Raw genomic sequence first — 55,442 nt, 5'->3', positions numbered from 1 at the left:
TCACGCTCCAAATGGAGCGCGTGAAGGACTCCGACGACCCGGACGACATCCGTCGGCTCCTCTCGTCGCTGTTCGGACCGCGGGCGCTGGATGAGTGGGCCGAGGCGGGCATGACCGACAAGCAGCTCGGCATCGTCCTCCTGTGGTCCGCAGCCAACATCCGCGAGGCCGGATCGGTTTCGATCGCCGAGGCGGCCGCGTTGTACGACGAGCAGGAAGCCGCCAAGGCAGGCGGGCAGGGAAAAGCCCCCGTCCCGACCCCGAAGACGAGCGCGAACGCTTCTGGCGCGCAACCCTGAACCACTGGGGCGCGGTCGAATCTGACCTCGCTCGCGAATACCACATCACCGCTGAGCAGCTCGCCACCCTGAGCACTCGGCGTTTCCTCGTGCTCATCGGCGGGCTCTCCCCCGGGGCTGCCTTTCGGCGCGCTTGGTCGCGCACTCCGCGCACCGTGACGGATCCAAGCGAGATCACGTCACTTACAGGTGTACCTACTTCCCCGGAAATGCTTCGAGGATTCGAGTAACCTTCCGCCACCCGGAAACGGAAATCGCAGCACACACACCGGCAAAAAGGGCAGCCCAAGGCTGCATGTCCTTCGGCACATGGAGCGAAGGGGCGACGACTGACATTCCAACTGCCGCTCCTAGCCCGACCATCAGAGTCGCCATAACATGGATCGATTCGAGGATGGCAGATCTAGAGGTAGACACCGGGGTAACATCTCTCAAAGAGAACTCATCGGGAAGCAGATCCCCGAGATGCCCTTTCGAGTACCTCTCACTGATCGTCAAGAGCATCTGAGCGAGCTCGCGCAAAGCTCGATCCCCTTCAATGTCAATTAGGGTCATCTGGGCATGGATTGCACCTACTACCGCTGCCGCATGCTTCCGCACTGCGACTCTGCGTGGCGACCGAGTGGCTATAGAAAGCGAAGAATAGTGAATTCTTAGGATGTGCTTCTCAACAGAACGGCACGCCCTGTCCACTCTACGTAATTGCGTGCGCTTGCTGAATGAAGATGTAGCCGAATGCGCACTCGCGCAGGCGTTGATGGCATGCGCGCATTGGTGAACGAATGTCCTGGGGAATGGATTGGGCAGAATGTAAAGCAAGTACCATCGCGCCTCAGCGATCATAACTGAGAAAAACACCAGAATGGCGAGTACACCCTCTAGGGTGATGTATCGCATCTCGCCGGTTGCAATATAATCGAAGCCTTGCTGGAATTTCTGCGCTGACTCGGCCACTGCCGGAAGGTCAAGAGATTTTGCGATGTTGGTTACACCGACCGTCACGTAGACCGGTGTCAACGTTCCCAGAAATACAGCCACGAACCCTACTATGGCGTTAAACCAGGGGAACGTTTCTAACGTTGCCTCGGGGCCGTTGAGCGCACTCTTGGTGCTGCCTCTTTCTGCATGTGAAAGCAGTAGCACCTGCAAGTCTCTGTCCAGCCGACGCGACCTGTCTCCGTCCTCCGGGTTCTGCACCCGGAATCGCCAGTTCCGGAACCTGACTACGGCACCAGAGCAACGACCAATAACCCAACGCGTGACAGTTCGCATTCCCATAAAACCCCTCACCCCGCAGCACTCAATCACACCATGCCACCACCACAGACACGGCGGCGCTGACTTTAGAGAGTCGCACCGCGCATGCCCTGGGCCTGAACTCGCAAAGCTCACAATTGAATATATAACTGAATAAAAACTCCATAGCGGCAATTTAATAGGGGGTGCGCACGTGGCCCTCACCATCGGCGAACTCGTCGGCTATATCGACCTCGACGCATCGGGAGCCCGGCGGGGTGTCGATGAGACCGAGGGTGGTCTGCGCCGGCTACAGGCGCAGATCACCCGCACCGGCGATTCGGGCGGCTCGTCGCTGAGTTCGGGGATCTCCCGCGGCGCGGGCGTGGCCGTCTCGGCGCTCGGGGCGCTCGCCCCCGCCATGGGGATTGCCACCGCGGCCCTTGCCGCGGGCGCGGTCGCCTCGGGTGCTGCGCTCGCAGCCGTGCCGGTGCTGTTCGGCGGGATCGGTGCTGCCGCGGCGGCGCAGTCCGACCAGGTCGCCGACGCGTTCGGCGGGCTGAAAGATCACGTCGTCGGCGAGGTCCGCGGCATGGTCGGGCCGATCGAGCAGCAGCTCGTCGGTATCGCGGGCAAGGCGCGGTCGAGCTTCGATCAGATCGCGCCGAGCCTCAAGACCGCGTTTGCCTCCGCGGCGCCGCAAGTCGGCCAGCTCGCCGACGGGGTGCTCGGCCTCGTCGAGCAGCTCGCGCCCGCGCTCTCGCGCGCGGCCTCGGCCGCCGCGCCGGTCACAGAGGCAATCTCGGGCGGGCTCGTCTTGCTGGGGAAGGGGCTGGCGGGGTTCTTCGACGGGATCTCGGCGGGTGCCCAGGGGGCCGCGGCCGGCATGGCGGGGCTGTTCTCCGGCCTCGGGTCGATCCTGGCCTCACTGGGCAGCCTGTTCGGGCAGCTCGCGCAGGCCGGCGGGCCGGTGCTGTCGGCCCTGATGGGCACCCTGTCCGGGCTCGTGCGGACCCTCGTCGGGGCCCTCGGCCCCGCCCTCTCCGCCCTGGCCGGACCACTCAAGGTCCTGGTCAACGCGGTCGGTGCTGCCTTGCAGCCTGTGATTGCCGCCCTCGGCCCGGTGCTCAAGCTCGCCGCGGTCGCCGTCGGCGAGCTCGTGCGCGCCGCGGCGCCGCTCCTGGTCACCGTCGGCAAGCTCGCGGCGGGTCTGCTTCCTGCGCTGGCTCCACTTCTACACGTTCTTGCAGAAACGTTCCGCCTCCTGGCGCCGGTCGTACAGCAGGTCGCATCTACCCTGCTTTCTGCGCTTTCGCTCGTTCTAGCCCAACTGCCGGGGTTCGTACGGCCGTTCGCAACGCTGCTGTTGCAACTGGCCAAGGTCGCGCTCCCGTTGCTCGCGCGCCTGCTTGTGGCGCTTTCTCCCGCTTTGATCAAACTTGGTCAGAGTTTCGGGAAACTGCTCGCCGCACAGGCCCCGCTACTGGCCGCCCTGGTCAAGCTCATCGGTAGCGTGCTGCGGCCCCTGGCACCCCTGCTCATGGCTGCCGTAACGGTGGTCGGGAAGCTCGCAACGGTCCTGGCGAGGGTGCTGTCAGCGCAGATCACCGGCGTGGTGATCCCCGTTCTCAAGATCCTTACCAGCCTGCTGCGCGGGGACTTCTCCGGTGCCTGGCGACAGACAAAGGCGCTGGTCGCGTCGGTGGGTGCGTTCCTGCGCTCGCTGTTCGTCAAGCTCGGCGCGTGGGCTGCGGCGGGCATTGCCGCGGCCGTGGCGTGGATCAAGTCCCTTCCCGGGCGGGCCCGTTCGGCGCTCGCCGCGCTTGGCCCGGTGCTGCATACCGCCGCCGTGATCGCGCTCGCGAAGTTCCGCGCCGCCGTGATCGCCGGCGCCATGAAGGCGCTCGCCTGGCTGCGCGGTCTCCCGAGCCGGATCGCCGCCGCCCTGAGCAACCTCGGCGCGCTGCTGGTCGGGCGGGGCAAGGCCGTGGTCACGGGGCTATGGTCCGGGATTCGGTCCATGGGCGGATGGCTGCGCGCGAAGGTCGGCAGTTGGGCGAAGTCCGTGATCCCCGGGCCGATCTCCAAGGCTCTCGGGATCGCGTCGCCCTCGCGCGTGATGGCGCGCGACGTCGGGCGCTGGATTCCCGCGGGGATCGCGCAGGGGATCACCGGCGCGCAGGGCGCGGTCGCCGGCGCCATGCGGGGGCTGGTTCCCACGCCCGCCCTTCCCGCCATCGCGCCGCCCGCCATGGCCGCGCCCGCACCGCCCGCCGGCCCGACCTCGAACCAGCCTCGGCAGCAGGGCGGTTGGGGCGCGAGCAGCTCGCGCGGCGGGCCGGTGCTGCACATCGACACATGGAACAACGGCACCGCGTCGCCGGACCAGACCGCCGCCGCGCTCGCGTGGCGCATGCGAGGAAGGGGGTAGGCGGTTGGACCGCACCCTGATCGACGTCACCGAAGCGGCATCCACGATGCGGCCCGGAGACATCCGGTACGGCGAGCTGCTGCTCGGCCCCCGCAGCCCGTACCGGTGGACCAAGCTCACCGGCTGGGAAGCGCTTCCGGAGTTGGATTCCGGGGACGTGCCGCGGCCGAGCGCGCACGGTGCATGGCCCGGACAGCTCCTCTCCCAGTCGCGCACGCTCACCTTTGAGGAAATGATCGTCCGCGCCCCCGCCGCGCAAATTGGGGCTGTCGTGGACGCGCTGACCGCGGCGACCGCGCTCGGCAAGGACGAGGTGCCGCTGCTGGTGTGCCTGGATGAGCGTGGCCCGCTACTGAGTTGGGCCCGTACGACGAAACGCGACGTGCCCGCGAGCGTCGGCTACGCACTCGGCACGATCACCGAGGCTGCTCTCGAACTCACCGCCACCGACCCGCGGCGCTACACACCGGCCGTGCAGCATGCGGTCGTCGGGCTGCCCGAGCCGTGCCTGCCCTGGCACGCTGACCACGGGCACGGTCCGCGTGGCATCCCCGCATCCACCGGCGACCTGCTCGTGCACAACCTCGGCAGCGCTCCGACGCACCCCGTCGTCGAGCTGTGGGGCCCGGTGGACACGCCGCGGCTGGGCAACGCCGCGACCGGCGCCGTTCTTGAGTACGAGCTGCTACTCGACGAGGGCGAGCGCCTCACCATCGACACCTCCAACGGCACAGCCGTACTCGATACCGGCGAGAGCCTGCTGCACGCCGCAAGCGGCACGAGCTGGCCCGAGCCCGCGTTCATGCTCGCCCCCGGGCGGAACAACCTCGTGTTCCGCGCCGCCGAGGACACGCCGCCCGACCCGCGCGCCGCCGCCGTATTGCGGTGGCGCTCCGCGCACTGGTGAACAAGAGAGCTAGAGCAGCAACAGAGAATGCGCGTACATGACTACGCCAAGGACAGCGCCACCAACGAGGATCATCACCAGGCGCAACGTCCACGTTACGGGGTCGGTGATTGCTCGCTGGGCCGCAGCCCAACGCCGATACAAGACATAGCCCACGGTATCGAGGCAGACGGCGACGCCGCCGACCAACAAGATGAAGGGCGTGGCAGCGTGCACGAGGTCCTCGACCTTTGGCGGCCCCGCAGGCGTGTGCTGCGTCCACCACGCCGCCGTGGGGCTCGCGGCCCACACCGCCACGATGGTCGCCCACGCTCGCGAGAGCACTGATGATCTTGGGGGCGTTGGCATGGGAGTACCACCAGCAAGGTGCTGGTGCCCGCCGATCGATGTGGGCCCGTAGAAGTTGTTGTGGTGATACTCCGGGCCGCCATCAGAGTTCTGGCTCATGGTCCGCCTCGTACATGTTGACGATCTGAACGCCACCCATCTGGGTCGGGCCGCGGAACTGGTTGTCGTGAACCTTGAGTTGAATTCCGGGTTCCGGACCGCCCAGGGCATCGAGCAGCTCTCTCAGAAGACGGTCGTCAGCAGCTGCAAGGCGCTGGATGAACGCATGGACAGCGTTGCGCCGCGTTACCGGGTCCGCCTCACGAAGGCGATCAAGATCTTCAATCTGGAAGTTCTCCCGCCGCGAGCGGTTCAAGATCGCGCTCAACCGCGGACGTACTGCCGTGTAGGCATCGCTGACCAAGACCCCGGTGAGCGCCGTGGTGACGCTCTCGGCCACGAAACCCAGGTCCGACATGTATCCCCCTTATCGCCACGAATGCACCAAGCGTATGGAGGTGAACGCGTTCTGTCAGAGAGATCGATGAACGGCACCGCTGAGTACCGCGTGCTCGTGTGCGATCTGCGCAGTGACCGGCTGCTCGACGTACTGCCGCTGACCGGCGTCAGCGTCGAGGACTACATCGGCAAGGCCGGCACCTTGCAGGGCACGGTGCCGATCCCGAACAGGGAGCTCGCCGACCGCGCTCGCGCCGTACTCACCCCCGCGCGCACCGCGCTGTGGGTCGAACGTGACCGGCGTATCTGGTGGGGCGGCGTGCTGTGGAGCGTGAATCCGAAAACCGACGAGCGCGGGAACGTGACAGTCGAGGTGCAGGGCGGCACGTTCGACACCTACCTCGATCACCGGATGCTGCGCACCGATCACAAGGCCAAGGGCATTGATCAGCTCGACATCGCGCGGGACCTGGTCGACTACGCCCAGGCACAGCCCGGCGGGGATATCGGCATCCGCTACGACACCCATCTGTCCGGGGTGAAGCGGTTGCGCACGTTCAGCGCGAGTGATCAGCCGACGATTCGCGACTTGCTCGACAGGCTCGCCAAGGCCGAGGACGGGTACGAGTGGCGCATTCGCTGCTACCGCGACCCGGCCTCGGGCGAGCGCGTGAAGCTGCTCGACCTGGGATATCCCCGCCTCGTACGAGGCGGCGACGACGTCGTGCTCACCCACCCCGGCCGGCTGCTCACCTACAGCTTTGCCGCAGACGGCTCCACCGTCGCGAACGCCTGGCAAGCCCGCGGCGCCACCGCCAACCGCAATCAGGCCGCCGCCTCAAAGCCGCTGCTGTCCGAGCTGCTCGTCGCCGAGGACGACCTCGCCAACGGGTGGCCGCGCCTGGACGGCAGCAGCGATCACCAAAGCATCGACGACCCCGAGCAGCTCGACGAGCACGCCCGCGCCGAGGCCCAGCTCGCCCGCCGACCGCAGGTGATCCCCGAAATCACAGTGCACCTTGACAACGAGATCAGCCCCGACCTGCTCGGCCGGTACGCGCGCATCCGCATCCGCGACCTGTGGTTCCCCGACGGGCTCAACCTGCGGCACCGGGTCGTCGGCATCTCCGTCACGCCCCCGGAGCGGGGCGCTGGCGAGTCCGTGAAACTCACCCTCGAAACCCCGGAGAACCCCAACGATGGCAACAGTCCGCAATGACCTTCTAGACCGCATCCGGTCCCTTGAGCGGCAGGTGAAGGAACTCGCCGGCCGCTCCCAAAGCCGGCCGCCGCTCGATCAGATCCGCGATGGCGACGTGCGCATATCTGAGGGCGGGCAGCTCGCCGTCGTCCCGCCCGACAAGCAGTTCGCGACGTTCACCGTCGGCGAGTGGCCCGGCGGCTCGTACGGCATGATCGCTCGCCGCATGGACGGCAGTTACGCGGTGACCGTCGAGGGCGAGCGGGCCGACCGCGGCACCTGGCGCCTGTGGTCACGGGACACCGCCGAGCCCGACCGCGTGCTGCTCATGGACGACAAGCACTCGCCGCGCCACCTCGGCCGGCCGTGGCTCCCCCTGCAACTCCACCCCACCGTCAACGCGCAGACGAACGCGACGGGTTGGCAGCACGCATGGGTCGGCATCACGCCCGTGCACAACCCCGTCGCGCACATCGAGGTGACCAGCCTTGCGCCCGCGGGCGGGCGCGTGCGCGTGCGGATGCGCGTCGAGGGTGGCACCGCGACCACGCTCGACGAGTGGGACGTGGCCGAGGGCGCCGAATGGAGCGCGCACACCGTCGAGGCTCCGCTCGACCGTTCCGGCTTCCTCGACGACCTCGCGCTGCAAGTCGAGCACTACACGCGCAACGGCCGGAAGCCGATCGAAACGCGCCTCCTGTCCGCGTACGGCCGCAACACCTACAGCGCCGACGAGGCACCCGAACCCCCGGCCGGCCACGGCAGCGACACCGGAAAGCCCGACCCGCGGCTGCCGGTGGAGAGCGACGACGGCAGCAAGGACGACGACAGCCAGTAGGAAGGGGCCGCCCATGGCCACCGTGCACATGTATCAGCTCAAGACCGCCGCAGCGCTCGACCCGCAGTACGCGCAGGGATCGGTCACGCACAAGAACGCCGTTCTCCTCGTCGAGCGGGCGCTCGCCGCCGAGGGCCTGCTCGACCCGAGTTGGGTCGACGGCAGTTTCGGCACCAAGACCGTTCAGGCGTACGCCGCATGGCAGCGCGCCCTCGGCTACAGCGGCGGCGAGGCCGACGGGAAGCCGGGCTACAAGTCGGCGGCCGAGCTCGGCAGGCAGCACGGGTTCCGCGTCGTCAACGACTGACCGCGCCTCGCACGTCACAACAGAAGAGGGGGCACCATGGCCCGTCCCATCACCGCCCGCGCCCTGGTCGCCGCCCTCAAGCGCGAGGGAGTCACGGTCAAGGGCGTGCGCAGTTGGCGCAGCCACAACCGCAACACCCGCGGCGCGTGGGGGCCGGTGCACGGGGTGATCATCCACCACACCGTGACCAGCGGCGCGCAGGAAACCGTCGACCTCGTCTACCGCGGCCGGCCCGACCTCCCCGGGCCACTCGCGCACGGGGTGATCACGAAGGACGGCACCGTTCATCTCGTCGGGCTCGGCCGCGCGAACCACGCGGGCCGCGGCGACGACGACGTGCTCGCCGCCGTGATCGACGAGCGGAAGCTGCCGGCCCCGAGCGAGGACAACCTCGACGGGAATCCGCACTTCTACGGGTTCGAGTGCGAGAACCTCGGCGACGGCCACGACGAGTGGCCCGAGGCCCAACTCGACGCGATCGAGCGCGTTTCCGCGGCGCTCTGCCGCCACCACGGATGGCACGCCGCTTCCGTGATCGGCCACCTTGAGTGGACCGCGCAGAAGAACGACCCCCGCGGCGTGTCCATGGACCGCATGCGCGAGCGGGTCGAGCAGCGGCTCAAGCACGACCCGGACGAGCAGCCGCGCAAGCCGAAGAAGCCGCACCGGAGGAAGCCGCAGCACAAGCGGCCGAAGAACCCCGCCCCGGCACCCAAGCCCAGCCCCAAGCCCCCACGGAAGGACACCGACCGCATGACGGATGCCGCCCGGCGGACCGTGCGCACGATGGTGCAGACAGCGCTCAGCCTCGCCGCTTCGCTGCCGATCCTCGTCGAGGCCGCGGATATCCCCCACACCGCCGCCGGCATCGGAACCGCGCTCGCGGTCGCGGGCGCGCTCACGCGCGTGATGCAGACCGGGCAGGCGCAAAAGCTGCTGCCGAAGTGGCTGCGCAGTGCGGTCCCGGACCCCGACGAAATCCCCAAGCAGCCCGAGCCCGAACCGTCGCAGGGAGGGGGCGCCGTGTGACCGACACCGACCCGCGCGACGTCGCCCTCGAACTCGAACGACTCCGCGGCGCGGTCGAGTCCGGGTTCGCCCGCATCGACGGACGCCTCGACCTGCTCGCCCAACGCGACGACCAGACCGACAAGCAACTCGACGACCACGAACAGCGCCTCGCCGCCCTCGAACGCGCACGCTGGCCCCTGCCCTCCCTCGCCGTCCTCGTCGGCGCCGCCGGCTGCGTCCTCTCCGCCTGGCAACTCATCCGCTGAACACAGCGCCCCCGGTACGGCCCGCTCATGGGCTGTACCGGGGGCGCTTTTGTCGTTCAATTGAGCGACGAGAGCCCGACGGCCGCCCAGTCACACGCCGAGGCTCTCAATCAAGTGGTCGTCGAGGTCGGCGACGAAGCTCTCGGAACGCCACGGACGAAGTTCCCGCCTGGCCCTGCGCAGTCGGATCGACGCTACGCGACCCCCTGTGGTCACCGCGTCATCAATGCAGTGGTGCAGGAGATCGGTCGCTGCGCGCGGATCGTCGAGCTTGAGCCTGGCGAGGGCCTGGTCTGTTGCGACGATCGCGTGCTGCACGCGTTCTCGCGGAGCTGTCAGTGCGCGCGCCGAATGAGCGAACGTCTCGTGGGCGACAGCCGGGTCACCGACGTAGAGCTCGCAGAGTCCCTCGAATCCGCGCAGGTGAGCAGGCGAGAAGCTGCTGAAAGACGGGTCGCCTTCCTGGTCGCCGTCCATGTCGTACCTGGCGAGCGACAAAGCAGCTTGCGCGTGCCTTGCTGCGCCTGCACGAGCCGCGATTTCAGCCTGCAAGGCGTGCGCGCGAGCGCGCACGATGACGCTGCCACCAGCCCGAGCGTCCCGTACAGCGTCGTCGATAAGGTGCCGAGCGGCGTCAATGCCGGGAGTCGAGTACAGGGTGACCAGGGCGTGGCTCATGCGGACGACTGCACGCCGCCACGAGTCGTCGAGTTGCCCGGCGACTTCGGTAGCGGCGCCGTAGAGCGCCTTCGAGGCGCCGTCGTCCCGTGTCTCGAAAGCGAGACGTCCCGCGAGCGTGTACGCCTGTGCCGCAGTTGAGCGCAGTTCATACAGCATCCCGTCGTGAACGGGACCGTTGAGGAGCCGACGGCAGGATTCGACGACCGGTGCGAGCAACAGTTGCAGGCGGGCAAACGGCACGCTGCCTACCTGTTGGTTCACATCCGCTACGACTTCCCGCAGGCCGGCGACGAGCGCCTCGTCCGTGCGTGAAGGGTCAGCCAAAGCAGCCGACATCAAGCTCTGCGTAGTCGGCCCGAGCAGGGCCAACAAGCCTGTTCCGTCATCAGTGACCGTACGAACGCAGAGCGCGCGGAGCTCTCGGAGCTGCTTACTCCCAGCGCCCAGAAGCGCCAGAGCATCGAAGAGTTCGGCGAAGTCGCTACCGGCCCCGAGGTTGTACTGCCCGCCAGGCGTGCGCGCGTAGATGTAGGCGAGCAGCAGTTGATACCTGTCGCCCGGAAGGATGCCGCACGTGGCGCTCTCCCACCGGGCGACGGATCGCTGCACGCTGGCTGCGCTGGCTTCAAGAGGCTGGCCGAGCTCCCCGGCTGAGTCGACGATCGCCCGCGCAGCCCCAGCGAGAGACCAACCGCGCGACAGCCGCAGTCGTTTGAGAGCAGCAGCGCCGAACTGTCTGTCGCGTTCGCTCATGCCGTCATGATGCCGGGCAAGATGGTTATACGGGCACGATCAGTCGAGGTTTCCCCAACTGTGCACCGTAGTTGAGCGTCTGCCACGTACCGGAGGTCTCCGGCGCTCCTTCCTTCGGGAAGCCGATCACCATGTCGGAGCGGTCGACCATCCAACGATTCCGGGCGTGGAAAGCGGGAGTGCGCACTTCCTCCGCCCGAAGCTCGACAACTTCGGTGAGACGGCTTCGACACTGGTCGATCGCCTGCTGCGCCTCGGCTGGCTGCTGCGCCACAGTGCCGGGGACTACAACTGTGATCTTGGACTTCGCGTTCCCGGCAAGCCACATCAGGGTCAGGCTGTCGATGCCCTTCGCGCCACCGATGTGGAAGTGGGCTTGATCTTCCGCGAAGGGGCCCAGGTAGGAAGCGAAGAGCTCCGCATACCAAGTCAGTTCGCGATGTCCCGTTGAGCGCGTGCCGGTGATGGCCACGACAAGAGGCATTGATCAACTCCGTGTCATAGGTTGTCAGATCCCGCGCGGCAGCGTGCTGCGATGAGATCGATGCATGGACGCGAACACCCCGGCCATTCTGGCCGAGCAGCTCAAGGCGCGGGGCCTTTCCGTCATAAACCATGACGAAGCCGTGGTTCACATCACGAACCCACTCAATCCGGGACTCGTCGAGGCGGTCAGCGTCCGTCACGGGCGCTACGTAACCGACTGGGGGTACGAGCTCGGCGAGACCGGTGACGAGGTAGGTACCGCGTTGCGGATCGCGTTCCTGCTGGGCATCCCCACCATGCGCAAGGCAGAGGAGCTTGCGCAGCAGGTGCGCGAGCACTTCGCAAAGCTCCGGGGCGAGGTGCCGAGATGAGCGGTGCCGCGTGCCCCCTTGTACCCGGCGCTATGACCGCGCCACCGGAGCACGACGGGCTGTGGTGCGAGTGCACCCTCGCCCCACTCGACGACTCCCGCGAGTGGCTGGTGACCGGGTACCGGGCCCCTACCCCCCGGCTTGCGCTGCGGTGGTTGCAGCACCACACGCGCCGCCTCGCCAACCTCACGGACCCGCATCCCGACATGGTGTGGGTCCCCGCCGAGGCGCTGTGCCGGGTGCCCGATGTCGTCGAGGTGAGTACGGCGCCCGATCCGGCCGCCGAGCTACGCGCGTGGCCCGACGACGTCGGCGAGCACGATCAAGCCCTCGCCACCATGCGCGAGGGACTGCTCTACCGCTTCGCCGTGGACGACGGCTCGCTGCGGTACCGCTTCACGGTCCGCCCCATCCTCACCGCCGCGTCCCCGCAGCCGACCATGCCCGGCGCATGCGGACGTACGGCCAACTCGCGCACCCCACGGCGCGAGTCATAGCCCCACTTCTCCCCCCACCAGAAAGGAGCGGCGCCGTGGAACGCCGCGTCTGCGGAGCGCACATCGAGCTGCACCCCTCTTACGAGGCTGTGCTGCGGGTGATCCCCGGCAATCTCCCCGAGGCCGAGCCGGATGAGATGCACAGTGCTCTGCGCTGCACCCTGGAAGCCCACGCCCAGGGCGAGCACTACAGCCTCGCCCGCAGCCTGCCCACCAGCCACCCCGCCGAAGTGTGGGCCTGCTGGGCCGACGGCCAGCAGCCCTCGGGCGTGATCACGCTCCCCGACTGCCCCGCCATAAACCCGGCTCACGGCGACGAGGCATGCCTGCTCTTCAACGAGCATCCCGGCGCGCACAGTTGGGCGCTCACCGACCCCGAAGACGACGCGCTACGCGCGCACCTCGGGCTGCTCTAACCGCCGGCCGCGCGCGCTGCGCGCTCGCAAGTTCCGCCCCCTGCCGCGGTCGACCGCGGGATAACGGACAGCTCCCGCAGACCACTCCCGCGGCAGGGGCGCGGTGCCCCACTCACCCGCCTCATGTGAAAGGGACTGATGAACGGCACAGACGACACGATCACCGTGGCGCAGTGGAACGTCGAGCATGACGGGGGACACGATGGTCAACGCTGGGAGGCTGCGCACGAGCTACTGCGCTCGTACGCGCCCGACATCGTGCTGCGCCAGGAGATGACCCACAGCCACGCCCAGGGGCGGAAGCGCCTGTACGACGCCGAGCGGGCCCTCGGGCTGCGCGGCTTCCTCGCCCCCGCAACGCCGGAAAGCCCGAACGCGTGCGGCGTTTTCCTGAACACGGACGTGTTCGAGCCGCTGCACGAGTACCGGCACGAGACGCTGCGTTGGCACCCGCCGTGCAACCTCGTCGTCCGCTTCGCCTGCCACCCCGTACCGCTCTCGCTCACCTCGTTCCACCTGTGCTCATTCGACCCGGACACCCGGCTGACCGAGGCCCAATGGCTGACCACCCTCGCCAAACCCGGCATGGTCAGCCTCATCGCCGGGGACGCCAACAGCTACCCCCACGCGCCCGAGCGCATCCGCCTGCCGGACTGGGACGCGGTCGAGGACCGCTCGCACATCGCGCACCGCACCATCCCCGACCCCTCCGGCCGGTACAGCGACACCCGCCCCGACGCCATCCTCACCACCGCCGGGTTCCAGGACCTCGCCCGCTACGCGGCCGACCACCTCAACCAGCGTTACGCCCTCACCGCGACCGCCGGCTACCGGCGCCCCGACCAGGGCGGCCCGCAACGCATCGACCGCGCCTACGCCTCCGGCGGCCTCGCCGCCGCACTCACCGGCGTCGAGGTCATCGACACCGAGGAAGTACGCGCCGCCTCCGATCACGCCCTGCTGATCTACCGCTTTCACCGCGGCCGGATGGAACGGCTTTTGCAACAGCCGCCCGTACTGGCGGCGGCCCGCTGAACGGAAGGACTTCACCGCATGTCCGTACCGACCGAAGCACCCCCGAGCACACCCACATTCCTTGAGCTGGAGATCACCAGCCGCTGCCAACTGACCTGCACCCACTGCTACGCCGAGTCCGGGCCCACCGGCGACCACGGCACCATGAACGGCGACGAGTGGCGCCGGGTCCTGAGCGAAGCAGCCGAACTGGGCGTGCACACAGTGCAGTTCATCGGCGGCGAGCCCACCCTGCACCCCGAGTTCGCCGAGCTCCTGGGCTACGCACTGGGCGTCGGTCTGCGGGTAGAGGTGTACTCGAACCTGTACCGCCTCGGCGCGAAGGAATGGGCCCTGCTGGAGCGGCCCGGCGTCGGACTGGCCACGTCGTACTACAGCGATGATCCGGCCGAGCACGACGCCATCACCAGCCGGACCGGGTCGCACGCCCGTACCCGGGCCAACATCGCCGAAGCCGTCCGCCGCGGCATCGCCTTGCGGGTGGGCATCATCCACATGCACGAGGGCCAGCGCAGCGAGCAAGCCCGCGCCGAGCTGGAAGCGTTGGGGGTGGAGCGGGTTTCCGTAGACCGGGTACGGGGCGTCGGCAACGCCGCGGGGGCACTGCTGCCGTCCACATCCGCCCTGTGCGGCCGGTGCGCCGACGGAATCGCCGCGATCCTCCCGGACGGCACCGTGGCCCCCTGCGTGATGGGCCGCTTCCTGCCCGCCGGCCACGTCCAAGGCACATCGCTTGCGCGGGTGTTCACCTCGCCGCGCTGGCATCAGGTCGCGGCCAGCATCCCCCGGGCGAAGCGGGGTTGTGTGCCGCAGTCCTGCACTCCCGGCGAGGACTCCTGCCAGCCCTCTCCGGGCGCTGTCGCCTCTCCTGCGCATGCGGGACAGTGCCCTCCTACCTGCGACCCCGCGAACTGCGAACCCAGCGATACAGATTCTTGCGGACCTCGGGGTAACGAACCCTGCCCGCCCATGAGCGAAGTCGCCCGCCTGCCTGAGCGCGCCGGAAGGGAACGGACATGAGCTGGAATGCCGTCGACTGGCGCCCGCACGCCTCCCGCATGGCCGACGAGACCGTACGGTCCGAATCCCGCTGGCACCGCCCGCTGACGACGGTGCCGAGGCACCTGTTCGTCCCCCGCTGGTGGCAGTGGGAACAGCAGAACAGCAGCGGCGAGTGGGCCTATTCGCTGCGCGACGGGGCCAGCGATCCCGAGATGTGGATGCGGGCCGCGTACGACCGCTATCGCAGCCTGACCACCCGCGTCGGCTCGCAGCACGCGGATCTCGCCGAGTCCGGCGCCGTCCTGCCGGAGGACTGGCCCACCTCTTCCTCCACGCTGCCGCATCTGATGGTGCTGATGTACCGGCACGCGTTCCTCACCGACGACTCCCGCGTGCTGCTCACCTGCGGCAGCGGGTACGGGACCGCGCTGGTCTGCGCCCGCCTCGGCGCCGCGCAGGTCACCAGCGTGGATGTCGACCCCTACCTCGTCCAGATCGCGCGCGAGCGGCTGGCCGAGGCCGGATACCGTCCGCGCCTCGAAGTGTGCGACCTGACCGGCGAGCTGCCGGGCGAGGTGGACCGCATCGTCTCCACCGTCTCTGTCCCCGCCGTTCCGCCTTCCTGGCTCGGGGCGCTCGCCCCCGGCGGCCGACTGGTGACCACGCTCTCGGGCACCGGGCTGATCGTGGTGGCGGACAAGACGGACGACGGCGGCGCCGCGGGCCACGTCGCCCCGGAATACGCCGGGTTCATGAACACCCGACACGGCCCCGACTACCCACAGCCCACCGAGCACAAGGAGCTGTGGGAGACCGCGCAGCACGCCGAGGGCGAGAGCGTGACGACCGGCCGCTACCCGCTGATGTACGTGCCGCGCACCTGGGAAGTGCGCTCCACGCTGGAGCTGATGCACCCCGGCATCATCCACCGCCGCAGCGACGACAACGACGGGCTGCGTACCGTCTACATGCTGCATGAGGACGGCTCCTGGGCCCGCGCCGCCGCGTCAGGTACGTACGAGCTGCCCACCGTCCACCAGGGCGGCCCCCGCCGACTGTGGGACGAGCTCGACCGCATCCGCACCTGGCTCGTCATCGACGGCGACCTGCCCGTCAACGGCGCCTCCGTACGCGTCGACCCGGACGGCACCGTTCACCTGTCCCACCGCGGATGGGAGGCCACCGCCCATGCCTGAACCTGCAACCCCGCAGCGTCCCGACCTCGCCGACGAGCTGCTGCGCCGCATGGAAGCCGACCAGCACGCCCGCGGCATACGCAACGACGGCCCGAACGCCGCCCCCGACTGGCACAAGGCGCACGTCGTCGACGCCGCCAACCTCGCCGCCCTACAGCGGATCATCGACGAGCACGGGTGGCCCGGTCACGCCCTGGTCGGCGAACAGGCAGCGAACGCCGCATGGTTGATCGCCCAGCACGGCGAACTCGACTTCCAACTGCGCGCGCTCGCGCTGCTCGACGCGGCGGTCAAGGCCGGCGACGCACTGCCGCGCCAGCACGCCATGCTCACCGACCGCTGCCTCATGCGGCAGGGACAGCCTCAGATCTACGGCACCCAATACCAGGACACCGGCGACGGCCGCGGCATGCACCTCTGGGACGTCACCGAGCCCGAAACCCTCGACACCCGACGGGCCGAGGTCGGCCTCGACACCCTCGCCGAACAAGAAGCCCGGCGCACCGCCCAGTAACCCATCCATCGCTGCACAACCACAGACAGAGCCTCGGCGACCGGTGCAACGGTCGCCGAGGCATGGCCAATCAGCTAAAGACCTTGGAGCTGACCGACCAGTGCGCGACCTTATCGCTTGCTTCTGTGCCCTGCTAAGCCTGTGGCTGCCCGCCCGCAGGGCCACCCCTCACGCTCCCGCGCAGCCGGCCACCCCGCCCAAGCTGCCGGGCATCCTCCCCGACTCCGTCGGACCCGGGTTCCCTCGGCACTACGGCACCCGCCCGCAGGTGCTCGACGAGCACGGCCTCGCCCTCGTCCGCCCGTACTTCGTGGCGTACGAGCAGCGGGCGGAACGCCAGCGGCAGCGCGAGCGCCGGGTCGCCGCGGCCCTCGCCCCTGTGGGCATCGACTACGACGTCGCCCTCGTCGCCGCCTAACCATCGAAGCTGTACCGGCGAATCGGGGGTATCCGGACCCCATGAGGCAATGGTGGGTGCGAGTGGGAGCCCCGGTTGTCCTGGGCACCGCGGTGGGAGCCTTAGCCACCCTGATAACCGACAGGTCGTGGGGCTTTGACCTAGCGGCTCGCTGCGCAACGTTCTCGATCGGGTACATGCTGCTCGTGCCGGTCATGGCGTTTACTCGGCGCCGCGCCGAGCAACGGGACCGGCAGCACATGCAGGACATCGAGAGGGCACGGCGGGGTCGTCCCGAATAGTCGGCAATGGCCTGGGCGGATGCGCATCGGTAGATCAACGCGCGCCGCCGCTCAGGCCGCTTCGGCCCGTTCGCTCTCCTCCGCCCTCGGGTCGAGCCCGAGGTACCGCAGCAGGTCGTACCGCGTCACCCGGTACTGCCGACCCAGCCGCAGCACCCGCACCGGGTAGGCATCGCGCTTCGCGAGCGCGTACCCGGTCGTACGGCCCATCCCCAAAGCGCGATTGGCGACGTCGAGCCCGAACGCCACAGGCAGCGCGAGCAGTTCCTCGTGCGTCATCCCCCGCGACTCCCCCACTCCCTCGACAACGTGCACCGACACCCAACCTCCCTGTTCAACGACTCGTGATCTCTCGGCACGCTAACGTTTTTGTGTTGTCACGTGCCAGAACATATGGCAAGTTGCTCCGCCATGGAGCAAAGATCAGAGTGGGCGGAACGCCTAGCCGCCACCATCGCCGGCGAAGTCTTCCGCTACCGCCGCAACCAGGGACTCAGCGCACAAGCGCTCTCGGACCGCTGCACCGAACGCGGGATGCCCATTCCACGCGCCGTGATCTCCAACCTCGAAAACGGCCGCCGCACGAACGTGAGCGTCGCCGAGCTGCTCGTACTCGCCGCAGCCCTCGACGTACCCCCCGCCGCCCTGGCCTTCCCCGTCGGCTACACCGAGACCACCGAGGCCCTGCCCGACGCCCCAGTGCCCCCTTTCGAGGCCGTGCGCTGGTTCGCGGGCGAGGAACACAGCACCACCCCCACACCCGCCACAGCCGAGCCCACCGGGCCGCACAGCCACACGACATGGCGCACCGCCGGCGCCGGAGGCGAAGCGATCACCGGCTACCGCCGCGCCGAGCGGATCGCCGAGGCCGGCCTCGCGCACGCCGACCGCGCCGACCGCATGCGGGCCGACGCCTACAACACCGAAGACCCCGACGCACGCGCCGCACTCGCACGCGCCGCTCAGAAGCAGGACAGCGAAGCACAGAACGGCCTCGCCGACCTCATGCAGGTACTCGACACCCTGCACGACCTCGGCGCCACACAGCCCCCGCGCACCCTGCACGTCGAGCTCTTCCGCCAGACCACCCGAGGCAACCAGCCAAAGGGGCCCAACAAGTAAGGGGGACAGACACGTTGAAAGGCTCCACCTTCCGTCGCTGCGCCTGCCGCAATCCCGAGACAGGCAAGCAGTACGGGCAGGCATGCCCGAAGCTGTCCAACAAGCGGCACGGCCAATGGAACATCCGGCAGGAACTACCGCCCCGCGAGGACGGCACTCGCCGCACCTTCCGCCGAAGCGGATACGCCACCAAGGCGGACGCGCAGACCGACCTCGACAAGGTCCGGGGCCTGCTCTCCCTTCCCGACGCCAACGACCCCGAAGGGGACGTACGCATTGGCGACTTGCTCGAAGACGTCGGGGCTAAGAAGGAAGAGATACCCGAATACGAGGAGACGGCCCGCAAGTTCCGGACCGGCCAGTCGCTCACCGCGCACACCACGGTCGGCGAATGGCTCGACCAGTGGCTCGCCTCCAAGAAGATCCGCAAGAAGACGGCGACAGGCTACGAGTCGATCATCCGGCTTCACCTGAAACCGCGGATCGGGCACATACGCCTCGACAGGCTCAACGTGTCGCACCTGGTCGACATGTTCGACGCCATCATCGAAGAGAACGAGACCATCCTCGCCGACAACCAGGCCCGACGAGAGCAGGAAGCCCGCGCCAAGTGGGGCAAGCGCAGCCGGCCCCCGGCTGCCGAGCGCGAACGGCTCGCCGAGGAACGCGCCAAGCTCGCCGAGATGAAGCCCTACCGGAGGCCCACCGGGGCAGCTTCCCGGCAGCGCATCCGCGCCGCACTCCGCAACGCCCTCAACACGGCTATTGCGCATCAGCACATCACGTTCAACCCGGCCTCGTACGTCGAGATGGACTCGGGCAAGCGCCCGAAACCGCTGCTGTGGACGCCCGAGCGCGTAAAGCTCTGGCAGAAGACCGGCCAGAAGCCGAGCCCGGTCATGGTGTGGACTCCCGAGCAGCTCGGGACCTTCCTCGACCATGCCGAAGACGACCGCCTGTACGCCCTCTTCCACCTGATTGCGTTCCGCGGGCTCCGGCGCGGGGAAGCAGTAGGGCAGGACTGGGCGAACCTCGACCTCGACGCTGGCCTGCTCACCGTCTCCAAAGAGATCGTGACGGCCGTGTGGGACCCGTACGAGGAGGACCCCAAGACCGAGGACAGCGCCGCGACGATCGGCCTCGACAGCCGCACCGTCGCCGCACTGCGCGCGCACGGGAAACGCCAGCGCCAAGACCGGAGGAAGTGGGGTGAGGCGTGGCAGGAGACAGGAAAGGTCTTCACCCAGGAGAACGGGGAATGGCTGCACCCTGAGTTCGTGTCAGACGCCTTCCGCCGCATCCGGGATGCTTCGGGGCTGCCGCCGATCAACCTGCGCGACCTGCGCCACTGTGCGGCGACCGTGATGCACGGAGGCGGGGGCGACCTCCACTACATCAAGGAGACGCTGAGGCACTCCACGATCACCCTGACCTCGGACACGTACACCAGCCTGCTGCTGCAGGTAGACCTCGAAGTCGCCGAGGCCGCCGCAGACCTGGTCCCACGGAAGGCCCCACGTACCTCCGGGCTCACCTCGGGCTCACGTCGGCCGAGGGCCGCCAACGACAACAACAAAGCGCCCCGCCGAGCAAAGCCCGGACGGGACGCTAAGGCGCAGGTCAAAGAGGGTTCTCCCGATCCTGCGGGTGATCGTTCCGAGAGCCGCCTGTCGGATTCGAACCGACGGCCTTCTGTTTACAAGACAGATGCTCTAACCAGCTGAGCTAAGGCGGCGTGCCCGTGCAGTGTACCCATCGTGGGGCGTGGGCCGGTGTGGGCGGGGCTGAATCGTTGCCGCACGGGTGCTGACAGGGCGCGCTGGAGCGGGTTAGCGTCACCGCAATCCGCGCCGGGTGGCGTGGACCACACCTCCCTTTACTACGGATCGTCCGGCACGTACCTGCCGGTGAAGGAGACAACATCATGGCTACGGTCACGTACGACCAGGCGTCGCGCACGTACCCCGGCACCGAGACACCGGCCGTCGACAAGCTGGACATCGGTATCGAGGACGGCGAGTTCCTGGTGCTGGTGGGCCCCTCGGGCTGCGGGAAGTCCACCTCGCTGCGGATGCTCGCGGGCCTGGAGGACGTCAACGAGGGCGCCATCCGCATCGGCGAGCGCGACGTCACCCACCTCCCGCCGAAGGACCGGGACATCGCCATGGTGTTCCAGAACTACGCGCTCTACCCGCACATGACCGTCGCCGACAACATGGGCTTCGCGCTCAAGATCGCCGGCGTGCCCAAGGCGGACATCCGCAAGAAGGTCGAGGACGCGGCGAAGATCCTCAACCTCACCGAGTACCTGGGCCGCAAGCCCAAGGCGCTCTCCGGCGGCCAGCGGCAGCGCGTGGCGATGGGCCGCGCGATCGTGCGCGAGCCGCAGGTGTTCCTCATGGACGAGCCGCTCTCGAACCTCGACGCCAAGCTCCGCGTGCAGACCCGTACGCAGATCGCCGGGCTGCAGCGGCGCCTCGGGATCACCACCGTGTACGTGACCCACGACCAGGTCGAGGCCATGACCATGGGCGACCGCGTCGCGGTGCTCAAGGACGGGCTGCTCCAGCAGGTCGACACCCCGCGCGAGATGTACGACCACCCGGCGAACCTCTTCGTCGCGGGCTTCATCGGCTCCCCCGCCATGAACCTCGTCGAGGTGCCGATCACCGACGGCGGCGTGAAGTTCGGCAACAGCGTCGTGCCGGTCGAGCGGGGCGCGCTGGCCGCCGCCTCCGACAAGGGCGACCGCACGGTGACGGTGGGCGTGCGCCCCGAGCACTTCGACCTGTCCAACGGCGACGGTTCGGCGGTCTCCAAGGACGAGCCGGCCGGCGTCGCGGTCACGGTCAACGTCGTGGAGGAGCTGGGCGCCGACGGCTACGTCTACGGCACTGCCGACATCGGCGGCGAGAGTCGCGACCTGGTGGTGCGGGTCAGCGGACGGCAGGTGCCGGAGAAGGGCTCGACGGTGCACGTGGTGCCGCGCGGCGGCGAGACCCACGTGTTCTCGACCTCCTCGGGCGAGCGGCTCAGCGACTGACCGGCCCCCTGAGGGGCAGCCACCCCTAGGGGAGCCGGAGCCCCGGAACCCCCTAGGGGTGCCGCACCCCTAGGGGCCGACCGGCCCGCCCGAACCCCTAGGGGCCGACCGGCCCGCCCGACCCACCGCGGCGCACTCGCCCGCCCCACCGCGGAGCAACTGCCCCAGCATCACCGCGCCCGACCCCGAACACACCCCGCCGGGCCCGTACGCGCTCAACTCACCCGCGTACGGGCCCGGTTGGCGTTCCACCGCAGGGGCTACGCGTCAACCCCAAGCTCGAACAGCCGACTTTTCTCATCGCTCGACAGGGTGACTAAATGTCGCCATATCACTACCGCTCGCTACCATCACGGGCGTGAACCACGTAGCTCGCCGTATCGGCCGATCCCTCGCAGCAGTCCTCCCGGTCGTCCTCGTGCTCTCCGGGACCCTCGCGGTGACCCGCGTCCCGTGGGCGACGGCCCCCTCCGGGTCGCAGCTCACCGCCTCGGCGGAGACCGCGTCCACCCCGTCGACGGGCGCCGCGGGGACCACGGACACCCCCGACGCCGCCGGCGCCACCGGGACCTCCCACTCCGCGCAGCGCGCCCCGCAGGACGTGCTCCGCGACCGTCTGGTCGCCGAGCTCCAGGAGAAGAACCCGGGCGCCGCGCTCACGAGCCTTCAGAAGGAGATGACCCGCAAGCCCTCACTCGCCCAGCACTGCGCCTCGATCGCGAAGGCACTCGGCAGGGCCGCCGTGCAGAAGTACGGGGCGGCGCAGCGCGCGCACCTCTACTCCCGCCCGGTCTGCGACACCTCCTTCGCCACCGGCATCGCCCAGATGAACTGAGCCGTGCCGCGCTTCCCCTGACCCCCTCAGGGCGGCCATTAGGGTGCGCGGCATGGCAGCAACACACACGGCACCCGCCCCCGACCCCGCACCGACCCAGGCGGTCGTGCTGGCCGGAGGCCAGGGCTCACGGCTGCGGCCGTACACCGACGACCGGCCGAAGCCGATGGTGGAGATCCCCGGCACCGGGACGCCGATCATCGGGCACCAGCTCGCCTGGCTGGCGGCCGAGGGCGTCACCGACGCCGTCGTCTCCTGCGGCCATCTCGCCGAGGTGCTGGAGGAGTGGCTCGCCGCCGCCGAACTCCCGCTCCGGGTCCGTACGGTGATCGAGCGCGAGCCCCTCGGCCGGGGCGGCGGACTGAAGTACGCGGCGGCCGCGCTGCCCCGCGGTGACGAGCCCTGGTACGCGACCAACGGCGACATCTGGACGCGCTTCCCACTGCGCGCGATGGCGGAGTTCCACACCGAGCGGGACGCCGCCGCCACCCTCGCGCTGGCCCGCCCGCGCATCCCCTGGGGCGCCGTGGAGACCGACCAGTTCGGCCATGTGCTGGACTTCATCGAGGCGCCGCCCTCGCCGTACCAGATCAACGCGGGCGTGTACGTCTTCGCGCCGTCCTTCGCCGCGATGCTGCCCGAACGCGGCGACCACGAGCGCACCACTTTCCCCCGGCTGGCGCGCGAGCGCAGGCTCGCCGGCTACCCGCTACCGCAGGGCGCCTACTGGCGCGCGATCGACACCGCCAAGGACCTCACCGAGGCGGCCCGCGAACTGGAAGCCGCGGGCCACGGCCCGGACGCCTGATCCCCGTACGGGATCCCGTACGGGAAAACCCGCACTCCCTCAGGACGCCCCGGCGAACACCGGCGCCGCGTCGATCACCGAGTCGAGCGCCGCGCGTGATGCCCTCAACTCCTCGATGGTGCTGGTCATCTGCTGCCGCGCGGCGCGCAGCTCCTCCACCATCCCGGCGCACGTCGGCACCAGCCGCCCGCCGTCCTCCCGCATGCAGGGCAGCAGCTCGGCGATCAGCGCGGTGCCGAGCCCCGCGCCGAGCAGCGTGCGGATGCGCCGCACCACGGCGACGTCCTCCTCGCCGAACTCCCGGTACCCGCTGGGGCGCCGGCGCGGGTGCAGCAGCCCCTGCTCCTCGTAATACCGCAGCAGGCGCACGCTGACCCCCGTACGGTGCGACAGCTCTCCGATGCGCATGGCCCCCTCCTCGTCACCCGGATCTCCCCTCCCCCTCCCAACACCCGGACGCGCGAAAAGAATCCGCGCACGGTGCGGAACCGTGCGCGGACAGGGAACGGGCCCGCGGACGAGGTCCGCGGGCCCGGCCGCCGTACGTGGCGGGGACGCCCGAAAAACGGGGGGGGGAGCGGTCAGTTGCCGCCGCCCAGCAGGCCGCCCAGGCCGCCGCCGCTGCCGCCGTTGTCCGATCCCGAACCGTCCTGGGCACCGCCCGAGGAGGAGGACCCTGAGTCGCCCGAGGGCCCGGTGGAGGACTGGCCGTCCGCCGGGGAACCGCCCGTCGAGGGCTGCGAGGAGGTGCCGCTGCCGGGCGCCGACTGGCGCGCCGGGGGCGCCGTCTGCCGCGGCGCCTGCACCGTCTCGCGCTGCCCCGGGCGCTGCGAGGGGCGGCTGCTCTGCTGCTCCCGGCCCGCGCCGCTGGTCGCGGCGGAGGAAGGACCGGCGGAGGGACGGGTGTTGGTCCGGCCCTGGGTGCCGGGGACGCCGGCGGTGCCGTAACCCGAGTTCGTCCGCTCGTGGTTGCCCTCGGTGCTGCCAGGGAGGTGCTTGCCCGGCAGGCGGTTGGTCGGCTGCTCGCCGCGCTGCGGGACCGTCGACTGCTGCGAGTCGCGCACCGCGCCGCCCAGCAGCGAGCCGATCAGCAGCGCGAGGCCGACCACGACGGAGGCGATCAGCGCGCCCCGCTTGAGCACCCGTTCGCGCAGGTCCCACAGGGCGACACGGGGCCCGAGCTTCTTCCAGGCCTCGACGGCGAGATGCGCGTCGACCGAATACACCGGGGCGCCGGCGATGATCAGCGGGCTCCAGGCGGCCAGGTAGATGAAGTCCGGCGCGTCGTACGCGGGGACGGTGCTCCAGCTCACGGTGAGCAGCAGCGCGACGGACAGCAGGGCGCCGAATCCGGCGGCGAGCCGCTGCCACAGCCCGCAGATCGTGAGCACACCGACGATGACCTGGAGGAAGGCCACCGTGAGCCCCGCGCCGACCGGGTGCTGGAGCGCGAAGTCCCGCAGCGGCGAGGCGATCGTCCACGGCTCGAGGCTGCGCAGCCAGGTCACCATCGACCCGCGCTCGCCGCCGTCGAAGTAGACGGGGTCGCACAGCTTGCTCATCCCGGCGTAGATGGAGATGAAGCCGAGGAAGATGCGCAGCGGGAGCAGCACGACGCCGAGGTTCATGCGGCGCATGGGGTAGTACGCCTGGCGCCGGTCGCTCTCGGCCGCTGTGCCCGCCGCGGCGCCCGCGCCCCGGGCGTCGGGGTCCGCGTACGCCTCGCGCTCCGGGAACCCGGGGTGCTCCGGCTCGTCGAACGCGCCCCGCGCCGGCCGCACTCCGCTGAGCAGCGGCTGCGGCCTGGTGGTCTCGGCGGCGTCCGGATCGCGCGGGCCGACCACCGTGCCGGGGGCGGCCTGCCGCTCCTCCTCGACGCGGGGCAGCACCTGGGTGGAGGCTCCCGCCTCGCCGGTGTCCCGCTCCTCCTCGGCGACGACCGCGCTCAGCAGCGCGGTGGGATCGCCCTCGGAGGCGCCGTCGGCCGTGCGCCCGCTCCAGACGACGGGGCGCCGTCTGCCCGCGGCGGTGGCGGCCGCGGCGGTGGCGGCCGCGGCGGAGCCGGCGGCGGCCGGAATCTGCCCCGTGTCAGCGGGATTCCCCGAAGGGCGCGCGTCGGGGCGTGAGGTGCGCGCCGAACCGCCGAGCACGGGCGCGCGCGTGCGCGCGCCCTGCGCCGCGGTGGGGGGCGACGCGAGCTGGACGCGGAAGCTCGCATGGCTCACAACGACCTGGGCGGGGTCGGAGGGGACCTTGACCGAGCTCAACGTGGGCTCGTCGTCGAAGAATCCGCGCGGGCCGCCGGGGGGCTCCCCCGGGCGCGCTCCCGAGGGGCCGGGTGTGCGGGATGTTCTCGTGTCCACGCTCATCTAACCGAGTGATGGACGTTTAAGACACTGCCTTGACCCAACGATCTGTCCGAGAACCGTCAAGACGCCCCGAAGTCACGCGTGTTGTCCCGTGTGGGCGCGGGGGCGCGGGCATCCGGCCGCGCACCAAACATCCGTTCCCGCCACGCCCCCTGAGGGGGACCCGGGCGCCGGAACCGGTCCCGGACAGGGCCCGGGCCCCGGCGCCGAGGGGCTCAACTCCTGCGGCGGGCCGCCTCGTACAGCACGACGCCCGCGGCGACGCCCGCGTTCAGCGACTCGGCGCCGCCCGGCATCGGGATGCGCACGCGTACGTCGCAGGTCTCGCCGACCAGGCGCGAGAGCCCCTTGCCCTCGCTGCCGACGACGATCGCCACCGGGCCCTCCAGGGCGTCCAGTTCGGTGAGGTCGGCCTCGCCGTCGGCGGCCAGGCCGACGACCATGACGCCCGCCTTCTTGTACGCCTCGAGCGTCCTGGTCAGGTTGGCCGCCCGGGCCACCGGCGTACGCGCCGCCGTGCCGGCCGAGGTCTTCCAGGCGCCCGCGGTCATCCCGGCCGCCCGGCGCTCGGGAACCACCACGCCGTGCCCGCCGAACGCGGAGACCGAGCGCACCACGGCGCCGAGGTTGCGCGGGTCGGTCACGCCGTCCAGCAGGACGATCAGCGGGTCCTCGCCCTCGTCGAAGGCGGCGGCGGTCAGGTCCTCCGGGTGCGCGTAGTCGTAGGGCGGGACCTGGAGGACGACGCCCTGGTGGTTGAGCCCGTTGGTCATGCGGTCGAGCTCGGGGCGCGGGGCCTCCATGAGGTGGATGCCGCCGCGCTCGCCGGCGAGCTGCACGGCCTCGCGCACCCGCTCGTCGTTGTCGATGAACTGCTGCACGTACAGCGTGTTCGCCGGGACGCCCTCGCGCAGCGCCTCGACCACCGAGTTGCGGCCGACGACCAGCTCGGACGTGCCCTTGCCGCCCCTGCGCTGCTGCTGCTTGCCCTGCGCGCGCCGCGCCTTGGCCTGCGCGGCGCGCTGCTTGGCGTGGCCCTTGCGCATCTCGGCGGGCGGCGTCGGGCCCTTGCCCTCCAGGCCGCGCCGGCGCTTGCCGCCGCTGCCGATCTGGGCGCCCTTCTTGCCCGAGGCGCGCTGGTTTCCGCGCTGGTTGTTTGCCGCCATGTCACTGCACCTGTTTCTCTGCTTGCCGTGCCGGTGACGGTTTCCGGCCCCGGCTGCCGTTGTGTGTGGGCTTGTGCCGTACGCCGTTTACGCGGGGCCGCCGAGCTCCCAGCGCGGGCCTGCGGGGGTGTCCTCGATGACGAGCCCCGCGCCCTTGAGTTCGTCGCGGATCGCGTCGGCCGTCGCGTAGTCCTTGCGCGCCCGCGCGGCCTGGCGCTGCTCCAGCACCAGGCGCACCAGGGAGTCGACGACCGCGTTCAGGTCCTCGCCGCGCGCGCCGCCCGAGCCCTCGCCGGCCCACTGCGGGTCCAGCGGGTCGAGGCCGAGCACGCCGAGCATGGCCCGCACCTCGGCGAGCGCGGTGGCCGCCGTGGCGGTGTCGCCCTCGCCCAGGGCCGCGTTGCCCTGCCGGACGGTGGTGTGCACGACGGCGAGCGCCTGCGGTACGGAGAAGTCGTCGTCCATCGCCTCGGCGAAGGCGTCCGGCACCCCGTCGGCGGGCGCGACCCTGCCGACGGTCTCGCTCGCGCGCTGGAGGAAGCCCTCGATGCGCGCGAACGCGGAGTCGGCCTCGCGCAGGGACTCCTCGCTGTACTCGATGGTGGAGCGGTAGTGCGGGGAGCCCAGGTAGTAGCGCAGGACGATCGGGCGCCAGTGCTTGACCATCTCGCTGACCAGCACCGAGTTGCCGAGCGACTTGCTCATCTTCTCGCCGCTCATGGTCACCCAGGCGTTGTGCGCCCAGTAGCGCGCGAAGGCGTCGCCGTACGCCTTGGACTGCGCGATCTCGTTCTCGTGGTGCGGGAAGACCAGGTCTACGCCGCCGCCGTGGATGTCGAACTCGGAGCCCAGGTACTTGTGCGCCATCGCCGAGCACTCCAGGTGCCAGCCCGGGCGGCCGCGGCCCCACGGGGTGTCCCAGCTCGGCTCGTCCGGCTTGGCTGCCTTCCACATCGCGAAGTCGCGGGGGTCGCGCTTGCCGGTCTCGCCCTCGCCTGCGGGCTGGAGGAGGTTGTCCAGCTCCTGGTTGGAGAGCTGGAGGTAGTCCCCGTACGAACGGACGTCGAAGTAGACGTTGCCGTCCGCCGCGTACGCGTGACCGCGGTCGATCAGGGCGCGCATCATCTCGATCATCTCGGGGATGTGCCCGGTGGCGCGCGGCTCGTTGGTGGGCGGCAGGCAGCCGAGGGCGTCGTACGCGGCGTTGAAGGCGCGCTCGTTCTCATACCCGATCGACCACCACGGCCTGCCCTGGTCCGCGGCCTTGACGATGATCTTGTCGTCGATGTCGGTGACGTTGCGGACGAACGTCACGGCGTAGCCGCGGTAGGCGAACCAGCGGCGCATGATGTCGAAATTGAGCCCCGAGCGGATGTGCCCGATGTGCGGTGCGGCCTGCACGGTGGCGCCACACAGGTAGATCGAGACACAGCCCGGCACGAGGGGGCTGAAATCGCGGATCTGCCGGGCGCTGGTGTCGTACAGGCGAAGAGTCACGCGTCAAGGGTAGTAGGCGTGAGCGAATGCCGGTGCCGCCGCCTCGCGTCCGGGCGGCGGCACCGGGAACGGCGGTCCCGGGAGCGGCGGTCCTTGCGGTCCCTGGCTCAGATCCTGCCGACGACCCTGTGAGGGCTGACCCTGATGATCAGCCGCTCGCCGTCGTCCGCCGAGGCCGGGTTGAAGTCCCGGTAGTCCTTGCCGGTGTACTTGCGGGAGATCTCGTCGAGGAACGCGTCCGCGCCCTCGGAGGCGAGCGTGGCGGTGCCGCGGATCTCGGAGTAGACATACGGGTCGTCCGCGGGCTGCACGACCAGGGTGACCCTGGGGTCGCGCCGGATGTTCGCGGTCTTCCGGCGGTCCTCGGTGGTGGAGATCAGCACGTCGTCGCCGTCCCGCTTCACCCACACCGGGGAGAGCTGCGGGCTGCCGTCCGGCTGGATCGTGGCGATGGTGACGAAGACCGTGTCGTCGAGCAGGTCCTTGAGTCCGTCGGAGAGCGAGGCTTTCTCGGGCACGGAGCGGGGTCCCTTCTGGGCGGTGGTGCGCTGACGTTGCGGACTGCCGGTCTATCTCACGCCCTAGGGGAACGGGTCGTCAGCGCACGATGTTCCGCCCGTCTTCACACGGGTTCATGTGCACTCGTGCGGGGGCCGGGACCGGGTCATCGGGGTGGGCTCGGGGGCGCCGCTGCGGGGATCGCGCGGGCGGCCAGCGCGCCCAGTAGGGGTACGGCGGCGAGCACGGCCCACACCGTGCCCTGGCCCAGCCCGCTGCCCAGCAGCGCGCCGGTCGCCGAACTGCCGCCGAGCACCACGAGCCCCGACAGGGAGGACATGGCGCCCATCGCGAAGCCGAGGTGCCGCTCCGGCACGTGCTCGGTGACCAGCGCGCGGGCCGCGGGCACCGCCAGCATCTGGCCGAGGGTGAGGAGCAGGACGTACCCGGCGGCCGGGAGCAGCCCGTAGGGGCCGGTCGGACCGAACGGCGCGGCGCAGGCCACGACCGCGAACGAGGCGGCCACCACGAGCAGTCCGGCGCACAGCGTTCCCCTGTGGTCGCTCCGGGCTCCCGCCCTGCGGGTCACGGGGAGCTGCGCGCAGACGACCAGCAGCGAGGAGAGCGCGAACAGCCAGCCGAGCGCGGCCTGCGATCCGGTGGCCCTGACGACCTCCTCGGGGAGCGCCAGATAGAGCTGGTTGTACGCGAGCAGATAGGTGCTGTAGCCGCAGCACACGAGCAGGAACGCGGGGTTGGCCAGCACGCTGCGGGTCGCCGCGCGGGGCTTCCCCGTACCCGTACCCGTAGGGGATGCGGTGTGCCGCGGGGCGCGGCGCGGCATGTGGCGCCACTGCGCGGCCAGTACGGCGACGAAGACGAGGGCGCCCGCGAGGCAGGCGGCGCGGAAGTCGGCGAGCAGCAGCAGCGAGCCGAGCAGGGGACCGAGGAAGGAGCCCGCCTGACCTGCGGCGGAGAAGACCGCGAGGGTACGGGCGCGCGGGTGGCCCGTCGCCTCCTCGTGCCTGACCGCCTGGCGCGCGGTCTCCGACTCCACCGCGGGCGAGAAGAGCGCGGCCGCGAAGCCGACGACCAGGACGGCGCCGATGACCGCCGCTGTGCTCTGCGCGTACCCGAGCCACGCGAAGCCCGCGATGCGGAGCGCGCACCCCGTAAGGGTCACGGGGCGCGGCCCGTACCGGTCCGTGAGCGCGCCGCCGACCACGAACAGCCCCTGCTGGCTGAAGGTGCGCAGCCCCAGCACGAGCCCCACGAGCCACCCGCCCATGCCGAGCCCGCCCTGCCCGAGATGGGCGGCGAGGTACGGCAGGACGGCGAAGAACCCGACGTTGAAGGCGAGTTGGGTGAGCGCGAGCGTCTTGATGCCGGCGGGAAGCCCACGTATCTCGGTCAGATCACGCACGGGTGACCACCCCCTGTCCGCCGCAGCGGAAAGTCGCACAGCGGAAGTGGCCGGCGGTCGAAGCGCGACCCGGCCCCCGACCACGAGGCCGACCGGCACGGTCAAAGCGGGACTCGCCCCACGGCGCGAGCCGGCCGCCCGCAGGGCACGGCGCAGGCCGAAGGCCCGCAGGGCGCAGCCCGCCCCAGCCCGCAGGGCTGATCCGCACGGTCGAGCGCACATCTCCGTACGCCGTCACGAGCGGCCTCCGGAACCACTCCGGAGGCCGCCAAGCAACGCGGCGAGCGCCCCCACCGCGCACAGCCCCGCCGCGGGTGCCAGCACGGACCACGGGGCGCGCTCGGCGTACGGCATGTTCTCCGAGAGCATGCGGCCCCATTCGGGGGCGGGCGGGCCCTCGCCCAGGCCGAGGAAGCCGAGCGAGGCGAGGGCGAGCGCGACGGCGGGGAGCCGCAACAGGGCGTGCCGCAGCACGGCGGGGAGCACGCCGGGCAGCACGTGCCGGGTCAGCAGGTGCCACCGCCCGGCGCCCAGGGCCACCGCGCCCTCGATGTGCGCGGCGGCGCGCTCCTCCTCGTACAGCGCGGCGGTGTGCGCGGCGAGCGGTGCCCAGGCGACGGCGGCGACCGCGACGGCCGCGCCCCACGCGCCGGGGCCGAGGAGCCCGGCGACGACGAGTCCGGCGACGACGGGCGGCAGCGCGTTCACGACCTCGCGCAGTCCTGTGGTCCAGCGTCCCGGCGCACCGGCGCCCAGCAGGAGCCCGAGCGCCAGGCTCGCGGCGCCCACGCCGAGCGCGGTCAGCACCGTACGGCCCGCTCCGTGGCCCAGCCTGGCCAGTACGTCGCGGCCCAGCGAGTCCGTGCCCAGCGGATGCGCGGCCCCGGGGCCCGTGAGCCGTGCCGCCGTGTCCACGTGCAGGGGGTCGCGCAGCATGCCCGCCACGATCACCGCGCACAGCAGCAGCACGAGGGCCGCGGCGGCCCACAGCACCGTCCGGCCCGCGCGTACGCCGGGCCGCCGCAGAGCGGGCAGCGCGGCGGCGTCCAGCGCGGGACCGATCAGCACCCGGCGTACGAGGCCGACGAGCGCGCCCACCAGCACGCCCAGCGCCAGCAACAGCAGCACGGCGGCCTGGAGTACAGGAAGGTCCTGGTCGACGGCCGCGTCCAGCGCCGTCTTGCCGAGGCCGGGGATCGCGAACAGGGTCTCCACCGCGACCGCGCCGCCGGTCAGCCCGACCACGACGAAGCCCAACTGCGGGAGGAGCGGCGGGAGCACGCGGCGCAGCGCGTTCCTCGCCAGGCGCGCGGGCGGGATGCCGAAGGCCCGCTGGGTGCGCACCCAGGGCTCGGCGTACGCGCCGGGCAGCGCGTCGTCCAGCAGCCGCCCGAGCAGCGCGCCTGCCGGTACGCCCATCGCGAGCGCGGGCAGCACGGCGTCCTCTGCGCCGCCCCAGCCCAGCGGCGGGAACCAGCCGAGCTGTACGGCGAACACCGCGGCCAGCACGGAGGCCAGCAGGAACTCCGGCAGCGCGGCCAGCACGGCGCCCACCGTTCCGGCGCGCGCCCTGGTGAGCGCACGCCCCCGACCGAGCGCCCCTGCCCTGAGGGTCCGTACGGAGAGGAGCGCGGCCACCACCAGGGCGACCCCTAGGGAGACCCCCATGAGGGTCAGGGAGACGCCGAGCCCGGAGAGGACGTCGGGGGCAACCGGTTCCCCTGACACCCATGAGGTGCCGAGGTCGCCGTGCGACAGCCCGGCGAACCACCGGCCCAAAACCCTTAGGGGCCCATCGCTCAGCCCGGTCTCGTCCCGGATCGCGGCCAGTGCGTCGGGCGTGGGCTCCCGGTCCGCATAGCGCGCGTGCAGGATCGTGCGCGCCGGATCCGTACGGGTCAGCCAGGGCAGCAGCCCGAGCACCAGCAGCACCCCGAGAGCGGCGACGACCCTCCCCGTAAGGGTGCGCAGCGCCGGGGTCGACGGGGGCTTCACGGCTGAGAGCTCATGGGGCGGGAGTTCATGGGGCGGGGCTTCGCTGTCGCGGTTTCGCGGGGACGTGGCTTCACGGGCGCGGGCTCAGCCGCGGCGGGTGTCGGCGGTGACCAGGGTGCGCTCCATCGGGTCGAGGGAGACGCCCTTCACGTCCTCGCCCACGCCCTGGATGAACCGCTCGTGCAGCACCGGGACCACCGCGTCGGTGCCGAGGATCTTCGCCTCGGCCTTCAGCTCGGCGCGCTGCCGCTTCCCGGTGTCCGTCGTGCCGGCGGCCTCGCGCACGGCCGCGTCCACGTCCTCGTCGCAGAGCTGGGAGATGTCGAAGGAGCCGTCGCAGGTGAAGTCGGACTGCATGTAGGAGACCGGATCGCCGGTGTCCAGCAGGGTGTTGCGCGCCTGGAGGAACATGTCGTACTTCCCGGCCAGCGCGTCGGACTCCATCTGCGCGTAGTCCCGCACCTCCTGCTTCACCGTGAACCCGGCCTTCTTGAGCTGCTGTTGGAGCGCCGTGGCGACCTCGGGCAGCTCGGGGCGGTTGGTGTAGGTGGCGAGCGTGATCGTCTTCGCCTTCTTCACGTCCTTCGCCGGGGCGGGCTCCGCGCGGTCGGCCGCCGCGTCCTTCCCGGCCTTCTTCCGCTGCTCCGCGGCCCACTTCACACCGGGGCCCAACAGCCCCTGCGGCTCGTCGGCATGACCCTCGTACACGCCCTTGACCAGGGCCTTGCTGTCCACGGCCGAGCGCGCGGCGGCCCGCAGGCCCGGGTCCGCGAGGGCACCCTTACGGGTGTTGAGGTACAGGCTGTTGGTGCGCGCCGTGGGCACCTCGTGCACCTGCTCCTTCTCCAGCACGGAAGCCTGCGACACCGGCACGTACTCGGCGATGTCCGTCTCCCCCGCCCGCAGCGCGTTGGCGCGCGCGGTGCCGTCGGACACGAACTTCACGTCCACGCCGGAGGACTCGGCCTTGCCGCCCCAGTACCGGTCGAAGCGCTGGAGGGTCGCGCCCGAGGTGCCGTTCAGCTTCGTGACGGTGAAGGGCCCGGTGGCGTGCCCCTTGGGGTCGACCTTGCCGCCCTTCGCGCCCCCGCCCGATGCGCCGCCGGCCTTCGCGTACGCCGCCTCGGAGAGCACCGCCAGCGAGGGGTTGGCCACGCGCTGCGGGATCAGCGCGTCGGGCTCGCTGCTGGTGATCTTCACCGTGCGCTCGCCCTCGGCCTCGGCCTTCAGCTTCCCCGCGTCGCTGAGCACCCGCGGCTCGGGCGACGCCTTCTCGGCGTGCTCCAGGGAGCGCACCACGGACTTCGCGTCCACGGCCTTGCCGTCCTGGAACCGCGCCCTGCGCAGCGTGAACGTCCACTCCCTGTCGCCGTCGCCCGGCTTCCACGAGGTGGCCAGCGCCGGCTTCACCTCGCCGTCGCCGCCCAGCTTCGTCAGGCCCTCGGTCACGGAGAGCCTGCTCAGGGTGACCGCGTCGTCCCCGTAGGGGCTCAGCGCCTGGGCCGGCGGGAAGGCCATGGAGACCCGCAGCCGGTCGCCGTCCCCCGCGTCCTGCCCGCCGCACGCGGTGAGCGCCCCGGCGGACATCAGGGTGACGGAGGTCAGGGCGAGGAGGCGGGAGCGACGTATGGGGCACATGTGTCGGAACCTTAAGGGGTGGTGCTGGTACGGGTGGAGGGCCGCGCTCAGCCGGTGGCCGCCGCGGCAGGGGGAAGGAAGGCGCCGCCGGACTCCGACCCGTAGGGGCCGTAGGGGTCCTCGGGGTCGGGCACGGGCAGCGCGAAGTGGATGATCCCCTGACCCCCGCCCGGGAGCAGCCGCTCGTCGCACACCTCCTGCGCGACCGACCGCCAGAAGCCCTCGGCTCCCTCCACCCCGGGGTCGGTGTGCAGATAGATCGCGTCGTAGCCGCCGGCCCGCGCGACGAAGGCGGACAGCTCGCGCACCATGGCGCGGGCGATCCCGAGCCTGCGGTACCCGGGCCGTACGTAGATCCGGCAGAGCTGCGCGGTGCTCCCCGAGGGATAGCGCTCGGCCACCCATTCCGGGTTGGGCGGCGCCTGCGGGCCCTGGTCGCGCACCGCTCCGGTCGCCACGACCTCGCCGTCCGGCGCCACCGCGACCAGCAGCGTGCGCCGCTCCGGGCGCAGATAGCTGCCCTCGATGTCGATGATGTCCCGGTGCCAGCGCGGCACGTAGCCGGACCGGAGGTCGCCGTACACGGTGTCGAGCATGACGCTCCGCGCGGCATCCACGTCGGCGTCGGTGGCGGTGCGCAGTACATACGAGGACATCGCCTCAAGAGTAACTGCGACCACTTCGCAGGAGCGGCGGGCCTGCTTTTCAGGCTGGGGCCCAGGTGCGGAGGGCGCCCCTAGGGGGAGGGGCGCCCCGTAAGGGGAAGGGCGCCCCGTAAGGGATCTCAGCCCCCAAGGGCCAGGGCGCGGCCGCAGCTCTCGCGTTACCCCGCCCGCACCACCAGCGCCGTGGCCACCGCCGCCAGCCCGTCGCCGCGGCCGGTCAGGCCCAGGCCGTCGGTGGTGGTCCCGGACACCGAGACCGGGGCGCCGGCCGCCTCGGACAGCGCCTTCCGCGCTTCCTCGCGCCGCTTCCCGATCTTCGGGCGTACGCCGATGACCTGCACCGACACATTGCCGATGACGAAGCCGGCCTCCCGTACGAGCCGCGCCGCCTCGCTCAGCAGCGCCACCCCGGAGGCACCGGACCACTCGGGCCGCGAGGTGCCGAAGTGCGCGCCCAGATCCCCGATGCCCGCCGCCGAGAACAGCGCGTCGCACGCGGCGTGCGCGGCCACGTCACCGTCGGAGTGCCCGGCGAGCCCGTACTCCTCGCCCTCCCACAGCAGCCCGGCGCACCACAGTTCGCGCCCCTTCTCGAAGGCGTGCACATCGGTGCCGATGCCGACCAGCGGCATTCCCTCAGAAGCCATCGGTGGCCCTCCTCCGCGCGAGAACCGCCTCGGCCAGTACGAGATCCAGCGGGCGGGTCACCTTGAACGCCTCCTCGTGCCCCGGCACGACCACGACCTCGACCCCGGTGCGCTCCACCATCCCGGCGTCGTCGGTCGCGCCCTCCCCCTCGCAGGCCACCCGCTCATGAGCCTCGGCCAGCACCGTACGGGCGAACCCCTGCGGGGTCTGCACGGCCCGCAGCCGGGCCCTGTCAGGGGTCCCGGTGACCGGCTCGGCCTCCCCGGCGCCGCGGGGCTCGACCTCCTTGACGGTGTCGGGGACGGGGAGCGCGGGCACCACGGCGGGCGCCCCGTCGCGCACCGCGTCCGCGACCGCGTCCACGGTGTCCACCGGCACCAGGGGCCGGGCCGCGTCGTGCACCAGCACCACGGAGACGTCGTCGGGCAGGGCCTCCAGGCCGAGCCGTACCGACTCCTGCCGGGTCTCGCCGCCGGGCACGACCAGCACGTCGGAGAGCAGGTGCTCGTCCAGCAGGTGCCTGACCTCGGCGGTTCCGTCGGACGGCGCGACGACCACGACGAGCGAGACCGCGCGGGCCCGCTCCATGGCGCGGACGGCGTGCACCAGCATCGGGGTGCCGTTCAGGGCGCGCAGGGCCTTGGGGGCGCCGGGCCCGAGGCGTACACCGCGTCCTGCGGCCGGAATGACCGCGGCCGTACGGGAGTTGGGCGCGGACTCGCCCATGGAGTGAAGTGACATCGGTTGCGCGTTCAGGTTTGTGTCCTCAGCCGGGATGGGTATGGCCTCAGCGTGCCGGGCGCGACACCCCGACCAGACCCTTCCGTGACAGCGGGTCGGGAGAGCTGCCCGGGCCCGGCACGCCCGTCGGCACTGTGCTCAGCACGGTGAACTGTGACATGTGCGGACGGTGCCGGGCGCCGGTACCACGGAAAAACCTCGGGCCCCACGGCTGTGAGGCCCGAAGACATGCCCCATAGCTCCTACAGACATGCCGCAGCGCCCGGCGACAGACGTCTCGTCGTGTCAGCGGGCACCGCGGCATCGGTCCTTCGCGGTCGCACCCAGGGGGACCGCGTCGCCGGGCGGGCCGGCACGGCGGTCACAGTCGGGGGCGGTCGTTCAGGAGGCGAGGACCTCGTCGAGCAGGGCCTCGGCCTTGTCCTCGTTGGTGTTCTCGGCAAGGGCGAGCTCGCTCACCAGGATCTGCCGGGCCTTGGCGAGCATGCGCTTCTCACCTGCGGAGAGGCCGCGCTCGCGCTCGCGGCGCCACAGGTCGCGGACGACCTCGGCCACCTTGATCACATCGCCGGACGCGAGCTTCTCCAGATTCGCCTTGTACCGCCGGGACCAGTTGGTGGGCTCTTCGGCATACGGTGCGCGGAGCACCTCGAAGACCCGGTCCAGCCCGTCGGTGCCGACAACGTCGCGTACGCCCACGAACTCCGCATTGTCCGCTGGCACACGAACCGTCAAGTCGCCCTGCGCAACCTTCAGAACCAAGTAGGTCTTGTCCACGCCTTTGATCTGGCGAGTTTCGATGGCCTCGATCAGCGCGGCCCCGTGATGGGGATAGACCACGGTGTCGCCAACCTTGAACGTCATGTGTCAGGTACCCCTTCCGTGGCTATCCAGGGTAACACGGGAACGCCCTCTTCTGAATGGCGTTTTCGCAGGTCAGGCCGCATCTCGGGGCTTGACAACGCACCCCCGACCGTGCTTCCGAGGGCGGCCGGAGAGAGGTATTCGCAGGTCGGAGGCGCTGTGCGAGCCGTGCGAAACGCGGGCGTTACGGTCCGATCGCACCCGAAGAAGACCCCCGGACAGAGGCGGAGCGTCCGGTTTGTCCGGCTCTAAGTCCCCGCTCGTCCGGGCGGAGTTCGGGTCCTGGCCAGGACCGGCGAAGACTTTTCCAAGAATTGGTTCGGAGGGCCGTCACACAATGCCGATCAGCGTTGATCAATTCCGGGGACGGCTCTGCGGGATCTCCCGTTGATCTCCTCGTGATCTCCTCGGGTATTCACCGGAATCCCCCGCGCGGACCTCGTACGGACCCGCCCGTACCGACCTCGTGCGCACCTCGTACGGGCCCGTCGGACGCTCGTACGGGCTCCTCGGAAGGGCGTACCGGTGCGCGGTCGGGTGCGCGCGGCGCGCGCGGTGGGAGGGTCGGGTGCGGGGCGTGCGAGGCGGCTCGGTAATCTGAGGCCGCTACAGATCACGTCCGCAGGACGTGCCCTGCCTCCGCGGGGTCACCCATCCGTACGCGACCGGCACGCAGTTCGGCCGCCTGAGCTCGCCAAGGAGATGCCGCCGCCGTGAGCAGCAGCCTTCGACGCGGCACCCTCGCCGCCACCGCCCTCACGCTCTCCGTCCTCACGCTGTCCGCATGCGGTGCGGGCAACGACGCGCAGACCGGCCAGGTGCGGCCGGACAACGCCGCCGCCACTGTCGGCGACGTCAAGGTCCAGAACGTCAACATCGTGACGGCGCCCGACGGTTCGGGCCCCGCGACCGTCACCGGGCGCGTCTTCAACGACGGCGACAAGGACCAGGAACTCCAGGACCTCGCCGTCGGTTCTGTGAAGGCGAAGCTGAGCCCGGCCAAGGGTGAGAAGAAGCTGGTCGTCCCCGCCGGCGGCTCGCTGGCCCTGGGCGGCGCGGACAACGCGGCCGCCGAGCTGCCCGACGCCAAGAAGGCGGGGGTCGCGGACGGCAACGCGCAGCCGGTGACCTTCGACCTCAGCAGCACGGGCCCGGTGAAGCTGCGCGCCTCCGTGGTGCCGGCCAACCACCAGTGGGAGAAGGTCGGCCCGTCCGGCGTTCCCTCGCAGGGTTCCTCCCCCTCGGGCAAGCCCTCGGAGAAGCCGTCCGGCAAGCCCTCCGAGTCGGCGGGCCAGGGCGAGAGCGCTTCGCCGGGTGCCGACGCTTCGCAGCAGGCCGGCGGGGAGCACGCCGGCCACTGAGCGGAGCTTGAGCGCAGCGCCCGCGCGTCCGCGCGCATCCGTGCGCCCCTGAACATGCGGGAGGGCCCCGGCCGGTCGGCCGGGGCCCTCCCGCATGCGCGCCGCGGGGGCGCGGGGCCGCCGTGGCGGCAGGGGCCGGTTTACGGCTCGAACTTGTACCCCAGCCCGCGCACCGTGACCAGGTAGCGCGGGGCGCCCGGGTCGGGCTCGATCTTGGCGCGGAGTCTCTTGACGTGGACGTCCAGGGTCTTGGTGTCGCCCACATAGTCGGCGCCCCAGACGCGGTCGATGAGCTGCATGCGGGTCAGCACCCTGCCCGCGTTCCTCAGCAGCATCTCCAGCAGGTCGAACTCCTTGAGCGGGAGGTCGATCTTGTCGCCGCCGACGGTGACCACGTGCCGGTCCACGTCCATGCGTACGGGCCCCGCCTCCAGGGCCGCCGGGGTGACCTCCTCGGGCTCGCCGCGGCGGCGCAGCACCGCGCGGACCCGGGCCACCAGCTCGCGGGTGGAGTAGGGCTTGGTGATGTAGTCGTCGGCCCCTATTTCCAGGCCGACCACCTTGTCGATCTCGCTGTCCTTGGCGGTCACCATGATCACCGGGACGTTGGAGAGCCCCCGGAGCTGGCGGCACACCTCGGTGCCGGGCAGTCCGGGCAGCATCAGGTCGAGCAGCACCAGATCGGCGCCGTTGCGTTCGAACTCATCGAGCCCCTCGGGGCCCGTGGCCGCGACCGCGACCTCGAAGCCTTCCTTGCGGAGCATGTACGACAGTGCGTCGCTGAACGATTCCTCGTCCTCGACGACGAGCACTCGGGTCACGGGAGGACCTCCGGAGCAGCATCTGGGTCGCGAAGCGAATCAGTTGAAGGGTAATGGTGGGCGGCGCCGGTGCCGTCCTCGTACTGCGGCCGCTCCTCGCCCTCGAAGACGGCCGGTTCCTGCGGTGTTCCTGCGAAGCGCTCGCGGCCGCGGCGGGCGGCCTCGGCCTTGTCCCGGGCGTTGCCGGCCTCGGGCAGTCGCAGGGTGAAGGTGGAGCCCTGTCCTTCGGCGCTCCACACGGTGACCTCCCCGCCGTGCGAGGCGGCCACGTGCTTGACGATCGCGAGGCCGAGCCCGGTGCCTCCGGTGGCGCGGGAGCGGGCGGGATCGACGCGGTAGAACCGCTCGAATATCCGCTCCTTGTCCTTGTCGGAGATCCCGATGCCCTGGTCGGTCACCGCGATCTCGATCAGGTCGCCGCCGGATGCCTGGACCCTGCGGCCCGCGATGCCGACCCGGGTGCGGGCCGGCGAGTAGTTCACGGCGTTCTCCACGAGGTTGCCGAGGGCGGCGGCGAGCTGCCCTCGGTTTCCCCATACGTGCAGGCCCTCGGTGCCGCCTGCCGCCAGGGTGATGTGCTTGCTGGCCGCGGTGTTGCGGCAGCGGTCTATGGCCTCGGTGACCAGCTCGTCCACACGCACGGGCTCGGAGTCCTCGAGCGGGTCGTCGTTCTGCACCCGGGAGAGGTCGATGAGCTCCTGGACGAGGCTGCTCAGCCGCGCCGACTCGTTCTGCATCCGGCCCGCGAAGCGCTCGACGGCCTCGGGGTCGTCGGAGGCGTCCGTCACCGCCTCGGCGAGCAGCGAGAGCGCGCCGACCGGGGTCTTCAGCTCGTGGCTCACGTTCGCCACGAAGTCGCGGCGCACCGCCTCGATGCGGCGGGCCTCCGTCAGGTCCTCGACCAGCAGGAGCACCAGCCGGGAGCCGAGCGGGGCGACCCGCGCCGACACCGCGAGGGCGTCGCTCCTCCCCTGGCCCCTGCGGGGCAGGTCCAGCTCGATCTGGCGTATCTCGCCGTCCCGCCGGGTGTCCCTGGCCATGCGCAGCATCGGCTCGACGGCGAGCCTGCCGCCGCGCACCAGGCCCAGCGCATACGCGGCGGAGCTGGCCTTGACCACGGCGTCGCTCTCGTCGAGCACCACCGCCGAGGAGCGGAGCACGGACAGCACCGTGTCGACGCCGGGCGGCAGCACGGCGTCGGTGTGCAGCGAGGTACGCGTGGGGCGGGTCTGCTCCCGCTCGCTCCAGCGGAACGCCAGCACCGCGATGACGCCGGTGCACAGCCCGGCGATCGCGGTCACTGCGGCGACCGCCGCGTTCACGTCCATGCCACAAGGTTATGCGCCATCTCTGACAGCGCCCCAGAGCCTCAGGAGCAGACTCGAACGTTCGTCCACCAGAATTCACCGGCACGTCGGTGCCGGTTCACCGGGAACGCCGCTCGGGGGCCGGTCGGAGCGGTTGTGGATCATGGCGTAGGGGCGGCGTCTCTCAGAGTTCACCTCAGGGTTTCCACTGATTCATTCCAGGGGTCGGAGGCTGACGCATTCCGGACGCAGCGTGGGAGCGTGGAGAGGCTTGTGCTCCGCCATGAATGCCCCGGGCCGGGGGCTCCGTGACCGCCGCTTGCGCGGTCCGGGTCCGGCCGCGGAAACGGAAATGTGAGGAAGGACAGCCATGCGGGACGCGTACCACGAGGAGCTGGACTCGATCAGCGACAGCCTGGTCGAGATGGCCCGGCTCGTCGGCTCCGCCATCGGCCGCGCCACCACAGCGATGCTGGACGCGGACCTCAAGCTCGCGGAGAGCGTGATCGCCTCCGACGAAAAGGTGGACGACCTGCAGCGCGATCTGGAGACCCGGGCGATACAACTGCTCGCCCGCCAGCAGCCGGTCGCCACCGACCTTCGGATAGTCGTCACCTCCCTGCGGATGAGCGCCGACCTGGAGCGCTCCGGCGACCTGGCGCAGCACGTCGCCAAGGTGGCCAGGCTGCGGTTCCCCGAGTCGGCTGTGCCCCGCGACCTCCAGGCGACGCTGCTGGAGATGGGTCAGCTCGCGCAGCGGCTGATGGCGAAGGCCGCCGAGGTCATCATCACCAAGGACATCGACCTGGCCATGCAGCTGGAGCAGGACGACGACGCCATGGACGACCTGCACCGGACGCTCTTCCAGCACCTGATGGACGACCGCTGGAAGCACGGCATCGAGACGGCCGTGGACGTGACCCTGCTCGGGCGCTACTACGAGCGGTTCGCCGACCACGCGGTCTCGGTGGCCCGCCGCGTGGTCTACCTGGTCACCGGCGACTACGCGGACGAGATCGACCCGGCGGCCGCCGCCAACGCGGCCAACGACGGCACGGCGCCGGTGGAGGGCTCCTGAGGCTGCGCCTCGGCCGGCGCGGGGGCGGGGGCGGGTGCGCATGCGCGTGCGACTGCGCGTTGGCCGGTGCGGGTGCGGCTGCGTGTACGGGGCGATGTGCGGGTACGGGCGCGTACGTGTGCGGGTGAACTCCCGTGCTCCCACGCGCCCTTGATGCGCCCGTCGCGGACCGCGCTGGAATGGGCAGCAGGCAGACGACGGCCGCGCCTGTCCTATAAGGAGGGAACACCCATGGCTGACTCCCCCGACACCGCCGTACCGCCCCAGCTGTCCGAGGACCGCCCGCTGCTGCCCCTGCTGGGCGCCTGCGGCTGCGGCCCGGGATGCGGCTGCGGCTGCCAGTCCGGCGGCCCGTGCTCCTGCGGCGGAAGCTGCGGCTAGGGCGTGCCGTGCCAGGCGCCGCGGCCCCGGGCTGATCCGCAAGACACGTCCTAGCGGCACGGTACGGCCGCGAGGGCACCGCACCAGGGGCCGGAGACGACTCCGGGGGCCCTGCCCGGTTCGACGGGGCAGGGCCCCCGGTCTGTCTGCGGGGGGCTGAGGGCTACTTCTTGCCCTGGTTCTTTACCGCCTCGATGGCTGCCTTCGCCGCCTCGGGGTCGAGGTAGGTGCCGCCCTGCTTCACGGGGCGGAAGTCGGCGTCCAGCTCGTAGGACAGGGGGATGCCGGTGGGGATGTTCAGGCCGGCGATGTCCTCGTCGGAGATGCCGTCCAGGTGCTTGACCAGCGCGCGCAGCGAGTTGCCGTGGGCGGCGATCATGACGGTGCGGCCCGCGCGGAGGTCGGGGATGATGCCGTCGTACCAGTACGGCAGCATGCGCGTGACGACGTCCTTGAGGCACTCGGTGCGGGGGCGCAGCTCGCTGGGGATGCCCGCGTAGCGCGGGTCGCCGCTCTGCGAGAACTCGGCGCCGTCCTCCAGCTCCGGCGGCGGGGTGTCGTACGAACGGCGCCAGAGCATGAACTGCTCCTCGCCGTACTCCTCGCGGATCTGGGCCTTGTCCTTGCCCTGGAGCGCGCCGTAGTGCCGCTCGTTGAGGCGCCAGGAGCGGTGCACCGGGATCCAGTGCCGGTCGGCGGACTCCAGCGCGAGCTGCGCGGTGCGGATCGCGCGCTTCTGGACGGAGGTGTGCAGCACGTCGGGCAGCAGGCCGGCGTCCTTGATCAGCTCGCCGCCGCGGACTGCCTCCTTCTCGCCCTTCTCGTTGAGGTTGACGTCCACCCAGCCGGTGAACAGGTTCTTCGCGTTCCACTCGCTCTCGCCGTGGCGGAGGAGGATCAGCTTGTACGGTGCGTCGGCCATGCCTCCGAGCCTACTGCGGCGGCGTACGACCCCAGCGACCGGCGTGTCAGTCGGGGACGCCGGACAGGTGGCGCCGGTCATGTGTCAGTCGAGGGCGCCGGACATGCGGTGCAGGCGCAGCGCGAGCTGGGTCTCCAGGGCGCGCTGCGGTGACTGCCAGTCCTCGCCGAGGAGCTGGGCCACCCGTTCCAGGCGCTGGGCGACGGTGTTCACGTGCACGTGGAGCCGGTCCTTGGCCTTCACGGGGCTCATGCCGGAGGCGAAGTAGGCGTCCATGGTGGCGAGCAGTCCGGTGCCGCGCCGTTCGTCGTAGTCCAGCACGGGGCCGAGCGTGCGGCGTACGAAGCCGGCGACGTCGCGGGTCCCCTCGCCGGTGAGCAGCAGGCCCAGGAAGCCGAAGTCCCCGGCGGCCGCGCCCTCGCCGCAGCGGCCGAGGGTACGCAGCGCGGCCACGCAGCGGCGGGCCTCCGCATAGCCGGCGGCCACAGCGGACGGTGCGGCGGCGGGAGCCGGTACGGGGGCCGAGGCGCCGACCGTGACCTGGCCGCCCACGGCGGCGCCGAGCTGGGCAGCGGCCTCGGCGGCGACGCGGGAGGCGGCGCCCTCCTCGCCCCCGGCGACCGGGAGCAGCAGGACCGTGCCGCCCTCCCTGGCAGCGGCCAGACCGCAGCGGGTGGCCGCGAGGTGGGAGGCGGCGGCCCAGAGCCGCTGCCGGGCGGCGCTGCCCGAGGGGCCCGAGGTGTCGGCCCCGGCCTGCGCGTCCTCCCCGTCCTCGTACCGCGCCGCCAGCACCACATGCGGCGCGTCCAGGTCCGCGCGCAGCCGTGCCGCGCGCTCGCGCAGCAGGCGGGGGTCGCGGTCGGTCGCCTCCAGCAGGTCGTCCAGGAGCTCGCCGCGTACGCGCTGCTCGGCCTCGTCGGCCGAGCGCCTGGCGAGCAGCAGCAGCGAGGTCACCATCGCGGCGCGCTCGAAGGTGCGCTGGTCCACCGGGGCCAGCGCGGGGCGGCCGCGCAGGAGGAGCGCGCCGAGGAGTTCGCCGCCGGCCGAGACGGAGACGGCGGCGGCCCAGGTGTCGCCGTCGCACACCGCGTACCCGGCGCTCCGGGAGCGCTCCACCGCGGGGAGCGCCGAAGCCTCCTCAGGGGGCAGGAACTCCACCTCGCCGTCCAGCACCCGCGCGACGGCCGCCGCCACGTCGTCCACGTCGCCGCCGCGCAGGACCAGCTCGGTGAGCCGGTCGTGCACCTCGCCGGCGCGCTGGATGGTCTCGTTCGCCGACTCCAGTCCCGCCAGCGCCTCGCGGGTCTCGGTGAGCAGCCGCGCGTTGTCGAGGGCCACGGCGGCGTGCGCGGCGAACGAGCCGAGCAGCGCGACCTGTTCGCGGTCGAACGCGCGCGCCCTGCGGTGCGCCGCGTACAGCACGCCGATCACGTCGCCGCCGAGCAGCAGCGGCACCCCGAGGATGGAGACCAGGCCCTCCTCGCCGATCGCGGTGTCGATGGGCTCGGTGTGCAGGAAGCGGTCGTCGTGCGGGTAGTCGTCGGAGGCGTACGGGCGTGCCGTCTGCGCGACCAGGCCGCCGAGCCCGTCGCCCATGCCGAGCCGGAGCTGCTGGAAGCGCGCCGAGACCGAGCCGACGGTGACCCGCATGTAGGAGTCGCCGCTGTCGGGGTCGGTGAGCGCCAGGTAGCCGAGCTCGGCGCCGAGCAGCGAACGCGCGCGCTGCACGATCGCGCGCAGCACCTCGTCCAGGCCGCGCACCCCGGCCAGGTCGTGCACCGTCTCGATGAGCGCGGTCAGCTCGGCCTCGCGGCGCCGCCTGCCCTCCTGCTCGGCGCGGATGCGCAGCGCGAGCTCCCTGCCCCGGCGGAGCGCCGCCAGCTCCGCGTCCGGCGCACCCGCCTCGCGGGCCTCGGCGAGCGGCTCCTCGTACGCCTCGGCGGGTGCGCCGCGGGCGAGGAGTTCCAGGTACGCGCAGGAGACGTCGGTCGGTGGGGAGGGGGCCGCCGGCTGCTCCCCGGGGATGTGCGGCATGGGAACACGCTTACACACGCCTGTGGCGGAAGCCCTCCAAGGGCCGGGGGGTCTGAGGCCTGGGCGGTCCCCTGAATGCTGGGGCCCGGGCCCCTACGGGCTGAGCGGTCCCTAAGGGACGGGAGGCCCCTAAGGGACGGGTGGCCCCCTGAATGCCGGGGCCCCCTACGGGCTGAGCGGTCCCTAGGGGACGGGTGGCCCCTAGGGGCTGGGTGGGACGATTGACGGCCGCCATCAATTCGGTGGCGGCGGCTCAACGGCCCTCAGTATGTTGCCGGTTCCCCCACCCGCCCCTTACTGGGAGCCCCTTAGATGCCCCGAGCCGCAGCCCGACCACCCTCCGCAGGACCACCTCTCCTGCCCCTCGCCGTCCGTGCCCGCCGCGCCGTGGCGGAGAGCGTGACCGGGCTGCCCCGCGCGTTCTGGTGGCTGTTCACCAGCACCCTGGTGAACCGGCTCGGCTCCTTCGTCGCCACCTTCCTCGCCCTCTTCCTCACCACCGAGCGCGGCTACTCGGCCTCGTACGCGGGGCTCGTCGGCGCCCTCTACGGGCTCGGCGGGGTGCTGGCCTCGGTGGTCGCGGGGGTGCTCACCGACCGGCTGGGGCGGCGGCCGACCATGATGTGCGCGCAGGTGTGCACCGCGGTCTCGGTGGCGGCGCTCGCCTTCATGGAGCACCCGGTGGCCATCGCGGTCACGGCGTGCGCGGTGGGCATGGCGTCCAACGCCTCGCGCCCGGCGGTGCAGGCGATGATCGCGGACCTGGTGCCGGCGAAGGACCGGGTGCGGGCCTTCTCCCTCAACTACTGGGCGGTGAACCTGGGTTTCGCGGTGTCCTCCTCGGCCGCCGGGCTGATCGCGCAGTACAGCTACCGGGTGCTGTTCTTCGGCGAGGCGGCGCTGGTGCTGCTCTGCGCGCTGGTGGTGTTCGCCAAGCTGCCGGAGTCCCGGCCGGATCAGGGGTCGGGTCAGGGGTCCGACCAGGGCTCGGAGCAGGGCTCCGAGCAGGGCTCCGGGACCTCCCCTAGGGGCCGGGCGGCCGTGGCCGACGGCGCGGTCTCGCTGTGGACGGTGCTGCGGGACGGGCGCTTCATGACGGTCGTCGCGCTGAACCTGGTGATGGCCACCATGATCCAGCAGGCCTTCGTGGCGCTGCCGGTGACCATGGGCAAGGAGGGCTTCTCCAGCACGGACTTCGGCATGGTGATCGCCGCGAACGGGGTGCTGATCGTGCTGTTGCAGATCCCCGTGACCCGCATGATCGAGCGGCGCGATCCGGGGCTGACGCTGATGGTCTCGGCGCTGCTCATGGGGTACGGCTTCGGGCTCAACGCGTTCGCCGGCTCGGTGGGCTTCTTCGCGCTCGCGGTCCTCGTCTGGACCCTCGGCGAGATCGTCTACACCCCGACCCAGATGGGCCTGGTGGTGCGGCTCTCGCCGACCCACGGCCGGGGCCGCTACCAGGGCGTCTTCACCCTCTCCTGGGCACTGGCCTCGCTCGGGGCGCCGCTGCTGGGCGGGCTGGTGATCGACGGCCTCGGTTCGCCCGCGCTGTGGGCTGGCTGCGCGCTGCTGGGCACGGCTGCGGCAGCGGTGTACGGGGTGCTGGTGCGCCGCATGCGGGAGGAGGACTCCGGCGGGGGCCCTGAGGGGAACCCGGAAGGGGCGGCCCCTGAGGGGGAGGGCGTGCCCGGACCCCGTAAGGGTTCGCCCGCCTGACCCCCGTACTCCTTAGGACCCTTAAGGCCCCTAGGACCCCTAGGGCCCCTAAGGCCCCTACTCCGTCGAGGGCCCCGTGAGGTGGCTGAACGCCTCCAGGTTGCGGGTGGACTCGCCGCGCGAGACGCGCCATTCGTACTCGCGCCTGATGGCCGTCGCGAAGCCCAGCTCCAGCAGCGTGTTGAAGGCGCCGTCGGCCGCCTCCAGCACGGAGCCGAGGAGCCGGTCCACCTCCTCGGCGGTGACGGCGGCCAGCGGGAGCTTGCCGGTCAGATAGACGTCGCCGAGCCGGTCGACCGCGTAACTCACGCCGTACAGCTTGAGGTTGCGCTCCAGCAGCCAGCGCTGGACGCCCTCGGCGTTCTCGTCGGGGCGGCGGATCACGAACGCGTTCAGGGACAGCGCGTGCCTGCCCACCAGCAGCGACAGGGTCGTGGACAGCTTCTTGGTGCCGGGCAGCTTCGCCACGTACGAGCCGGGCTCGGGGCTCTCCCACTCGACCCCGGCCTCCCGGAGCGCGGACTCGATGACCTGCCGTGCGTCCCGTTCCGCCTGCGTCTGCTGCGTCGCGTCAGCCATGGGCCGATCGTAGGCGACGCCTCCTGGCCTGCATCGCGGCGGTGTAGACGTCCAGGGTCGAGGAGGCGGCGGCGTCCCAGCCGAAGCCGCGCGCGTGCGTCGCCGCCGCTCCGCCCATCTGCGCCGCGAGCCCGTCGTCGTCGACGAAGCGGCGGAGCGCCCGCGCGTACTCGGCAGGGTCGTGCCCCTGTACGAGATAGCCGCTCTGCCCGTCGCGCACCGCGACCGGCAGTCCGCCGACCGAGGCGGCGATCACCGGGGTGCCGCATGCCTCGGCCTCGACGGCGACGAGCCCGAAGGACTCGCTGTACGAGGGCATGACCAGCACACTCGCGGCGCGGTACCAGTCGGCCAGCCCCTCCTGGCCCACCGGCGGATGGAAGCGCACGAGGTCGGCGATGCCCAGCCGGGCCGCGAGCTTCTGCAGGCCCTCCGGCTTGGCGAGGCCGCTGCCGCTGGGCCCGCCGACCACGGGGACGACGAGGCGGGAGCGCAGCGAGGGGTCCTCGTCCACCAGCAGCGCGACCGCGCGGAGCAGGATGTCGGGCGCCTTCAGCGGCTGGATGCGGCCCGCGAAGAGCGGGATCACCGCGTGCTGCGGCAGTCCGAGGCGGGCGCGTGCCGCCGCGCGGCCGTCCGCGGGGCGGAAGGTGTCGAGGTTCACGCCGGGGTGCACGACGGCGGTGTGCGCGGGGTCGGCCTCGTAATGCCGTACGAGCTCGCCCGCCTCCTCCGCGGTGTTGGCGATCAGCCGGTCGGCGGCCTGCACTATCTGCGTCTCGCCGATGACCCTGGCGGCGGGCTCGGGGGTGTCGCCCTCGGCGAGGGAGGCGTTCTTGACCTTCGCCATGGTGTGCATCGCGTGCACCAGCGGGACGCCCCAGCGCTGGGCCGCGAGCCAGCCGACGTGCCCGGAGAGCCAGTAGTGGGAGTGCACCAGGTCGTAGTAACCCGGACGGTGCCCCGCCCACACCTGCATCACTCCGTGCGTGAACGCGCAGAGCTGGGCGGGCAGTTCCTCCTTGGCGAGGCCCTCATAGGGTCCGGCGTCGATGTGCCGCACCAGGACACCGGGGGCGAGCTCTACCTCGGGTTCCAGCGCGCCGGTGGTGGCGCGGGTGAAGATCTCGACCTCGGTGCCCTGCGCCGCGAGCTGCCGGGCGAGCTCGACGATGTAGACGTTCATGCCGCCCGCGTCGCCGGTGCCCGGCTGGTGCAGGGGTGAGGTGTGCACGCTCAGCATGGCCACCCTGCGGGGTCGCCTTCCCGGTCCCGGGATGCGGAGCCGTGCTGGCCGCTGCGGCTGCGGGGGGCGGCTGCGCCGCTGGCCGAGCCTGGGGGCGTACTGGCTCACGGGCGGAATGCCTCCTCCGGACGGGGCGGGCTGGTGCGGGTGCGGGCGGGGTCGGACGACCCTTCGGGGTTCAACGGCAGAGCGCGCCGTCTCATTTCCAATTTGCCAATTCGTGACGCGAACCTTTCCCGGAGGGGACGTGCGGGGCCGCGGGGCCTCGGTCCTGAGCGGCCCTGAGCGGTCCGGGGCGCGGCCCGGAGTGTCCGGGTACCCCGTCGGGGGCTTCCCCTACGGGCCCGGGCCCCCTAGGGGTCACGCCGTAGGCTTCTCCCATGCCCTCCCGCTCCTCCGCCCGCCCCGTAGGGGTGGTGACCCGCGGGACCACCAACCCCAACAGGCTGCGGCGGATGGACCGTTGGATCGCGGCGGCGCACGGCCCGGCGCTGCGCCGCCCGCACCTCCCGCCGGCCGCGGTGGACCTCGGGTACGGGGCCGCGCCGTGGACCGCCGTCGAGCTGCTGGCCAGGCTGCGGCCCGCGCGGCCCGGCATCACGGTGGTCGGCGTCGAGATCGACCCGGCGCGGGTGGCGGCAGCGAAGTCCTACGAGTGCGAGGGGCTCGCCTTCGTACGCGGCGGCTTCGAGCTCCCGCTGCCCGGCGGCGGCAGGCCCGCGCTGATCCGCGCGGCCAACGTGCTGCGCCAGTACGCGGAGGACGAGGTCGGTCCGGCGTGGGCGCGGCTGTGCGAGCGGCTGACCCCCGAGGGGCTGCTGGTCGAGGGCACCTGCGACGAGATCGGGCGGCGCCATGTGTGGGTGGCGCTCGGGCCCGAGGGTCCGCGCACGGTCACCTTCGCCACCCGCCTGGGTTCGCTGGGCAGCCCCTCCGACCTGGCCGAACGGCTGCCGAAGGCGCTGATCCACCGGAATGTGCCGGGCGAGCCTGTGCACTCCTTCCTGCGGGACTTCGACCGCGCGTGGGCCGCCGCGGCGCCGTACGGGGCGCTGAGCGCGCGGCAGCGGTGGATCCGCGCGGTGCGGGGCCTGAGCGCGGACTGGCCGGTCACCGACACCCCGCACCGGTGGCGCCAGGGCGAGGTCACGGTCCGCTGGGAGGCGCTGGCCCCGCGCACGGGGCCGGGGGTCGTCTAGGGGACGAGCCCCTAAGGGCAGGGGCGCCCCTTAATGGCCCGAGCTCCCTTAGGGGCAGGCGCTCCCCTAGGTGCAGGGGCTCTCCCTAGGGGCCCGAGCTCCCCTGAGGGCACCGTCTCCCCTACTCCTCTACGCGCGCAGCGTGCTCAGCAGCGCGTCCACCAGCGGCCGGTCGCGTTCGTGGGTGAGGCGGGCGCGGGCCGCGGCGGGCGGCAGCCAGATGAGCCGGTCCACCTCGTCGTTCGGCGCGAAGCCGCCGCCCGTGGCCTCGGCGGCCCAGTAACTGACCTGCTTGGGGCGCCCGTCCACCAGATACCGCGCGGTGGGCAGGGCCGCGCCCGGCACGCACTCCATGCCGGTCTCCTCGTACACCTCGCGCAGCGCCGCGGCCAGCGGGCTGCCCGCCTCCCGCTCGCGGCGCTTGAGCTTGCCCTTCGGATGCGACCAGTCGTCGTACTTGGGGCGGTGCACGAGCGCGACCTCGACCCCGCCGTCGTACGGCGAACGGCGCCACAGCACGCACCCGGCGGCCAGCACCGTGCTCTGTCCGCCGGCGCCCTGCCCGACGACGCTCTCCACGCCGCCCGGCGCCGCGGTCGCCGTCCGTTCCTCGGCTGTCATCAGGGGCCTCTCCCGTCGGGTCCGCCCGGGCCGTGCGCCCGCCCGCTCTCCGCCCGGGCGCCGCGAGGGCGGTCCGGGCGCCGTGTCATTCCGTTCCGTGTCCCGCGCCGTGCGCCGGTGAATCCGCGGAATCCAGCCAGAGCCGCCCGAAGGCGAAACGTGCCGCCTCGACCTCGTGCCGCTGATCCGCGTGCAGCACGCCGAGCGCGTACGCGGTGGCCGGCGCGATCCGCGGGGTGCGGGCCGCGGCCGCGGCAGCGGCGGCTGCCTCGGCGGCGTCCCGCAGCCGGTCCAGCGCGGCGCTGGCGGCGGCGAGCCGCGGATCGGGGGCGGCCGCGATGTCGGGCGTGACCCGCGCCCCCGCGTCCCCCGCCGCCGCGTCGCCGCCCGTGCCCAGGTCCCGGTGACCCGCGCTGAGCAGCACTTCTTCCGCGTACCTGTGCAGCCTCAGCAGCAGCCGCGTCTGGAGCCAGGCGGCGTCCTGCTGGACCTCGGAGGTGAGCGAACGGGTCAGCGCGTCCGCGTTGTACGGGGCCTCGGCGCGGGACAGCGGGAGCGCGCCCACCGCCTCGGCCAGCCGCGTACGCGCCTGGCCGGCGGGCGGCGCCAGCGCGGCCGCCGCGCGCTGTTCCGCCGCGCCGCTGCTCAGCGGTGCCTCGGAGGCCAGCACCGCCACCTGGTCCACGACCGCGTGGAAGCGGGACGAGCCGAGCGCCTGGAGCGCGGCCGAGTGCGCGCGGGTACGGGCCAGCGTGAGCTGCCGCTCCAGCAGGGCCCCGGCCCGGGCGGCGCCGACCGGCAGCGCTCCGCCCTCGCGGCCCGCCCTGCGCCCCTCGCGCGCGCCCCTTCCCTCACGGGGTTCTCCGGGGTCGGCGCCGCTCCTGGCGTCCCTGCCCTCACGACCCTCACGGGGGTCGCGGCCCTCCCGGGTGTCCCTGACACCGGCCCTGATCTCGCGCGCGGTCCTGGGGTCGCGGGCCGGACCGGGCTCCCGCGCCGCCGGCCGCGCTTCACGGCCCTCGCGCTGGTCGCGGCCCTCGCGCCGGCCCCCGCCCTGGTCGCGGCCGCCGTCCCCCGCTATCCGGTACAGCGCGCACTGCAGCCTCTCCAGCCGCGCCGCGTAGGCGTACTCGCGCGACAGCGTGCCGGACAGCCAGCCCAGTTCCCCGCGCAGTTGATCGGCCCAGTCGCCGTCCAGCAGCGAGCGGTAGGTGTGCAGGGACCCGTTCAACCGCCGTGCCGCGCGGCGCAGTTGGCGTACCGCCTCGGCCGCCTCGGCCGCCGACTCGGGGCTGCCCGCGCTCTCCCCGTGCAGCCGCAGGCTGCGCAGGAACTCGGCGGCGCGGTCGTGCAGATAGCCGCCGAGCACCTCGCCCGCCGTCGCCGTCTCCAGCGAGGCGGGCAGCGGAACGGCGGTGCCCGGCGGGGCCGCCGGGTGCCGGGCCGCGCCGCCGCGCCGCCGCGCGGCCCCGGACGCCGCCGGTCCCGCCGGGGCGGCGGTGACCAGTTCGGCCCCGTCCGCGAACGGGTCATGGCTGTGCGCCATCGCTGTCCCTTCCCCCGGTTCGTCCGGTTCCTCCGGTACCGGACGGACCGGTAACGCGCGGCGGCCCCTGCGGTCCGTGCCGCCGCCCGGTGCGCCGCGGCCGTCCCGCACGGACACGTACGACACGTACTCCCTCGCGCTGCCCGCACTGCTCGTACGGCTGCTCGTGCTGCCCGCACTGCTCGTGCTGTCGCCCGTGCGGCTGCTCGTACCGCTCGTGCTGCTGCTCGTACCGCTCGTCATGCCGCAGGACCACGCAGGCGCCTCCGGGCGTCGATCAGCGTCTCCTGGACGTTCGGCAGCGGCCTGCCCTCCTGGTCGTGCGCGTGCCGGGTCCAGTCGCCGTCGGGCCCCAGGTGCCAGGAGGCGGTGGCGTCCGACAGGCCGGTCTCCAGCAGGTCGTTGAGCGAGGCGCGGTGGCCCGGGTCGGCGACCCGCACGATGGCCTCGATCCTGCGGTCCAGATTGCGGTGCATCATGTCCGCGCTGCCGATCCAGACCTCCGGGTCCCCGCCGTTCGCGAACGAGAAGATCCGGGAGTGCTCCAGGAACCGGCCGAGGACGCTGCGCACCCGGATGTTCTCGCTCAGCCCCTCGACGCCGGGGCGCAGCGCGCAGATGCCGCGCACCCACACGTCCACCGGCACGCCCTCCTGCGAGGCGCGGTAGAGCGCGTCGACGACGGCCTCGTCGACCATCGAGTTGACCTTGATGCGTACGTACGCGGGGCGCCCTTCCCTGCAATGCTCGGCCTCCCGCTGGATCCGCGAGACCAGGCCGTCGCGCAGGGACTTGGGGGCGACCAGCAGCCGCTGGTAGGTCTCCCTGCGGCTGTATCCGGAGAGCCTGTTGAAGAGGTCGGACAGGTCGCCGCCGACCTGCGGATCCGCGGTGAGCAGCCCCAGGTCCTCGTACAGCCTGGCGGTCTTGGGGTGGTAGTTGCCGGTGCCCACGTGCGAGTAGCGGCGCAGCGTGTCGCCCTCCTGGCGCACCACGAGCGAGAGCTTGCAGTGGGTCTTGAGCCCGACGAGCCCGTAGACCACGTGGCAGCCCGACTCCTCCAGCTTGCGGGCCCACTTGATGTTGGCCTGCTCGTCGAAGCGGGCCTTCAGCTCGACCAGGACGAGCACCTGCTTGCCGGACTCGGCCGCGTCGATGAGCGCGTCCACTATGGGCGAGTCGCCCGAGGTCCGGTACAGCGTCTGCTTGATCGCCAGCACGTCGGGATCGGCGGCGGCCTGCTCCAGGAAGGCCTGTACGGAGGTCGAGAAGCTGTCGTACGGGTGGTGCAGCAGCACGTCGCGCTCGCGCAGCGCGGCGAAGATGTCGGGCGCGTGCGCCGACTCGACCTCGGCGAGGTCGCGGTGCGTCCCGGCCACGAACTTCGGGTACTTCAGGTCGGGGCGGTCCAGCGCCTGCACGATCTTGGAGAGCCCGCTGAGGTCGAGCGGCCCGGGCAGCGGATAGACCTCCGACTCGGAGACCTTCAACTCCCGTACCAGCAGGTCGAGTACGTACGGGTCGATCGACTCCTCGACCTCCAGGCGCACCGGCGGGCCGAAGCGGCGGCGCAGCAGCTCCTTCTCCAGGGCCTGGAGGAGGTTCTCCGCGTCGTCCTCCTCGACCTCCAGGTCCTCGTTCCGCGTGACCCGGAACATGTGGTGCGCCAGCACCTCCATCCCCGGGAACAGCTCCTCCAGGTGCGCCGCGATCACGTCTTCCAGGGGTACGAAGCGGCGCGGCCCGGCCTCCAGGAAGCGGGAGAGCAGCGGCGGAACCTTCACGCGCGCGAAGTGGTTGTGCCCGCTCACCGGATTGCGCACGACCACGGCGAGGTTGAGGGAGAGCCCCGAGATGTACGGGAAGGGGTGCGCGGGGTCCACGGCGAGCGGCGTGAGCACCGGGTAGATCTGCTGGCGGAACAGGGTGAAGAGCCGCTCCTGCTCCTTCTCCGTCAGCTCGGTCCAGCGGATGATGTGCAGGCCCTCGTCGGCCAGCGCCGGGGCGATGTCCTGCTGGTAGCACGCGGCATGACGGGCCATCAGCTCGCGGGAGCGGGTCCAGATCAGCTCCAGGACCTCGCGCGGCTGGAGCCCGGAGGCCGAGCGGGTGGCGACGCCGGTGGCGATGCGGCGCTTGAGGCCCGCGACGCGGACCATGAAGAACTCGTCCAGGTTGCTGGCGAAGATCGCGAGGAAGTTGGCCCGCTCCAGGAGCGGGGTCTCGGGGTCCTCGGCGAGCTCCAGCACCCGCTCGTTGAACGCGAGCCAGCTCCGCTCCCTGTCCAGGAAGCGGCCCTGCGGCAGGTCGCCGCCCTCGGCGTGCGGGCCCTGGCCCTCCTCGTAGAGTCCGGCGTCGGAGTCGAGGTCGGGTTCGACGGCGGGTTCCAGCTCGGGGGCGGTGCGTCCGGTGGCGGACCGCACGGCCTGCGGGCGGTGGGCCGCGAGCGACCCGACGGACGGCTGGGCGGCGGCGGAGGCGGCGGCCGCGTGGGCGTCAGGCTGGGGTGCGGGCTGGCTCATGCCCCCATTCTTCCGCGCACCGGGCACGGTGAGCGCGGCTTCGGGGACTCCCCCGGGCGCATCCCCGGGAAGGGGCCGGCGGTGAGCGGCTGGCTGCATTCCGCAATGCTCGCAACCGAGTTTGAATCGGTGGTTACGCGAGGGTGGCCCCTGAGGGGCCCCAGGACGACGTGCGCGTTCGCGGGGCCGTTCGGGGTGGCCCCGTAGGGGGGCTCCGGATGGTCCCGTAGGGGTGGGGCCCGTACGGGGTGGTCCCGTACGGGTCGGCCCCCGGCTCCGGCGGCGCTCCCTCAGCCCTCGGTGCGGTACATCAGGTCCGTCTCGTGGGTACGGAAGCCGAGCCCCTCGTAGACCCGCACCGCCGCCACGTTGTCGGCGTCCACGTACAGCATCGCCGTCGGCAGCCCGCGGTCGCGGGCGAGGTGGCGCAGCCCGATCGCGGTGAGCGCCTTGCCCAGGCCGCCGCCCTGCGCGTCCGGCGAGACGCCCAGCACATAGACCTCGCCGAGCTGCTCGGCGCTGTGCACCTTGGTCCAGTGGAAGCCGACGAGCGCACCGTCCTCCTCGCGCTCGGCCAGGAAGAACCCGGCCGGGTCGAACCACGGCTCGGACTTGCGGTCCTCCAGGTCCCGCTGGGTGAGCGAACCCTGCTCGGGGTGGTGCGCGAAGGCCAGCGCGTTCAGCCGCAGCCACGCGGCGTCGTCCTCGCCGGGGCGGAACGCGCGCACCCGCACCCCGGCGGGCAGCGTGGGCTCGGGCAGCCGCGGAAGGCCGCCGGCGTCCGGGTCGCCCTCGGCCAACGGGCGGCGCAGCTGGCGGAGTTCGCGGAAGAGGGAGAGGCCGAGCACCTGGGCCAGGTGCCGGGCGGCGGGGTGGCCGCCGTGCGCCCACACGCGCAGCCGGCGGTTGGAGGCGTGCAGCAGCGCCTCGCCGAGCTGCCGCCCGTACCCCTTGCCCCGGTGCTCGGGGTGCACCACCAGCTCGCCGGTCGGCGCCTCGACCGGGTCGGTGTCCTCCAGCTGCGCATAGCCGACCAGCACACCGTCCCTGCGCAGCAGCAGATGCCGCACCCCGGTACGGCGGCCTCCGCGCAGCGCCAGCCTGCCCTGCTCGGACACGGCGGCCTGCCCGTCCTGGGCGGCCGCCGCGTCGATCAGCTCCTGGGCCTCCCGTACGACCTCGGCCGACGCCTCATCCACAACAACCACGTCGCTCATGGGACACGACCCTACGACCTCGCGAAAGGACGCTGCGCCCTCCGCCGCGAAACCTCCGCTTAACCCGTACGGGCCCACCCCGGAAGGGCCCCGACAGGGGTTCCGGGAGGGGCGGGAGGCAGCCGCTGCGGGGAGGGGTCCCTCAGGGGCTGTCTCGGGGGCTGCCTCAGGGGCGTGGCCCGGGAACGTGCTTCAGGGGCGTGGCTCAGGGGCGCGGGCTATGCGGCGGCCGCCCCGTAGGGGTTCTCCGTGCGGGCCTGGCGCAACGCCGTGGCCCACCACGCGAGTTGGCCCAGCATGCCCTTGGCCGCTGCCGCCGTGCCCTCGGCGTCGTGCGGGAGCCCATCCTCCCCGAAGCGCTCCCAGGCCATGGGGAAGCTGAGCGCGTCGCGGACGGTGACCGCGTGCAGCTCGGGGAAGACCTGGCGAAGCTGCTCGACCGCGCGCAGCCCGCCGCTCATGCCGCCGTAGCTCACGAAGCCGACCGGCTTGGCCTGCCACTCGGCGTGGAACCAGTCGATGGCGTTCTTCAGCGAGGCCGGGAAGCTGTGGTTGTACTCGGGCGTGACCACCACGAACGCGTCGGCCGCGCCCAGCCGTTCGCCGAGGCCGCCGCGTGCGCGCTCGATCTCGTCCGGCATCGGC

Annotated in this window: 54 protein-coding genes, 1 tRNA gene and 1 pseudogene (2 of these 56 cut by a window edge); 26 read left to right on the top strand and 30 right to left on the bottom strand. The window is 71.7% G+C overall.

Annotated elements, in window-relative coordinates:
* Positions 1-299, top strand: partial view of a hypothetical protein gene (locus ABEE00_RS00560; RefSeq protein ID WP_345743140.1) — the 3' portion only. 139 nt of this gene lie to the left of the window's left edge; the window shows 299 of its 438 coding nt (coding positions 140-438); the start codon falls outside the window, past its left edge; the stop codon is at positions 297-299.
* Positions 300-494: 195 nt separating this feature from the next.
* On the opposite strand, the gene ABEE00_RS00555 is transcribed toward ABEE00_RS00560, so the two are convergent.
* Entirely contained in the window at positions 495-1,337 is an 843-nt protein-coding gene (locus tag ABEE00_RS00555) for a hypothetical protein (RefSeq protein WP_345743139.1), read from the bottom strand.
* A 412-nt stretch (positions 1,338-1,749) separates the two neighbouring features.
* Here ABEE00_RS00555 and ABEE00_RS00550 point away from each other — a divergent pair, with 412 nt between their 5' ends.
* Positions 1,750-3,966 carry a phage tail family protein gene (locus ABEE00_RS00550; RefSeq protein ID WP_345743138.1) on the top strand — a complete coding sequence of 739 codons (2,217 nt, stop codon included), beginning with the start codon at positions 1,750-1,752 and terminating at the stop codon, positions 3,964-3,966.
* Positions 3,967-3,970: 4 nt separating this feature from the next.
* A complete protein-coding gene (locus tag ABEE00_RS00545) occupies positions 3,971-4,873 on the top strand; it encodes a phage tail family protein (RefSeq protein ID WP_345743137.1) in 903 nt (300 codons plus the stop codon).
* A 9-nt stretch (positions 4,874-4,882) separates the two neighbouring features.
* Here the strand turns inward: ABEE00_RS00545 and ABEE00_RS00540 are convergent, their stop codons facing one another.
* On the bottom strand, positions 4,883-5,320 hold the full coding sequence (locus ABEE00_RS00540; RefSeq protein WP_345743136.1) for a hypothetical protein: 438 nt from the start codon (positions 5,318-5,320) through the stop codon (positions 4,883-4,885).
* Positions 5,304-5,678, bottom strand: coding sequence for a hypothetical protein (locus ABEE00_RS00535; RefSeq protein ID WP_345743135.1), 375 nt, complete (start codon positions 5,676-5,678; stop codon positions 5,304-5,306). The genes ABEE00_RS00540 and ABEE00_RS00535 overlap by 17 nt, the downstream gene beginning before the upstream one ends.
* A 66-nt stretch (positions 5,679-5,744) precedes the next feature.
* On the opposite strand from ABEE00_RS00535, the gene ABEE00_RS00530 reads away from it, so the two are divergent.
* The 5 genes from ABEE00_RS00530 to ABEE00_RS00510 all read left to right on the top strand — a co-directional run bounded on the left by ABEE00_RS00530 (position 5,745) and on the right by ABEE00_RS00510 (position 9,282).
* Positions 5,745-6,878, top strand: a complete 1,134-nt coding sequence (locus ABEE00_RS00530; RefSeq protein ID WP_345743134.1) for a hypothetical protein — start codon at positions 5,745-5,747, stop codon at positions 6,876-6,878.
* A 97-nt stretch (positions 6,879-6,975) separates the two neighbouring features.
* The gene (locus tag ABEE00_RS00525; RefSeq protein WP_345743133.1) at positions 6,976-7,698 is read left to right on the top strand and encodes a hypothetical protein; all 723 of its coding nucleotides are present in this window, start codon (positions 6,976-6,978) and stop codon (positions 7,696-7,698) included.
* Positions 7,699-7,711: 13 nt separating this feature from the next.
* Positions 7,712-8,005: a hypothetical protein gene (locus ABEE00_RS00520; protein WP_345743132.1), complete on the top strand. Its 294-nt coding sequence runs from the start codon at positions 7,712-7,714 to the stop codon at positions 8,003-8,005.
* 36 nt (positions 8,006-8,041) lie between these two features.
* Complete coding sequence (locus tag ABEE00_RS00515) at positions 8,042-9,034, top strand: N-acetylmuramoyl-L-alanine amidase (protein WP_345743131.1); 993 nt, start codon at positions 8,042-8,044, stop codon at positions 9,032-9,034.
* Complete coding sequence (locus tag ABEE00_RS00510; protein ID WP_345743130.1) at positions 9,031-9,282, top strand: hypothetical protein; 252 nt, start codon at positions 9,031-9,033, stop codon at positions 9,280-9,282. Before ABEE00_RS00515 ends, ABEE00_RS00510 begins: the two co-directional genes overlap by 4 nt.
* Positions 9,283-9,372: 90 nt before the next feature.
* On the opposite strand, the gene ABEE00_RS00505 is transcribed toward ABEE00_RS00510, so the two are convergent.
* A complete protein-coding gene (locus ABEE00_RS00505; protein WP_345743129.1) occupies positions 9,373-10,716 on the bottom strand; it encodes an NsdA family TPR-like regulatory protein in 1,344 nt (447 codons plus the stop codon).
* Between the two features lie 25 nt (positions 10,717-10,741).
* Positions 10,742-11,200 carry a DNA-processing protein DprA gene (locus ABEE00_RS00500; RefSeq protein WP_345743128.1) on the bottom strand — a complete coding sequence of 153 codons (459 nt, stop codon included), beginning with the start codon at positions 11,198-11,200 and terminating at the stop codon, positions 10,742-10,744.
* 64 nt (positions 11,201-11,264) lie between these two features.
* Between ABEE00_RS00500 and ABEE00_RS00495 the strand changes: the two genes are divergently transcribed.
* From ABEE00_RS00495 to ABEE00_RS00460, 8 genes are all read left to right on the top strand, one after another.
* A complete protein-coding gene (locus tag ABEE00_RS00495) occupies positions 11,265-11,573 on the top strand; it encodes a hypothetical protein (RefSeq protein WP_345743127.1) in 309 nt (102 codons plus the stop codon).
* Between the two features lie 32 nt (positions 11,574-11,605).
* Positions 11,606-12,070: a hypothetical protein gene (locus ABEE00_RS00490; protein WP_345743126.1), complete on the top strand. Its 465-nt coding sequence runs from the start codon at positions 11,606-11,608 to the stop codon at positions 12,068-12,070.
* 35 nt (positions 12,071-12,105) lie between these two features.
* Positions 12,106-12,486, top strand: a complete 381-nt coding sequence (locus ABEE00_RS00485; protein WP_345743125.1) for a hypothetical protein — start codon at positions 12,106-12,108, stop codon at positions 12,484-12,486.
* Between the two features lie 138 nt (positions 12,487-12,624).
* Entirely contained in the window at positions 12,625-13,521 is an 897-nt protein-coding gene (locus tag ABEE00_RS00480) for an endonuclease/exonuclease/phosphatase family protein (protein ID WP_345743124.1), read from the top strand.
* 18 nt (positions 13,522-13,539) lie between these two features.
* Positions 13,540-14,541, top strand: a complete 1,002-nt coding sequence (locus ABEE00_RS00475; protein WP_345743123.1) for a radical SAM protein — start codon at positions 13,540-13,542, stop codon at positions 14,539-14,541.
* Positions 14,538-15,719, top strand: coding sequence for a methyltransferase domain-containing protein (locus ABEE00_RS00470; protein WP_345743122.1), 1,182 nt, complete (start codon positions 14,538-14,540; stop codon positions 15,717-15,719). Before ABEE00_RS00475 ends, ABEE00_RS00470 begins: the two co-directional genes overlap by 4 nt.
* A complete protein-coding gene (locus ABEE00_RS00465) occupies positions 15,712-16,233 on the top strand; it encodes a DUF6624 domain-containing protein (RefSeq protein ID WP_345743121.1) in 522 nt (173 codons plus the stop codon). The genes ABEE00_RS00470 and ABEE00_RS00465 overlap by 8 nt, the downstream gene beginning before the upstream one ends.
* A gap of 268 nt (positions 16,234-16,501) precedes the next feature.
* Positions 16,502-16,651 carry a hypothetical protein gene (locus ABEE00_RS00460; RefSeq protein ID WP_345743120.1) on the top strand — a complete coding sequence of 50 codons (150 nt, stop codon included), beginning with the start codon at positions 16,502-16,504 and terminating at the stop codon, positions 16,649-16,651.
* A gap of 332 nt (positions 16,652-16,983) precedes the next feature.
* On the opposite strand, the gene ABEE00_RS00455 is transcribed toward ABEE00_RS00460, so the two are convergent.
* A complete protein-coding gene (locus ABEE00_RS00455; protein ID WP_345743119.1) occupies positions 16,984-17,211 on the bottom strand; it encodes an integrase in 228 nt (75 codons plus the stop codon).
* A 132-nt stretch (positions 17,212-17,343) separates the two neighbouring features.
* Here ABEE00_RS00455 and ABEE00_RS00450 point away from each other — a divergent pair, with 132 nt between their 5' ends.
* A complete protein-coding gene (locus tag ABEE00_RS00450; RefSeq protein ID WP_345743118.1) occupies positions 17,344-18,054 on the top strand; it encodes a helix-turn-helix domain-containing protein in 711 nt (236 codons plus the stop codon).
* Positions 18,055-18,068: 14 nt separating this feature from the next.
* A pseudogene (locus ABEE00_RS00445) lies at positions 18,069-19,568 on the top strand (site-specific integrase); the annotation flags it as partial.
* A 147-nt stretch (positions 19,569-19,715) separates the two neighbouring features.
* On the opposite strand, the gene ABEE00_RS00440 reads toward ABEE00_RS00445, so the two are convergent.
* Positions 19,716-19,789, bottom strand: a tRNA-Thr gene (locus ABEE00_RS00440).
* Positions 19,790-19,978: 189 nt separating this feature from the next.
* Here ABEE00_RS00440 and ABEE00_RS00435 point away from each other — a divergent pair.
* The 3 genes from ABEE00_RS00435 to ABEE00_RS00425 all read left to right on the top strand — a co-directional run bounded on the left by ABEE00_RS00435 (position 19,979) and on the right by ABEE00_RS00425 (position 22,740).
* Positions 19,979-21,097 carry an ABC transporter ATP-binding protein gene (locus ABEE00_RS00435; protein ID WP_345743117.1) on the top strand — a complete coding sequence of 373 codons (1,119 nt, stop codon included), beginning with the start codon at positions 19,979-19,981 and terminating at the stop codon, positions 21,095-21,097.
* 358 nt (positions 21,098-21,455) lie between these two features.
* Entirely contained in the window at positions 21,456-21,932 is a 477-nt protein-coding gene (locus ABEE00_RS00430; protein ID WP_345743116.1) for a hypothetical protein, read from the top strand.
* Positions 21,933-21,984: 52 nt separating this feature from the next.
* Positions 21,985-22,740: a nucleotidyltransferase family protein gene (locus tag ABEE00_RS00425; protein WP_345743115.1), complete on the top strand. Its 756-nt coding sequence runs from the start codon at positions 21,985-21,987 to the stop codon at positions 22,738-22,740.
* Between the two features lie 39 nt (positions 22,741-22,779).
* Here the strand turns inward: ABEE00_RS00425 and ABEE00_RS00420 are convergent, their stop codons facing one another.
* The 12 genes from ABEE00_RS00420 to ABEE00_RS00365 all read right to left on the bottom strand — a co-directional run bounded on the left by ABEE00_RS00420 (position 22,780) and on the right by ABEE00_RS00365 (position 36,244).
* Complete coding sequence (locus ABEE00_RS00420) at positions 22,780-23,148, bottom strand: MerR family transcriptional regulator (protein WP_345743114.1); 369 nt, start codon at positions 23,146-23,148, stop codon at positions 22,780-22,782.
* Between the two features lie 173 nt (positions 23,149-23,321).
* Entirely contained in the window at positions 23,322-25,109 is a 1,788-nt protein-coding gene (locus ABEE00_RS00415) for a DoxX family protein (RefSeq protein WP_345743113.1), read from the bottom strand.
* A 215-nt stretch (positions 25,110-25,324) separates the two neighbouring features.
* Complete coding sequence (rlmB, locus tag ABEE00_RS00410) at positions 25,325-26,275, bottom strand: 23S rRNA (guanosine(2251)-2'-O)-methyltransferase RlmB (RefSeq protein ID WP_345743112.1); 951 nt, start codon at positions 26,273-26,275, stop codon at positions 25,325-25,327.
* 87 nt (positions 26,276-26,362) lie between these two features.
* Entirely contained in the window at positions 26,363-27,772 is a 1,410-nt protein-coding gene (gene cysS, locus ABEE00_RS00405) for a cysteine--tRNA ligase (protein ID WP_345743111.1), read from the bottom strand.
* A gap of 107 nt (positions 27,773-27,879) precedes the next feature.
* The gene (locus ABEE00_RS00400; protein ID WP_345743110.1) at positions 27,880-28,290 is read right to left on the bottom strand and encodes a PPOX class F420-dependent oxidoreductase; all 411 of its coding nucleotides are present in this window, start codon (positions 28,288-28,290) and stop codon (positions 27,880-27,882) included.
* Positions 28,291-28,436: 146 nt separating this feature from the next.
* Entirely contained in the window at positions 28,437-29,915 is a 1,479-nt protein-coding gene (locus ABEE00_RS00395; protein ID WP_345743109.1) for an MFS transporter, read from the bottom strand.
* 12 nt (positions 29,916-29,927) lie between these two features.
* A complete protein-coding gene (locus tag ABEE00_RS00390; protein ID WP_345743516.1) occupies positions 29,928-31,664 on the bottom strand; it encodes an ABC transporter permease subunit in 1,737 nt (578 codons plus the stop codon).
* A gap of 108 nt (positions 31,665-31,772) precedes the next feature.
* Positions 31,773-33,326, bottom strand: coding sequence for an ABC transporter substrate-binding protein (locus ABEE00_RS00385; protein WP_345743108.1), 1,554 nt, complete (start codon positions 33,324-33,326; stop codon positions 31,773-31,775).
* A 47-nt stretch (positions 33,327-33,373) separates the two neighbouring features.
* Positions 33,374-33,982 carry a GNAT family N-acetyltransferase gene (locus ABEE00_RS00380; protein ID WP_345743107.1) on the bottom strand — a complete coding sequence of 203 codons (609 nt, stop codon included), beginning with the start codon at positions 33,980-33,982 and terminating at the stop codon, positions 33,374-33,376.
* 167 nt (positions 33,983-34,149) lie between these two features.
* Positions 34,150-34,638, bottom strand: a complete 489-nt coding sequence (ispF, locus tag ABEE00_RS00375; protein WP_345743106.1) for a 2-C-methyl-D-erythritol 2,4-cyclodiphosphate synthase — start codon at positions 34,636-34,638, stop codon at positions 34,150-34,152.
* On the bottom strand, positions 34,628-35,380 hold the full coding sequence (ispD, locus tag ABEE00_RS00370; RefSeq protein WP_345743105.1) for a 2-C-methyl-D-erythritol 4-phosphate cytidylyltransferase: 753 nt from the start codon (positions 35,378-35,380) through the stop codon (positions 34,628-34,630). The genes ispF and ispD overlap by 11 nt, the downstream gene beginning before the upstream one ends.
* Before the next feature lie 381 nt (positions 35,381-35,761).
* Positions 35,762-36,244: a CarD family transcriptional regulator gene (locus ABEE00_RS00365; protein ID WP_345743104.1), complete on the bottom strand. Its 483-nt coding sequence runs from the start codon at positions 36,242-36,244 to the stop codon at positions 35,762-35,764.
* A 713-nt stretch (positions 36,245-36,957) separates the two neighbouring features.
* Between ABEE00_RS00365 and ABEE00_RS00360 the strand changes: the two genes are divergently transcribed.
* Positions 36,958-37,605 (top strand): DUF461 domain-containing protein, encoded by a 648-nt coding sequence (locus tag ABEE00_RS00360; protein WP_345743103.1) that lies wholly within the window; start codon positions 36,958-36,960, stop codon positions 37,603-37,605.
* Between the two features lie 140 nt (positions 37,606-37,745).
* Here ABEE00_RS00360 and phoP read toward each other — a convergent pair whose 3' ends face one another.
* Entirely contained in the window at positions 37,746-38,426 is a 681-nt protein-coding gene (phoP, locus tag ABEE00_RS00355; RefSeq protein ID WP_345743102.1) for a two-component system response regulator PhoP, read from the bottom strand.
* On the bottom strand, positions 38,423-39,754 hold the full coding sequence (phoR, locus tag ABEE00_RS00350; protein WP_345743101.1) for a two-component system sensor histidine kinase PhoR: 1,332 nt from the start codon (positions 39,752-39,754) through the stop codon (positions 38,423-38,425). Before phoR ends, phoP begins: the two co-directional genes overlap by 4 nt.
* A gap of 349 nt (positions 39,755-40,103) precedes the next feature.
* On the opposite strand from phoR, the gene phoU reads away from it, so the two are divergent.
* Together phoU and ABEE00_RS00340 are read left to right on the top strand one after the other, a co-directional pair.
* Positions 40,104-40,811 carry a phosphate signaling complex protein PhoU gene (phoU, locus tag ABEE00_RS00345; RefSeq protein ID WP_345743100.1) on the top strand — a complete coding sequence of 236 codons (708 nt, stop codon included), beginning with the start codon at positions 40,104-40,106 and terminating at the stop codon, positions 40,809-40,811.
* A 231-nt stretch (positions 40,812-41,042) separates the two neighbouring features.
* Positions 41,043-41,192: a hypothetical protein gene (locus ABEE00_RS00340; RefSeq protein ID WP_345743099.1), complete on the top strand. Its 150-nt coding sequence runs from the start codon at positions 41,043-41,045 to the stop codon at positions 41,190-41,192.
* 163 nt (positions 41,193-41,355) lie between these two features.
* Here ABEE00_RS00340 and ABEE00_RS00335 read toward each other — a convergent pair whose 3' ends face one another.
* Both ABEE00_RS00335 and ABEE00_RS00330 read right to left on the bottom strand, forming a co-directional pair.
* Entirely contained in the window at positions 41,356-42,114 is a 759-nt protein-coding gene (locus tag ABEE00_RS00335; RefSeq protein WP_345743098.1) for a phosphoglyceromutase, read from the bottom strand.
* 84 nt (positions 42,115-42,198) lie between these two features.
* A complete protein-coding gene (locus tag ABEE00_RS00330; RefSeq protein ID WP_345743097.1) occupies positions 42,199-44,148 on the bottom strand; it encodes a helix-turn-helix domain-containing protein in 1,950 nt (649 codons plus the stop codon).
* A gap of 312 nt (positions 44,149-44,460) precedes the next feature.
* Between ABEE00_RS00330 and ABEE00_RS00325 the strand changes: the two genes are divergently transcribed.
* Positions 44,461-45,867 (top strand): MDR family MFS transporter, encoded by a 1,407-nt coding sequence (locus tag ABEE00_RS00325; protein ID WP_345743096.1) that lies wholly within the window; start codon positions 44,461-44,463, stop codon positions 45,865-45,867.
* A 57-nt stretch (positions 45,868-45,924) separates the two neighbouring features.
* Here ABEE00_RS00325 and ABEE00_RS00320 read toward each other — a convergent pair whose 3' ends face one another.
* On the bottom strand, positions 45,925-46,446 hold the full coding sequence (locus ABEE00_RS00320) for a type III secretion system chaperone family protein (protein WP_345743095.1): 522 nt from the start codon (positions 46,444-46,446) through the stop codon (positions 45,925-45,927).
* Positions 46,439-47,800, bottom strand: coding sequence for a D-inositol-3-phosphate glycosyltransferase (mshA, locus tag ABEE00_RS00315; RefSeq protein ID WP_345743094.1), 1,362 nt, complete (start codon positions 47,798-47,800; stop codon positions 46,439-46,441). The genes ABEE00_RS00320 and mshA overlap by 8 nt, the downstream gene beginning before the upstream one ends.
* A gap of 272 nt (positions 47,801-48,072) precedes the next feature.
* Here mshA and ABEE00_RS00310 point away from each other — a divergent pair, with 272 nt between their 5' ends.
* The gene (locus ABEE00_RS00310) at positions 48,073-48,891 is read left to right on the top strand and encodes a class I SAM-dependent methyltransferase (protein ID WP_345743093.1); all 819 of its coding nucleotides are present in this window, start codon (positions 48,073-48,075) and stop codon (positions 48,889-48,891) included.
* Positions 48,892-49,020: 129 nt separating this feature from the next.
* On the opposite strand, the gene ABEE00_RS00305 is transcribed toward ABEE00_RS00310, so the two are convergent.
* From ABEE00_RS00305 to ABEE00_RS00285, 5 genes are all read right to left on the bottom strand, one after another.
* On the bottom strand, positions 49,021-49,512 hold the full coding sequence (locus tag ABEE00_RS00305; RefSeq protein WP_345743092.1) for an NUDIX hydrolase: 492 nt from the start codon (positions 49,510-49,512) through the stop codon (positions 49,021-49,023).
* An 85-nt stretch (positions 49,513-49,597) separates the two neighbouring features.
* A complete protein-coding gene (locus ABEE00_RS00300; RefSeq protein ID WP_345743091.1) occupies positions 49,598-51,058 on the bottom strand; it encodes a CHAD domain-containing protein in 1,461 nt (486 codons plus the stop codon).
* A gap of 239 nt (positions 51,059-51,297) precedes the next feature.
* Positions 51,298-53,580, bottom strand: a complete 2,283-nt coding sequence (locus ABEE00_RS00295) for an RNA degradosome polyphosphate kinase (RefSeq protein ID WP_345743090.1) — start codon at positions 53,578-53,580, stop codon at positions 51,298-51,300.
* A gap of 290 nt (positions 53,581-53,870) precedes the next feature.
* Positions 53,871-54,797 carry a mycothiol synthase gene (gene mshD / locus ABEE00_RS00290; RefSeq protein ID WP_345743089.1) on the bottom strand — a complete coding sequence of 309 codons (927 nt, stop codon included), beginning with the start codon at positions 54,795-54,797 and terminating at the stop codon, positions 53,871-53,873.
* Positions 54,798-55,015: 218 nt separating this feature from the next.
* Positions 55,016-55,442 carry the 3' portion of an NADPH-dependent FMN reductase gene (locus ABEE00_RS00285; RefSeq protein WP_345743088.1) on the bottom strand. The gene runs 215 nt beyond the window's last position, so 427 of the gene's 642 nt are visible here — the last part of the coding sequence; the start codon falls outside the window, past its right edge — the gene reads right to left on this strand; its stop codon occupies positions 55,016-55,018.

It is taken from the genome of Streptomyces odontomachicola (assembly GCF_039605595.1).
In the GTDB taxonomy this organism is placed as follows: domain Bacteria; phylum Actinomycetota; class Actinomycetes; order Streptomycetales; family Streptomycetaceae; genus Streptomyces.
This window is presented reverse-complemented; position numbering and strand designations above follow the sequence as displayed.

Bases quoted from the DNA above. Each gene is read 5' to 3' on its own strand.
- ABEE00_RS00420 (WP_345743114.1), bottom strand. From the start codon at position 23,148: ATGCGCATCGGAGAGCTGTCGCACCGTACGGGGGTCAGCGTGCGCCTG.
- ABEE00_RS00415 (WP_345743113.1), bottom strand. From the start codon at position 25,109: ATGAGCGTGGACACGAGAACATCCCGCACACCCGGCCCCTCGGGAGCG.
- ABEE00_RS00480 (WP_345743124.1), top strand. From the start codon at position 12,625: ATGAACGGCACAGACGACACGATCACCGTGGCGCAGTGGAACGTCGAG.
- ABEE00_RS00330 (WP_345743097.1), bottom strand. From the start codon at position 44,148: ATGCCGCACATCCCCGGGGAGCAGCCGGCGGCCCCCTCCCCACCGACC.
- ABEE00_RS00490 (WP_345743126.1), top strand. From the start codon at position 11,606: ATGACCGCGCCACCGGAGCACGACGGGCTGTGGTGCGAGTGCACCCTC.
- ABEE00_RS00450 (WP_345743118.1), top strand. From the start codon at position 17,344: ATGGAGCAAAGATCAGAGTGGGCGGAACGCCTAGCCGCCACCATCGCC.
- ABEE00_RS00475 (WP_345743123.1), top strand. From the start codon at position 13,540: ATGTCCGTACCGACCGAAGCACCCCCGAGCACACCCACATTCCTTGAG.
- ispF (WP_345743106.1), bottom strand. From the start codon at position 34,638: ATGGCTTCTGAGGGAATGCCGCTGGTCGGCATCGGCACCGATGTGCAC.
- ABEE00_RS00495 (WP_345743127.1), top strand. From the start codon at position 11,265: ATGGACGCGAACACCCCGGCCATTCTGGCCGAGCAGCTCAAGGCGCGG.
- ABEE00_RS00320 (WP_345743095.1), bottom strand. From the start codon at position 46,446: ATGGCTGACGCGACGCAGCAGACGCAGGCGGAACGGGACGCACGGCAG.
- mshD (WP_345743089.1), bottom strand. From the start codon at position 54,797: ATGAGCGACGTGGTTGTTGTGGATGAGGCGTCGGCCGAGGTCGTACGG.
- ABEE00_RS00300 (WP_345743091.1), bottom strand. From the start codon at position 51,058: ATGGCGCACAGCCATGACCCGTTCGCGGACGGGGCCGAACTGGTCACC.
- ABEE00_RS00425 (WP_345743115.1), top strand. From the start codon at position 21,985: ATGGCAGCAACACACACGGCACCCGCCCCCGACCCCGCACCGACCCAG.
- ABEE00_RS00335 (WP_345743098.1), bottom strand. From the start codon at position 42,114: ATGGCCGACGCACCGTACAAGCTGATCCTCCTCCGCCACGGCGAGAGC.
- ABEE00_RS00340 (WP_345743099.1), top strand. From the start codon at position 41,043: ATGGCTGACTCCCCCGACACCGCCGTACCGCCCCAGCTGTCCGAGGAC.
- ABEE00_RS00305 (WP_345743092.1), bottom strand. From the start codon at position 49,512: ATGACAGCCGAGGAACGGACGGCGACCGCGGCGCCGGGCGGCGTGGAG.
- ABEE00_RS00385 (WP_345743108.1), bottom strand. From the start codon at position 33,326: ATGTGCCCCATACGTCGCTCCCGCCTCCTCGCCCTGACCTCCGTCACC.
- ABEE00_RS00515 (WP_345743131.1), top strand. From the start codon at position 8,042: ATGGCCCGTCCCATCACCGCCCGCGCCCTGGTCGCCGCCCTCAAGCGC.
- ispD (WP_345743105.1), bottom strand. From the start codon at position 35,380: ATGTCACTTCACTCCATGGGCGAGTCCGCGCCCAACTCCCGTACGGCC.
- ABEE00_RS00505 (WP_345743129.1), bottom strand. From the start codon at position 10,716: ATGAGCGAACGCGACAGACAGTTCGGCGCTGCTGCTCTCAAACGACTG.
- ABEE00_RS00535 (WP_345743135.1), bottom strand. From the start codon at position 5,678: ATGTCGGACCTGGGTTTCGTGGCCGAGAGCGTCACCACGGCGCTCACC.
- ABEE00_RS00435 (WP_345743117.1), top strand. From the start codon at position 19,979: ATGGCTACGGTCACGTACGACCAGGCGTCGCGCACGTACCCCGGCACC.
- ABEE00_RS00455 (WP_345743119.1), bottom strand. From the start codon at position 17,211: ATGACGCACGAGGAACTGCTCGCGCTGCCTGTGGCGTTCGGGCTCGAC.
- ABEE00_RS00500 (WP_345743128.1), bottom strand. From the start codon at position 11,200: ATGCCTCTTGTCGTGGCCATCACCGGCACGCGCTCAACGGGACATCGC.
- ABEE00_RS00465 (WP_345743121.1), top strand. From the start codon at position 15,712: ATGCCTGAACCTGCAACCCCGCAGCGTCCCGACCTCGCCGACGAGCTG.
- ABEE00_RS00395 (WP_345743109.1), bottom strand. From the start codon at position 29,915: ATGTGCGCTCGACCGTGCGGATCAGCCCTGCGGGCTGGGGCGGGCTGC.
- ABEE00_RS00540 (WP_345743136.1), bottom strand. From the start codon at position 5,320: ATGAGCCAGAACTCTGATGGCGGCCCGGAGTATCACCACAACAACTTC.
- rlmB (WP_345743112.1), bottom strand. From the start codon at position 26,275: ATGGCGGCAAACAACCAGCGCGGAAACCAGCGCGCCTCGGGCAAGAAG.
- phoU (WP_345743100.1), top strand. From the start codon at position 40,104: ATGCGGGACGCGTACCACGAGGAGCTGGACTCGATCAGCGACAGCCTG.
- ABEE00_RS00530 (WP_345743134.1), top strand. From the start codon at position 5,745: ATGAACGGCACCGCTGAGTACCGCGTGCTCGTGTGCGATCTGCGCAGT.
- ABEE00_RS00520 (WP_345743132.1), top strand. From the start codon at position 7,712: ATGGCCACCGTGCACATGTATCAGCTCAAGACCGCCGCAGCGCTCGAC.
- ABEE00_RS00310 (WP_345743093.1), top strand. From the start codon at position 48,073: ATGCCCTCCCGCTCCTCCGCCCGCCCCGTAGGGGTGGTGACCCGCGGG.
- ABEE00_RS00325 (WP_345743096.1), top strand. From the start codon at position 44,461: ATGCCCCGAGCCGCAGCCCGACCACCCTCCGCAGGACCACCTCTCCTG.
- ABEE00_RS00380 (WP_345743107.1), bottom strand. From the start codon at position 33,982: ATGTCCTCGTATGTACTGCGCACCGCCACCGACGCCGACGTGGATGCC.
- ABEE00_RS00295 (WP_345743090.1), bottom strand. From the start codon at position 53,580: ATGAGCCAGCCCGCACCCCAGCCTGACGCCCACGCGGCCGCCGCCTCC.
- phoR (WP_345743101.1), bottom strand. From the start codon at position 39,754: ATGGACGTGAACGCGGCGGTCGCCGCAGTGACCGCGATCGCCGGGCTG.
- ABEE00_RS00470 (WP_345743122.1), top strand. From the start codon at position 14,538: ATGAGCTGGAATGCCGTCGACTGGCGCCCGCACGCCTCCCGCATGGCC.
- ABEE00_RS00365 (WP_345743104.1), bottom strand. From the start codon at position 36,244: ATGACGTTCAAGGTTGGCGACACCGTGGTCTATCCCCATCACGGGGCC.